This window comes from Micromonospora sp. NBC_00821 (assembly GCF_036347035.1).
Lineage (GTDB): Bacteria > Actinomycetota > Actinomycetes > Mycobacteriales > Micromonosporaceae > Micromonospora > Micromonospora hortensis.
The window spans coordinates 5,371,097-5,428,418 of record NZ_CP108880.1 but is presented as its reverse complement, the minus strand read 5'-3'; the positions used below and the strand labels follow the sequence as shown (position 1 = coordinate 5,428,418).

The window sequence follows — 57,322 nt, the reverse complement described above, 5'->3', positions numbered from 1 at the left end:
GAGAGACTAGCCTGATGGGCGTGACACGCCGCGCGAAGATCGTCTGCACTCTTGGTCCCGCCACCTCGTCCCCGGAGCGCATCCGGGGTCTCGTCGAGGCCGGCATGAACGTGGCGAGGCTCAACTTCAGCCACGGCAGCCACGCCGACCACGAGGCGGTCTACCGACTGGTCCGGGAGGCGTCGGAGGCAACAGGTAAGCCGGTCGCCGTCCTCGCCGACCTGCAAGGCCCCAAGATCCGGCTCGGTCGGTTCGCCGACGGCCCGCACGAGTGGCGCACCGGTGACTCGGTCGTGATCACCGGCGACGACGTCATCGGCACCAAGGAGCGGGTCTCCTGCACCTATACGAAGCTGCCCCACGAGGTGAAGCCCGGCGACCGGCTGCTGATCGACGACGGTCGGGTCGCCGTCGAGGTCACCGACGTCACCGGCAACGACATCCGCTGCCTCGTCACCGAGGGCGGCCCGGTCTCCAACAACAAGGGCGTGTCGCTGCCCAACGTGGCGGTCAGCGTGCCCGCCATGTCGGACAAGGACGCCGAGGACCTGCGCTTCTCCCTGGGTCTCGGCGTCGACCTGGTCGCGCTCTCCTTCGTCCGCTCCGCCGAGGACATCAAGCTCGTCCACAACATCATGGCCGAGGAGGGTGTGTTCCGCCCGGTGCTCGCCAAGGTCGAGAAGCCGGAGGCGGTGGAGCACCTGGAGGCCATCGTGCTGGCCTTCGACGGCGTCATGGTCGCCCGCGGTGACCTCGGTGTCGAGATGCCGCTGGACGAGGTCCCGCTGGTGCAGAAGCGCGCCGTGCAGCTGTGCCGGGAGAACGCCAAGCCCGTCATCGTGGCCACCCAGATGCTCGACTCCATGATCGAGAACTCCCGCCCCACCCGGGCGGAGGCCTCCGACGTCGCCAACGCCGTGCTCGACGGCGCGGACGCGGTGATGCTCTCGGGCGAGACCAGCGTCGGCAAGTACCCGGTGCTCACCGTCAGCACCATGGCCAAGATCGTGACGACCACCGAGGCCGGATCCATCGGCGTGCCGCGCTTGCAGCACGACCCGCGTACCCACGGTGGCGCCCTCACCGTCGCCGCCTCGTCGATCGCCCGGGCCATCAACGCCAAGGCCCTCGTCGCCTTCTCGCAGACCGGCGACACCGTGCGACGGCTGTCCCGCCTGCACTGCGACCTGCCGCTGCTGGCCTTCACGCCGGTCCCCGAGGTGCGCGACCAGCTCGCCCTCACCTGGGGCGTGGAGACCTTCCTGATGCCGTTCGTGCAGCACACCGACGACATGTTCCGCCAGGTCGACCAGGCGCTGCTCGGCCTCGACCGGGCCAACCCCGGTGACTACGTGGTGATCGTGGCCGGTAGCCCGCCCGGCACCCCCGGCTCGACCAACACGCTGCGCGTACACCAGCTCGGCTCGCTGGTCGACGCCGCGTCGGCGCGGGCCCTGCAGTGAGCGACGGTCGGGTCGCGGTCGGCCAGGCGGCGGTGGACCAGCTGCTGGAAGTGCTGGACCTCGACCCGACCGGCGAGATGACCTTCCGGGGGATGAGCCCCCCGGTCGGTCCACAACGGGTGTACGGCGGCCAGGTCGCCGGTCAGGCCCTGGTCGCCGCCGGCCGCACCGTCGACCCGGAGCGGTTCGTGCACTCGCTGCACGGCTACTTCGTCCGCCCCGGCGACCCGGTCGAACCGATCGCGTACGAGGTGGAGAACATCCGCGACGGCCGGTCCTTCTCGGTCCGCCGCGCGGTCGCCCTCCAGCACGGCAAGCCGATCTTCTTCATGTCGGCGTCCTTCCAGCGGGCCGAGGAGGGGCTGGACCACCAGGCCCCGGCCCCGCTGGACGTACCCCCGCCGCAGGACGTGCCGACGATGACCGACCGGCTCTCCCGCTACCCGGAGCGGCTGGGCATCTGGGGCCAGATCCCGCGACCGATCGACGTGCGCTACGTGGGTGAGCCCGGCTGGGTCCGCCCCGGCGACCGGCCCGCCGACCCGCACCAGCGCGTCTGGATGCGTATCGACGGCAAACTGCCCGACGACCCCCTGCTGCACGCCTGCGCTCTCACCTACGCCTCGGACCTCACCCTGCTGGACTCGGTGCTCTCCGCGCACGGCGAGGTGTGGGGGCCGGGCGGGTTGGTCGGCGCGAGCCTGGACCACGCGCTGTGGTTCCACCGGCCGTTCCGGGCCGACGAGTGGTTCCTCTACGACTGCCTGAGCCCGTCGGCGTCCGGCGCGCGTGGGCTGGCCACCGGCCGGATGTTCACCACTGACGGCCAGCAGATCGCCAGCGCCGTCCAGGAGGGTCTGCTGCGCCGCGTCGGCGCCTGACGCTCCGGCTCGTCCCCGCCGAGTAGTCGTCGCTCGTCCCCGCCAGGCAGCTGGCGGGGATGACGTGGTTTCAGGCCTGGTAGATCGCTTCGCCCGCGATCTCGATCTGCACCGTCTTGCCGACCAGCACCCCGCCGCTCTCCAGGACGACATTCCAGAGCAGGCCGTAGTCCTCACGGTTCATCTCGGCCGTCGCGCTGAACCCGAAGATGTTCTGCCCGTACGGATCCTGGCGAGCACCACCAAAATTCACCTCCAGGTCGACGGCCCGGGTGATCCCCTTCACTGTCAACTCACCGGTGAGGACGAATCGTCCGGGAATACCGTCGGACTGCGGCGGAACAATGTGACTTCGGCCTCGTCCGCCCAACCGATGGTTGCGCAGACGTGCCCACTGGAATATGGGGTCCTCGTTGCCGTGCCATTTAATGCCGGTGCTTCGATATTCGAGGGTGGGGAAACGCTCCACGTCGAGGAAGTCGGCACTCTTCAGATGCGTGTCCCGGTCGACGCTCCCGGTGGTGATGCTGGCCGACCTGATGGTGGCCGTCACCGAGGAGAGCAACGGGTCCTCCGCCACGAAAATCTCCGCCGTGGCCTCGGCGAACTCGCCGCGCACCGGGCTCACCATCATGTGCCGGGACAGGAAACCGATCCGCTTGTGCGCCTGATCGAGAAGATAGGTGCCGGCCACCGGGATGGTCATGCCGTCCCAGGTACGTGTGGCGATATCGGTCATCGTGTTGCCTTCCCCCCGAGCGCGCCCGGGTGTTTATCAATATGTTGCTGGCGGCCGGGTAAACGGCCAGACATTCGTACTCACGCCCAGCATAGGGACGCTCCGGACCGGCATTTCGGCCGCCACCGTACGGTGGATCATGACGCACTTCACCGGTCCCCACCGGCGGCCGTTCATCGGTTCCGACCGGCGGTCCGGACGGGCGCCAGCGGCGCTACTTCCCATCGATGCGTGGCCGATCGGCCGAGGGTCGCCCGCCCGCCCGGTTGACCAGCGACTAACCTTGCCGACATGCGCCTCTCCGCTCGGGTCGACTATGCCCTCCGCGCGGCCGCCGAGCTTGCCGCGACGGCCAGCGGCCCCGGGCGCGGCCGGCCGGTGACGGCCGACCAGATCGCCCGCGCCCAGGAGATCCCGCCGAAGTTCCTGGAGAGCATCCTTCTTCAGCTGCGCCGAGGCGGCATCGTGCACGCCCAGCGTGGCCCGGAGGGCGGCTACTGGCTGGCCCGCCCCGCCGAGGAGATCTCCCTCGCCGAGGTCATCCGGGTGATCGACGGGCCCCTCGCCCACGTACGCGGGCAGCGCCCCGAGCAGCTCGGCTACCACGGCCCGGCGCACGCTCTTCAGGAGGTCTGGATCGCGCTACGGGCAAGCGAGCGGGAGATCCTGGAGCTGGTCAGCGTCGCCGACGTGGCCGCCGGCACCCTGCCCGCGCGGGTCACCGAGCTGGCCGCCGACCCGCGCGCCTGGATCTGAGTTTCAGCTCACCTCCCCGGCTCTACGTCACCTGGTCGCCGCCTGCTTCGCGTGGACCCGTACGCCGGCCAGGCTTCCGGCTTGGCGTCACCTGACCCTGCCTGCCTGCCTGCCTGCCTGCCTGCCGGCCGGTTCCCGGCCTGGCGTCATCTGGTCCCTGACCCCAGCGTCCCGGCTGGCTTTCGGCCTGGCATCGCCTGGCGGGTGGCCCTGCGTGCCGGCTGGCTTTCGGTCTCGCGTCACCTGGCCTCCGGCTCTGCGTGCCGGCTGGCTTTCGGCCTGGCATCGCCTGGCTGGTGGCGCTGCGTGCCGGCTGGCTTTCGGCCTGGCATCGCCCTGGCCTCCGGCTCTGCGTGCCCGCTGGGTTTCCGGCCTGACGTCGTCTCGTCCATGGCCCTGCGCGCCCGGGATTGCCGCCGCTCGGTTCCCGGCCTTGCGTCACCGGCCGCTGACCCGGCGCACCGCCCGGCCGCGTCCCATCCACCGATCGGGGGCTTGACCCCGGCTGCCCCATCCCGCATTGTCGACCAAGTCGATAGGAGATGCCGAAAAGTCTGGGGGCGCTCGTGCGCAAGCTGTTGGTCCTCGCTCTGGTCGGGCTCGTCGCGCAACTGATCGATGGTTCGCTCGGCATGGCATACGGCTTGACCTCGTCCACATTGCTGCTGGTCGCCGGGGTCGCCCCGGCCGCAGCCTCGGCCTCGGTGCACCTGGCCGAGATCGGCACCACGCTCGCCGCCGGGTTCGCGCACTGGCGGTTCGGCAACGTCGACTGGCGGGTGGTGACCCGCATCGCCCTCCCCGGCGCTATCGGCGCCTTCGCCGGCGCCACACTGCTCAGCTCGATCTCCACCGAGGCCGCCGCACCATGGATGGCCGGCATTCTCTTCACGCTCGGCGCGTACCTCCTGATCCGCTTCGCCCGACCACTGCGCACCGACCGGGTCGGCGGACGGCTCCGCGGCCGTTTCCTCGGCCCCCTGGGCCTGGTCGCCGGCTTCGTCGACGCGACCGGCGGCGGCGGATGGGGCCCGGTGGCCACCCCCGCGCTGCTGGTCTCCGGCCGCATGGAACCCCGCAAGGTGATCGGCTCGGTGGACACCGCCGAGTTCGTCGTGGCCGGCGCGGCCAGCATCGGCTTCCTGATCGGGCTGGGCTCGGAGGGATTCCTGCTCCCCACCGTCGCCGCACTGCTCATCGGCGGCCTCATCGCCGCCCCACTGGCCGCCTGGCTGGTGCGAATCGTGCCTGCCCAACTGCTCGGCGCGGCAGTCGGCGGCGTGATCGTGCTGACCAACGCCCGCACCCTGATCCGCTCCGCCGAACTGGACGGTCCGACCCGCCCCGCCCTGTACGCCCTGCTCGCCGTCGGCTGGCTGGCCGCCCTGGTGTTGGCCGTACGCGCCCTACGCCGTACCCGCCGTGCCCGTGCCGACGCCGCCACCGCCGCTCTCGCCACCGCTGCCGGGACACCCGCCGAGGCCCCCGACGCCGCATCCGCCGGCGAGGTCCCGGCCGATCTGGCCGCAACGGGTACGCCCACCCCACGCTGACCCCTCGTCAGGCCCACCCACCCGCCGATGCCCGGCCAAACGTCGCCATCGCCGAGCTTGAGTCACCAAGATCGCGCAACATCCCGGATGTAGTGGCTTCCCGGCGTTCCGTGGCCACTACATCCTGGTTCGAGCGTGATCTTGATGGCGGCGGGCGTCGTTCACTCCGCGCCTCGCCCCGCCCTGCCGTGTCCCGGGCCTGCCGTGTCCCGGGCCTGCCGTGTCCCGGGCCTGCCGTGTCCCGGGCCTGCCGTGTCCGGGCCCGCAGTGTCCGGGCCTGCCGTGGGCGGGCCCGCAGTGTCCGGGCCTGTCGTGTCCGGGCCTGTCGTGTCCGGGCCCGCCGTGTCCCGCGTCCCCTGGTGCCTCGCGCCGTGCCCACCGCGGTCAAGGTCGCGCAACATCCCGGATGTAGTGGCATCGCGGCCCGTCGTGGCCACTACATCGTGGATAGAGCGTGACCTTGGCGGTGGTGGGCGCCCTGAACCCTGTCCCGGTCGGTCGGGCCTGGTGTTCGTCGTCGAGATCCGCGCAACATCAGGGATGGTGCTGTCTCTCGCGCGTCGGAGCCAGCAACATCCGGGAAGTTGCGCAGATCTTGCCGCGGGGCGCGGGGCGCGGGCCGCGGGGCGCGGGGGTGCGGGGCGCGGGGGAGTGGGCGGGGCTACGGCGGGTTAGGGGGTAGGCAGAGTGTTGGCTGCCTCGGAGAGCAGGGTCCAGGCTTCGTCGATGTGCGCTTCGGTGGTCTGGGGTGAACCGACCGCCAGCCGCAGCGTGTAGCGGTCGGTGACCCGGGTGTGCGTGAGGTGCACCCGCCCGGTGGCGTTCACCGAGGCCAGCAATGCGGCGTTGGTGTCGTCGTCGGCGCGCAGTCGGAAGCAGACCAGTGAGAACGGGTGCGCCGCGGCCAACTCGAACCGGTCGTCGGCGCGGACCCGCTCGGCGAACCGTTCGGCAAGCGCCACCCCGGAGCGGATGTGCGCCCGTAGCCCTTCGGCGCCGTACCAGCGCAGCACGAACCACAGCTTGAGGGACCGGAACCGCCGGCCCAGCGGCACCTGCCAGTCCCGGTAGTCGATCACGGCGCCGGATTCGGAGGCCGCGTTGCGCAGGAACTCCGGCAGTACGGTCAGCGCCTCGATCAGTTCGGCCCGGTCGGCCACCCAGAACGCGTCGCAGTCGAAGCCGGTGAGTAGCCACTTGTGCGGGTCGAAGCAGTAGGAATCGGCGTACTCCAGGCCGGCGTGCGTCCACCGCAGCTCGGGGCAGACGGCGGCGGAGCCCGCGTACGCGGCGTCCACGTGCAGCCAGATCCCGTACTCGGCGCAGATGGCCCCGATCTCCGGCAGCGGGTCGACGGCGGTGGTGGAGGTGGTGCCGATGGTCGCCACCACGAGGGCCGGCACGTCACCGGCGGCCAGGTCGGCTTCGATGGCGGCGCGCAGCGCGCCCGGCAGCATCGCCTGGGTGTCCGGGTCCACATCGATCGCCCGGATTCCGTCGCTGCCCAGCCCGGCGATCCGTACGGCCTTCTCGATGGACGAGTGCCCGTGGATGGAGGTGTAGGCGCGGTAGCGCCGGTCGATGCCGGTGTGCCGCCAGCGGCCGCCGCTGGCCCGGTGCAGTGCGGTCAGGGTGGCCACCAGCGTCGCGGAGGAGGCCGAGTCCTGGATGACCCCACCGCCGGCGCCGGTGGAGCGGAATCGCTGTGGCAGGTCCATCAGGTGGGCCAGCCAGTCCATCATCACCGTCTCCAGCTCGGTGCAGGCCGGGCTGGAGGCCCAGAGCATGCCCTGGACGCCGAGCCCGGAGCTGACCAGGTCGCCGAGCACGCTCGGGCCGGAGGTGTTGCCGGGGAAGTAGCCGAAGAAGCCCGGGTGCTGCCAGTGGGTCAGCCCCGGTACGACGATCGAGTCGAGGTCGGCGAGGATCGCCTCGACCGGTTCGCCGCCGGTGGTGGGCGGCTCGGTGGGCAGGGCGGCGGCCACCGTGCCCGGAGGGTCGGCCGGGGCGACCGGTCGTTGCTCCACTGTCGCCCAGTAGTCGGCGATCCAGTCGACGACGGCGTGGCCGGCTCGACGAAACTCGTCAGGGTCCATGTGGTGAGCGCTCACCCGGACGAGTTGATCAGGCATTGATCGCGAGGGCAAGACCGGAAAGATCAGCAAGCGTCGATGTTGCGGGGCGGAAAGCGCTTGCCTTACGATGCGCGGTGAGTCGGATCCGTGAGTTCCAGGGCGTTTCACCCCGATCAGATCGCCGTCCGCCGCCGTCGCGGTGGGTGCGGTCCACTGTGCTTCCCGGGCAGGGCCGGTGGGTCGTGGCGATCATCACCGGATCCCCGGAGGCAGTGCATGCACCCGTCCAGACATCGGCTGATCCTGCTCGCCGCCACGACGGCGGCCACCGTCGTGGCCGGCACCCTCGGCGCGGTCGTCGCCTCGGCCGCCGCCGTCGGCTGCCGGGTCGACTATCAGATCACCAACCAGTGGCAGGGCGGCTTCGGCGCCAACGTCACAGTCACCAACCTCGGCGACCCGGTCACCGGGTGGGCCGTCACCTGGTCGTACGCCGCGGGCCAGCAGGTCACCCAGGCGTGGAACGCCGCCGTCACCCAGTCCGGCGCCCAGGTGACAGCGCGCAACGTCGACCACAACACCGCCATCGCCACGAACGGCAGCGCCTCGTTCGGCTTCAACGGTTCGTGGACCGGCAGCAACCCGGTGCCAGGCGGCTTCATGCTCAACGGCACCACCTGCACCGGAGCGCCACCCACCGACGAGCCGACCACCCCGCCACCCACCACCCCACCTCCGACCACGCCACCGCCGTCGGCCGGGGTGGTGCAGATGGAGAAGCTGGACCGGGGGCTGATCAGCGTCCGCTCCGGCAGCGGCAACCTGGTCTCCTGGCGGCTGCTCGGCACCGAGACCTCCGGGGTGGCGTTCAACCTCTACCGGGGATCCACAAAGGTCAACGCCAGCCCGATCGCCGGCGCCACCAACTACCTCGACAACGGCGCGGCGGCCGGCTCGGCGTACACGGTGCGGGCCGTGGTGGGCGGCACCGAGCAGGCGGCGTCGGCGCCGGCGTTGCAGTTCGGCGCGGGCTACCTGGACGTGCCGTTGCAGGTCCCGGCCGGGGGCAGCACCCCCAGCGGCGAGAGCTACTCGTACAGCGCCAGCGACGCCTCCGTCGGTGACCTCAACGGTGACGGCACCTACGAGATCGTGCTCAAGTGGGAACCGTCGAACGCCAAGGACAACTCCCAGTCCGGCTACACCGGCAACGTCTACGTCGACGCGTACACAATCACCGGCACCCGGTTGTGGCGGGTCGACCTGGGCCGCAACATCCGGGCCGGCGCCCACTACACCCAGTTCCAGGTGTACGACTACGACGGCGACGGCCGCGCCGAGGTGGCAATGAAGACCGCCGACGGCACCCGCTCCGGCACCGGTCAGCTCATCGGTTCGTCGTCGGCGGACCACCGCAACTCCAGCGGTTACGTGCTGTCCGGCCCGGAGTACCTGACCATGTTCAACGGGCAGACCGGCGCGATCGCCTCCACCGTCACCTACGACCCGCCGCGCGGCACCGTGTCGTCCTGGGGCGACTCGTACGGCAACCGGGTGGACCGTTTCCTCGCCGGCACCGCGTACCTGGACGGGCAGCGCCCCTCGCTGATCATGGCCCGGGGTTACTACACCCGCGCGGTGATCGCCGCCTGGGACTTCCGCAACGGCACGCTGACCAAGCGCTGGACGTTCGACTCGAACTCCTCCGGCAACGGCGCCGCCGCCGGCCAGGGCAACCACCAGCTCTCCGTGGCCGACGTCGACGCCGACGGTCGCCAGGAGATCGTGTACGGGGCCGCGACCATCGACGACAACGGCCGGCTGCTCCACTCGACCGGCAACGGCCACGGCGACGCCCTGCACGTGGGGGACCTGGACCCGGGCCGCGCCGGCCTGGAGGTGTTCAAGGTCGACGAGGACGCCAGCAAGCCCAGCTCCTACTTCGCCGACGCCCGTACCGGTCAGGTCCTCTGGTCCACGCCGGCGTCCGGCGACAACGGCCGGGGCGTCTCCGCGGACATCTGGGCGGGCAGCCCCGGCGCGGAGTCGTGGTCGTCAGCGGTCGCCGGACTGGCAAACACCAGAGGGCAGAACGTCGGCCGCAAGCCGTCCTCGGCCAACTTCCTCGCCTGGTGGGACGGCGACCCGGTGCGAGAACTGCTCGACGGCACGAAGATCGACAAGTACGGCACCGGCGGCGAGACCCGGCTGCTCGACGGCAGTCAGGTGGCGTCCAACAACGGCACCAAGTCCACTCCGGCGCTCTCCGGCGACATCCTGGGCGACTGGCGCGAGGAGGTGATCTGGCGGACCACCGACAGCCGGGCGCTGCGCATCTACAGCACACCCACGCCGACCAGCACCCGGATCTACACCCTGATGCACGACCCGCAGTATCGGGTGGCCATCGCGTGGCAGAACACCGCCTACAACCAACCGCCGCACCCGGGGTTCTTCATCGGCAACGGAATGGGCACCCCACCCACGCCAGACATCTATCTACGTTGATGCAACCCCTAGCGGTCCCGAGTGGGGTCGCCTAGGGTGGCAGGCACCGGGCCGCAGCCGCGGAATCCGCTCAGCTCCGGCCCGGTGCGCCACACCGCGGCATTCCCAACCCGTCCCGACCGGGAATGCCGTACCACCACCGGCACCAACATTAGGCACCGTCCGGGTCGGCAGGGTGACGCTGACGTGAAGATCGTGTTTCACGCGTTCTGGCGTAGACCGCCCGCCACCTGCTCGGCGATCAATTCGTACGACCGCACCCGGTCCTGCACGTCGTACACCAGCGTGGTCAGCATCAGCTCGTCCGCGCCGGTGCGCTCCACCAGCTCGGTGAGCTGCCGCCGCACCGTCTCCGGCGAGCCCATCGCCTGCCCGTCACGGCGCGCCACGACGAACTCCCGCTCGACCTCCGAGTACGGGTAGGCCGCCGCCTCGTCGGGCGTCGACAGCGGCTCCGGCCGCCCGGAGCGCAACTTCAGGAACGACAGGGCGCTCGGCCCGGCCAACCATTCGGCCCGCTCGTCGGTCTCCGCGCACACCGCGTTGACCGCCACCATCGCGTACGGCTTGTCCAGCCACTGCGACGGCCGGAAGTTCTGCCGGTACAGCGCCAACGCCGGCAGGGTGTTCTGCGAGCTGAAGTGGTGCGCGAACGAGAACGGCAGACCGAGCAGACCGGCGAGCTGGGCGCTGAAACCGCTGGAGCCCAACAGCCACACGGCCGGCTGCTCACCGCGACCCGGCGTGGCGATGATCTGCCCCGGCTTCTCCCCGCTGAAGTAGTTCATCAGGTCTGTCAGCTCGCGCGGGAAACCCTCCGCCGACAGGCCCTCCATGGTGCGCCGCAACGCCAGCGCCGTCACCTGGTCGGTGCCCGGCGCCCGCCCGATGCCCAGGTCGATCCGACCCGGGTGCAACGCCTCCAGGGTGCCGAACTGCTCGGCCACCACCAGCGGCGCGTGGTTGGGCAGCATCACCCCGCCCGACCCCAGCCGGATCGTCGAGGTGTTAGCCGCCAGGTGCGCCAGCAGCACCGCGGGGGCGGAACTGGCGATCGCCGGCATGTTGTGGTGCTCGGCCACCCAGAACCGGTGGTAGCCCAACTCCTCAGTGCGACGGGCCAACTCGGTGGTGGCCTGCAACGCCTGGCCAGCGGTGGTGCCCTTGGCGACCGGGGCAAGATCAAGAACAGACAACGGTACGGTGATCACACGGTCAGCCAACCCGTCACCGACCGGCTTTGTTCCGGGATACGGGTTTTCGTCGGCCACCTCACCCGCCGCTCAGCCCATCCCACGCGCCTGCTCGAAGATCAAACTGGTCTGGGTGTGCTGCACCACCGGGTCCACCGCCAGATGGTCCAGCACGAAGTCCCGCAACGCGTCGCCGGACGCCGCCCGCACATGCAGCACGTAGTCCTCCGCGCCCGCCACGTGGAACACCGACACCACCCCCGGCAGCCGCACCGACCGAGCCCGGAACGCGTCCACCGCCGCCCGCTCGTGCGCTGTCAACCGCACCGACACCAACGCCTGCAACGGCAGACCGAGCGCCGCCGGATCCACCTCGGCGTGAAAACCACGGATCGCACCACCCTCACGCAGCGCCCGCGTACGCGTCAGGCACGTCGACGGCGCCACACCCACCCGCTCGGCGAGGGCGTTGTTCGGCAGCCGGCCGTCCGCCGCCAGCTCGGTCAGGATCGCGCGGTCCACCTCATCCAGGGCCGAATACGGCCGCAGATCATTCGGCTCACTGGGCATCGCGCCATCCTCGCCCGAACCCGCGACGGACACCAACCCGATTAACAGAATCATCTGCCGAACCGTTGCCCACCAGCCACCAAATGTTCGACGCTACCGCCATGACAACGATGGACACCCGGGCCGTCCACGCCGGCCGCGACGACCTGCGCACCCTCGGCGTGCACGTACCACCCATCGACCTGTCCACCACCAACCCGCTGCCCTCCGTCGACGACGGCGGCGCCGCGTACGAGCAACTCGCCACCGGCGGCACCCTCCCCACCGACGGCGGCGCCGTCTACCAACGGCTCTGGAACCCCACAGTCGCCCGCTTCGAAACCGCCCTCGCCGAACTGGAAGGCACCGCCCAAGCCGTCGCCTTCGCCAGCGGAATGGCAGCCCTCACCGCCACCCTGCTCGCCGCCGCCCGCGACGACCGCCGGCACGTCGTCGCCGTCCGACCCCTCTACGGCGGCACCGACCACATCCTCGCCACCGGCCTGCTCGGCACCACAGTCACCTGGACGCGCCCCGACGAGGTCGCCGCCGCCATCCGCCCCGACACCGCACTGATCATCGTCGAGACACCCGCCAACCCCACACTCGACCTGGTCGACATCGCCGCCCTCGCCGCCGCGGCCGGCGACACCCCACTGCTGGTCGACAACACCGTCGCCACCCCCGTACTGCAACAACCCGCCCGCCACGGCGCCACCCTCGTCCTGCACAGCGCCACCAAGAGCATCGGCGGACACGGCGACGTCCTCGCCGGCGTCGTCGCCTGCGACGACACCTGGGCCGCACGGCTACGCCAGGTCCGCGCGGTCACCGGCGCGATCCTGCACCCCCTCGGCGGCTACCTCCTGCACCGCGGCCTGCAAACCCTGCCGCTGCGGGTCCGCGCCCAACAGGCCACCGCCGAGAAACTCGCCGGCTGGCTCGCCGACCACCCCGCCGTACACCGGGTGCACCACCCCTCGGTGCACGACCCGGCGGCGCTGGTCGGACGGCAGATGTCCGGACCCGGCAGCCTGCTCGCCTTCGAGGTACACGGCGGCGCGCCCGCCGCGGCCACCGTCGCCGACGCCTGCCGCCTCATCACCCACGCGGTGTCCCTCGGCGGCGTCGACACCCTCATCCAGCACCCCGCCTCACTCACCCACCGGCCGGTCCAGGGCGACGCCAAACCCGCCGCCGCCCTCCTGCGCCTCTCGGTCGGCCTCGAAGACCCCGAAGACCTCCGCGCCGACCTCGCCCACGCCCTCGACACGATCGCCTGACCCTCAGCGCAACTCGCGGTTGCCCAACACCCGCACCGGCGAACCCTGCCGAGCCACCCGCAGCATCGCCCGACCGATCCCGTCGGTAGTGGTGACCTGATTCGGCAGCAACCGACTCAGCACCGGAAACAGCGGACGGGTGACCGCGTACCCCAACCGGTACCACCGCGTCTTCGACACCGCCCCGTACGTCGGCTGGATGAACCCCGGCCGCGCCGCGTAACCGTTGGGCAGCAGATCCATGATCGCGTTCTCGGCACGCCCCTTGACCCGCGCCCACATCACCCGACCCCGACCCGACGAATCGGTCCCCTGCCCCGAGACGTAGACGAAGGTGACCTGCGGGCTCACCTGCGCGAACAACCGCGCCGCCGCCATCGGGTAGTCGTAGCTGACCCGCGTGTACGCGGCCTCGTCCAGACCCAACGAGGACACCCCCAGGCAGTAGAAACACGCGTCCACACCGGTCAACTCGGCCCGCACCGCGCCCAACTCGCCCACGTCCGCGACCGCCAGCTCCCGCAGCTTCGGATCCCGCACACCAGTCGGCCGCCGACCGACAGTCAGCACCTCCCGCACGTCATCGGCCAGCAGGCACTCGCGCAACACGCCCTGACCGACCATCCCGGTCGCACCGAAGACAACCACCGCATCAGATCGCACCCCTGTCGTCGACCTCGCCACTCACGTCCTCGCAGGCTCCCACGATCGGCATGACCGGCGACGGCTGGGGAAAGCCCCGCCGACCGAATCCACCACACCGGCAGGGGGACGAACGTGCCGTTCATCACCGTGGGTACCGAGAACAGCACCGCCATCGACATCTACTACGAGGACCACGGCTCCGGCCAGCCGGTCGTGCTCATCCACGGCTTCCCGTTCAACGGCGCCACCATGGAGAAGCTGACCAACCCACTGCTGAACGCCGGCTACCGGGTGATCACCTACGATCGCCGTGGCTTCGGCGCCTCCAGCCAACCGGACACCGGGTACGACTACGACACCTTGGCCGCGGACCTCGACACCCTCATGACGGAGTTGGACCTGCGCGACACCATCCTCGCCGGTCACTCCATGGGCACCGGTGAGGTGACCCGCTACCTCAGCAGGTATGGCTCCGAGCGGGTCAGCAAAGGCGTACTGCTCAGCCCACTGGCGCCGTTCCTGCGCAAGACCTCGGACAACCCCGAGGGGGTCGACGGAAGCGTCTTCGACGGCTTCAAACAGGCCGTCGCGGCAGACCGGTTCGCCTACCTCGCCGCCTTCTGCACCAGCTTCTTCAACTACGACAAGACCAAGGGCAAACAGGTCAGCGAGGAAGCGTTCCAGGCGCACTGGGCCATCGGGCGGCTCGCCTCCGCCAGTGCCATGTACCAGTGCATCGACGCCATCGCCACCGACTTCCGGGCCGACGTGCCCCGCGTCGACGTGCCGATTCTCATCGTCCAGGGCGACCAAGACGCGGTGCTGCCCTACCCGGTCACCGGCCAGCGGCTCGCACCGATGCTGCCCAACGGCAAGCTCATCACCCTCAAGGGCGCCCCGCACGGCATCCCGTGGACGCACGCCGACGAGGTCAACAAGGCGATCATGGACTTCATCGGCGCGCCAGCCATGGCCCGCGCCTGAGCGCCAGGTCAGGATTTGGGGCCGACGTGCCGGTCCAGTGTGGCGACGGCGTCGCGTCGCGCCACCGACAGCGAGTTGCGTCGGTTCATCCGCCAGGCGACGCCGAGCAGGTCGAGGCTCCACTGGCAGAGCCGCATGATGTCGGCCGACTCATTGACGAACATGTAGCGCGGGTAGACATACGCCTTGCCGCGCACCGTCACCCGGTTGGCGAACCGGCAGCCGTCGGAGTGGAACAGTCCACGCAGGAAGTCGCCCGGGTGTGCCGTCACGAGTTCGCGTTGCCAGTCGGCCAAGATGATCGGGCGTTCGTGTTTTTTGCCAGGGCCATGCTGAGGGAGCAGGCAGGGCCAGTGCTTGCCGGAACTCTGCACGCTGACGCAGCCGACCTGCTGGACGCGCTGCACCCTCGCGGCGAGCACTGCTCGCATAGCGGCGTCACAGGCCTCGATCAGGCCTGGCCAGCTGTCGCTGCAGGCGATGCGAAGCACCGGGACCCGGGTGGACGTGACGAGATGACCGTCGCCCAGGTAGAGGCCAAGTAGGTACAGGTATGACGACGGATCTGTCTGAATGTTGACGTTGGGTCGGCAGCGGAAGCAGCGGGACTCGGTGCCTTGCTGTTGTGGCTCAGCCGGCCCCCTGCACCAGCCGCGAACGGTTGGATAGGGAAGTCTCAGTCCTCGGGCGACCTCAGCGACCGTGCTGCCGGCGAGGTGCTGACGCCGTGCTCGTAGGCGCAGTTCAGGTGGGTGCACAGCACGATTTTGGAACAGCCGTACGACAATTTTGGTGCCCCCGGTGGGATTCGAACCCACACTGTCGGAGGTTTGAGCTCCGCTTCTCTGCCGGTTGGAATACGGGGACGCTTGGCCGAATGCTCTGGTGGCCTCCCATAGGTTACCTACTACGCTGAGGGCGGCGACACCCGGTCGGGTTGGTGTCGGCTTATGACTGGTGGGGGTAGGGCTGGTGGCTGAGATGCCGACGGATGCCGAGCGTAGGCGCGTACTGATCGCCGAGGACGAGGCGCTGATCCGGCTGGACCTCGCCGAGATGCTGGTCGAAGAGGGTTACGAGGTGGTGGGGGAGGCCGGCGACGGCGAGACAGCCGTACGCCTCGCCGAGGAGCTGAAGCCCGACCTCGTCATCCTCGACATCAAGATGCCGATCATGGATGGGTTGGCCGCCGCCGAGCGCATCGCCGGTGCCCGGATCGCCCCGGTGATCATTCTGACCGCGTTCAGCCAGCGTGATCTGGTGGAGCGGGCGCGGGCGGCCGGCGCGATGGCGTACCTGGTGAAGCCTTTCCAGAAGAGCGACCTGGTCCCGGCGGTGGAGATCGCGCTGTCGCGGTACTCGGAGGTCGCGGCCCTGGAGGCGGAGGTCGCGAGCCTGACGGACCGTCTGGAGATCCGTAAGTCGGTGGAGCGCGCCAAGGGCGCGCTGATGACCACGTACGGGATGACCGAGCCGCAGGCGTTCAAGTGGATCCAGCGCACGGCGATGGACCACCGGATGACAATGAAAGAGGTTGCCGAGCGGATCCTCGCGGAGACCGCCGGCGGCGAGGTGACTCTGCCGGCACCCTGATCGGCATCGACCCGTGTCGAGGCGGATGGGGGCAGTGCTCGGCGTTCTCGCCGTGCTGGTGGCCGCCTGTGAGTCCTCGGCCTGTTCCGACTGTGCGGGGCCGCTACCGGTCCGGCCTGCCTGGCAGTCGGTGGTTCTGCCGGACACGCCGGGTGTGCCGGGTCGATCGGTGCTGCGTGACGCCACCGCCTGTGCCGACCGGTGGTACGTGGTCGGCGGCGTGGTCGATCTGGCCGGGGAGACCCGCCCGGCCGCTTGGAGCAGCCCGGACGCCAGTTCCTGGGTGCCGCTGCCGACGGCGCCGGTGACGTTCTACGGCCGGCAGCATGTGCTCTCCGCGGCGGCCTGCCGGGATGGGCGCCTGGTGGCGGTCGGGGCGAAGAGTGGGGGCGCGCACGGCAATCCCCGTACTGGCACCTGGAGGCAGGCGTCGGACGGCACGCTGCACGAGGTGGACGCGCCTTTCGAGCGGTACGGCGGGCCGCGCGCTGTCAATGTGGCCCGGCTGGCGGCGGGGCCGCAGGGCTGGTTGATCGCGGGTAGTCGGATCGACGGTGCGGCGGTGTGGATCTCCCCGGACGGGGCCGGGTTCGCGCTGGTGGAGGGCGCACCAGAGTTGGCCGGTGATGAGCGGGGGCGGACGGCGGCGTACGACGTGGTCGCCGTGCCGTCGGGTTGGTTGGTGGTGGGTGCGCTGCTGCCGCCTGGGGGTACCGCGCTGACGCCGCTGGCCTGGTCCTCGACTGACGGCCGGAGCTGGCGGCGGGCTGCCCTGCCGGTGGTGGACGGGCGGGGGCAGGCGCAACGGGTGGCGGTGCTTGGCGACGTGCCGGTGGCGGTGGGGCCGGTGCGGGCTGGGTTCGGCAGTTGGCGGCTGACCGCGCAGGGCTGGCGGCGGGCGGGCGGATTCGGGGCGGCCGGACCGGGTGTGGCGTCGGCGGCCGGGCTGGTGGCCGTCGGGCAGAGGTTGGTGGCGGTGACGAGGGGCGGGGACCGTCACGCACTGTGGCTCTCGGTCGATGTGGGCGAGTCATGGCGGCCGATGATCTTGCCGCAGCCGGTGCCGGACAGCGGAGACACTGCGGTCGCGGTGACCTCGACGGGAGATCGACTGTTGCTGGTGGCGGACGATGGGAAAACGTCGCGTGCCTGGTGGGCGGGGGTTTCAGACCTCGATCGGTAGCTGACGGAAGCCCGCTGGCCGGTGCCGACGAAACAAAGGTGAAAAGGCTTCACGACCGAAGGTTCTTACAGGGATCGTTTCCAATCCGCCACGGCGTGTAACGGTTCGGTCAACCCGCTCGCTTGGGGCTTACGTCACAGCTCCACGGTGGGATAACGTCCGGCCCCAGACCGGCGACGACGGTCTGGTTCGTCCGCCCCCGCAAGGGCCAATAGCCAGCGGGTGGTTCGGACCATGGGACGAGGAGGGTTCGGGCCTTGAGGCAAAAGCTCGCGCGCGTTATCGGTGGGGTCGCCATGGTGGCGCTCGTCGCCGGCGGAACCGCATGCTCCAGTGGCGACGATGCGGCAGGCGGGGGCGGTGACGCCTGCGGCAGCAAGATCGCATTCTTCGGCGCGCTGACCGGCAGCTCGGCCGCGCTCGGCATCAACGAGAACAACGGTGTCAAGCTCGCCGTCGACAAGTACAACAAGGAAAACGCCGACTGCAAGGTCGAGCTGGCCTCCCTGGACTCGCAGGGCAGCCCCGACCAGGCGCCTGGTCTGGCGCAGAAGGCGATCGACGACACCAAGATCCTTGGCGTCGTCGGCCCGGCCTACTCGGGTGAGTCCGAGGCCGCCGGCCCGCTGTTCAACGAGGCCGGCCTGGTGACCATCACCCCGTCCGCGACCCGGCCGAGCCTGGCCGACCAGAAGTGGAAGACCTTCTTCCGCGCGGTTGGTAACGACTTCAGCCAGGGCCCGGCGGCCGGCAACTACATGAAGAACGTGATGAAGGCCGACAAGGTCTACGTCATCGACGACCAGTCCGCGTACGGCGCCGGCCTGGCCGACGAGGTCAAGAAGCTGCTCGGCCCGGCGGTTGTCGGCTCGGACAAGGTCCAGGGCGAGGGCAAGCAGACCGAGTTCTCCGGCGTGGTCACCAAGGTCAAGGCCGCCAACGTGAAGGCGATCTTCTACGGCGGTTACTACCAGGAGGCCGGCCTGATCCGTAAGCAGCTCACCGCTGCCGGGGTCACCGCGCCGCTGGTCGCCGGCGACGGCGTCAACGACGGTGCGTACATCACCTCCGCTGGTCAGGCGGCGGCTGAGGGCACCATCCTCACCTGCCCGTGCCAGCCGGCCGCTGAGGCCCGTGGCACCTTCGTGCAGGAGTTCAAGGCGCTCAACGGCACCGACCCGGGCACCTACAGCGACACCGCCTACGACGCGGCGAACATCCTGCTGGCCGGTATCAAGGCTGGCAAGACCACCCGTGAGGGCCTGCTGGAGTTCGTGAAGGGCTACAGCGGCGAGGGTGTCGCGGCGAGCTACAAGTTCACCGAGACCGGCGAGCTGGACCCGGCTCAGGTCAAGGTCTGGGCCTTCAAGGTCACCGGCGGCAAGGTTGTCCCGGACCAGGAGATCCCGAAGTCCTGATGTTGGTCGCTGCTTCGGCGATTGAGTTGTGATCGCGGGTGCGGCCGGGAGCTGCTCGCTCCCGGCCGCACCCCAATTTTCTCTCCAGACGTGATGGAGCGTCCCTCCCTTGGACTTCAATGGACTGTTCTCCAACTTCGGGGAACTCACCACGACCGGCCTGACCCAGGGCGCGATCTACGCCCTGGTCGCGCTCGGCTACACGCTGGTCTACGGCGTGCTGAGACTCATCAACTTCGCTCACTCCGAGGTCTTCATCGCCGGCGCGTTCGCGGCGATCTGGACCTGGAACGGCTTTGGACTCGACCAGAACTCGCAGGTCAGCGGAATTGGATCGATCCTGTTCTATCTGCTGGTGGCGATGATCGTCGCCGCCATCGCTTCGGCGGGCACCGCGACGGTGATCGAGCGGGTGGCGTACCGGCCGTTGCGTAAGCGCAACGCTCCGCCGCTGGCCTTCCTGATCACCGCGATCGGTGCCTCGATCGCGATCTCCGAGGCCTTCGGCATCTGGACCCGCCGACTGCCGGAGGGCGCGCCCAGTCTGGTGAGCAGCAAACCGCTGTTCCACCTCTTCGGCGTGCCGATCGACTCGATCCAGCTGCTGACGATTGGCGCGGCGCTGCTGATGATGGTCCTGCTGGACCTCTTCATCAACCGCAGCCGTACCGGCCGGGGCATCCGGGCCGTGGCCCAGGACGCCAACACCGCCGCGCTGATGGGCGTGAACAAGGACCGGATCATCCTGATGGTCTTCATCACCGGTGGTGCGATGGCCGGCGTGGCCGGTCTGCTCTACGACGTGCGGATCCAGACCCTGACCTACAGCGTCGGCTTCCTGCTGGGGCTCAAGGCCTTCACCGCCGCGGTGCTGGGTGGTATCGGCAACCTGCGCGGCGCGCTGATCGGTGGCCTGCTGCTGGGCGTGGTGGAGAACTACGCCGCTGGTCTGTTCGGCAGTCAGTGGAAGGACTTCGCCGCCTTCGCGGTGTTGGTGGTGCTGCTGATGTTCCGGCCGACGGGTCTGCTGGGCGAATCGCTGGGGAGGGCACGAGCATGACGACCGTCCTGGAGAGGGTGCGCTCTGGCCGCGAGGCGGCCGGAGAACGGTGGCGCGGCGCGCCGCGCTGGGTGCGTTGGGCGTTGCTGGTCGCGGTGATCGCGTTCTTCTACGCGCTGCCGAACAGGGAGTTCTACCAGTATCTCGGGCCGATCCCGACGCCTGGTGCGAACTTCACGCAGGTGCTGTTCACCGTCTCGATCTACGTGCTGCTGGCCGTCGGGTTGAACATCGTTGTCGGTTTCGCCGGCCTGCTCGACCTGGGCTACTTCGGCTTCTTCGCCGTCGGGGCGTACACGGTCGCGGTGCTGACCTCGCCGAGCAGCAACCTCAAGACGCTCTGGCCGTGGCTGCTCGTGGTGCCGCTGGCGATCGGGTTGACCATGCTCTCGGGTGTGATGCTCGGTACGCCGACGCTGCGTCTGCGCGGTGACTACCTGGCGATCGTGACGCTCGGCTTCGCCGAGATGATCCGGATCGCCGCGGTCAGCTCGGAGTTCCTCAAGGGCCAGCGGGGTTTCAACCAGATCCCGCACCCGCCCGGCAAGTACGCCGACGGCAAGCCGTTCTTCGGCGTGCTGGACGCCCGGCCGTACTACTGGCTGGTGCTCACGCTGATCATCCTGGTGGTGATCGGTGTGCGGAACCTGACGCACAGTCGGGTCGGTCGGGCCTGGATCTCGATCCGGGAGGACGAGGACGCCGCGCAGCTGATGGGTGTGCCGACGTTCAAGTTCAAGCTCTGGGCGTTCGCCTCGGGTGCCGCGATCGCCGGTCTGGCCGGCGCGCTCTTCGCGGGTAAGCAGAACTTCGTCAACTCGCAGAACTTCGAGCTGCTCAACTCGATCATCATCCTGGCGGCGGTGATCTTCGGTGGTTCGGGCAACATCGTCGGCGCGATCGTCGGTGGTGGCCTGGTGGCGTACATGATCGAGCGGTTCCGCGGCATCGAGCTGTTCGGCGTGGAGCTGTACGAGTACCGGTTCCTGATCTTCGGTCTGGTCCTCGTGGTGATGATGATCTTCCGGCCGGAGGGCCTGATTCCGAACCGACGACGGGCGGCGGAGTTCAAAGACCGTCGCAAGGAGGTGATCGTCGGTGAGTGACACCGATCAGACGCCGGCTGTTCCGGCGCAGGCCGGCGCGCCGGCGATGGAGGCGGTCCCCAACCGGGAGCCGCTGCTGGAGGTCGACAACGTCACGCTGCGCTTCGGCGGCGTGGTCGCGCTCGACAACGTCAACTTCACCCTCTACAAGGGGGAGATCCTCGGGCTGATCGGCCCGAACGGCGCTGGCAAGACCACCTGCTTCAACGCGATGACCGGCATCTACCAGCCCACCAAGGGTGAGATCCGGTTCCGTGGCGGCAAGATCAGTGGGAAGAAGCGCCACCAGATCACCCAGATGGGTATGGCCCGGACGTTCCAGAACATCCGCCTGTTCCCGGAGATGACCGCCCTGGAGAACGTCCAGGTCGGCGCGGACGCGCACCACAAGACCAGCGTGCTCTCCGCTCTGTTCCGGTTGCCTCGGCACCGGCGCGAGGAGCGTGAGGGACGGGAGAAGGCCGAGCGGCTGCTGGAGTTCGTCGGCATCCGGCACCGGCTGCACGAGTTCGCCCGCAACCTCTCCTACGGGGAGCAGCGGCGGTTGGAGATCGCCCGGGCGCTGGCCACCGATCCGGTGCTGCTCTGCCTGGACGAGCCGGCCGCCGGCTTCAACCCGGCGGAGAAGGAGGAGCTGCTCCAGCTCATCCGGCAGGTCCGGGACACCGGCGTGACCGTGCTGCTGATCGAGCACGACATGCGCCTGGTCATGGGCGTCACTGACCGGATCGTCGTGCTGGAGTTCGGAAAGAAGATCGCCGAAGGGCTGCCCGCCGAGGTGCGGGACAACCCGAAGGTGGTCGCGGCGTACCTGGGGGTGCCGGACGATGTTGCTTGAGATCGAGGATGTGAGCCTGCTCTACGGGCGGATCCAGGCGTTGCACGGCATCAGCCTGACCGTGGCCGAGGGTGAGATCGTCGCGCTGATCGGCGCCAACGGCGCCGGGAAGTCGACCACCATGCGGGCGATCTCCGGCATTCGGCCGATCGCCACCGGCAGCATCCGTTTCGAGGGCGAGGACATCTCCAAGCTCCGGGCGGACCTGCGGGTCCGGCGAGGGCTCTGCCAGGCGCCCGAGGGCCGGGGGATCTTCCCCGGCATGTCGGTGCTCGAGAATCTGGACATGGGGGCGTACACCCGGCGTGACCGCGCCGGGATCGCCCAGGACCTGGCCCGGGTGCTCGACCTCTTCCCCAGGCTCGCGGAGCGACGTAAGCAGGCCGGAGGTACCCTTTCCGGCGGCGAGCAGCAGATGCTGGCGGTCGGTAGGGCGTTGATGAGCCGGCCCAAGCTGCTGTTGCTCGACGAGCCCTCGATGGGCTTGGCGCCAATGCTGATCCAACAGATCTTCGACATCATCAAGGAGATCAACGAGCAGGGCACCACAGTCCTGCTGGTGGAGCAGAACGCGCAGCAGGCGCTGGCCCGCGCGCACCGGGCGTACGTGCTCGAGACCGGCAAGATCGTCAAGACCGGAACCGGCGCCGAGCTGCTGCACGACCCGGCGGTCAAAGAGGCATACCTCGGCGTGGCCTGAGCGGCCGTCACACCCCTCACGCAAGGAGTGCAGAGACATGTTCAATACCAACGGTGCCCGCCGGGCGGCGTTCGGTGCCGCCAGTGCGGCGCTGCTCGCCCTCTCGCTGACGGCGTGTGGGGAGAAGGAGAACAGCGGATCGCCCGGTGCCGGTCCGACCGTCACGGCGGCGGCGGACTCGGCGCTGGCCGGGAAGGTGCCCGACGCCATCAAGTCCGACGGTGTGATCAAGGTCGGCACCGACTCGACGTACGCCCCGGCGGAGTTCCTGGACCAGGACGGCAAGACGGTGGTCGGGTTCGACGTCGAGCTGTTCAACGCGGTGGCGCAGAAGCTCGGTCTCAAGGCCGAGTACGAGTCGGCGCCCTTCGACGCGATCCTGCCCGGTGTCGACTCCGCCAAGTACGAGATCGGCGTGTCGTCGTTCACGATCAACGCCGAGCGGCTCAAGAGCGTCAACATGGTGAGCTACTTCTCCGCCGGTACCCAGTGGGTGACCAAGGCCGGTAACGCGGCCAAGATCGACACCGAGAACGCCTGCGGCAAGAAGATCGCCGTGCAGACCGGCACCGTGCAGCTCGACGACATCACCGCCCGGTCGAAGAAGTGCACCACCGGCGGCAAGCCGGCGATCACCATCGACCAGTACCAGGCGCAGAGCGACGCCACTGCCGCCGTGTTCAGCGGCAAGAACGACGCCATGCTGGCCGACTCGCCGGTCGGGGCGTACGCGGTGAAGCAGAGCAACGGCTCGCTGGAGCTGGTCGGCGAGATCTACGAGTCCGCCCCGTACGGCTACGCCGTCAAGAAGGACCAGACCGCCTTCGCCGAGGTGCTCAAGGAGGCCGTCCAGGCGGTCATCGCTGACGGCTCGTACCAGACCGCGTTGAAGAAGTGGGGCGTCGAGGGCGGCGCCATCACCTCCTCGGCGCTGAACCCCGCCAGCTGACGCATGTCGTCGGAAACGGACACAACCGAACGGGCACGGCCGGAACCCATCCAGGCCGTGCCCGTCCGGCATCCCGGGCGTTGGGTAGCGGTCGCCGTGATCGGGGTGCTGGTGGCCATGTTCGTCCACCTGCTGGTGACGAACAAGGCGTTCAACTGGGCGTTCATGGTCGACGAGATGTTCCGGCCGCCGATCATGGAGGGTCTGCGCGGCACGCTCGCGCTGACAGTGCTCGCGATGGTGATCGGCGTCAGTCTCGGCGTTGTCGTCGCCATCATGCGGTTGTCGGAGAACCCGATCTTGCGGGGCGTCTCCTGGGCGTACACCTGGTTCTTCCGAGCGGTGCCCCGGCTGGTGCTGGCGATCCTCTTCGGCAACCTCGGCATCCTCTGGGCCCGGATCGAGTTCGGGCTCCCGTTCGATCGGCAGATCGGCGCGCTCTTCGGCGTCGACGACTTCGAGGCACGTCTGTTCGGTTTCTCCGCGCTGGAGATCCTCACGGGATTCGTCGCCGGCATGCTGGCGCTCGGGCTCTCCGAGGCGGCGTACATGGCCGAGATCGTTCGGGCCGGGATCCAGTCGGTGGACGAGGGGCAGACGGAGGCGGCACAGGCGCTGGGCCTGAGCCGTACCCAGATCCTGCGCCGCATCGTGCTGCCGCAGGCGATGCGGGTGATCATCCCGCCGACCGGCAACGAGACCATCGCGATGCTCAAGGACACCTCGCTGGTGGCCTTCGTACCGGTCTCCACCGAGCTGTTCTTCCAGCTCAAGGCCGTGGGTAACCGGACCTTCCAGGTCTTCCCGATGTACGTGGCGGCCTGCCTGTGGTACTTGCTGCTGACCAGCGTGCTGCTCGTCGGGCAGTACTACCTGGAGCGGCACTTCTCCAAGGGGTTCGGCAAGAGCGCCCAAGCGAAGATCAGACTGCGCGGGATCACCGCGGAGGCCGGCGGTAGCGCGAGCGAGGCGGGTCGGTGATGAAGCAGGTGACGACACCGGCGGATGCCGCGGGAACGGCCGGCGACGGCGTGATGGTCCGCGCTGAGCAGGTGCACAAGTCGTTCGGGTCGGTGGAGGTGCTCAAGGGCATCGACCTGGAGGTCCGCAGCGGCGAGGTCTGCTGTCTGCTCGGGCCCTCCGGCTCGGGCAAGTCGACGTTCCTGCGCTGCATCAACCATCTGGAGAAGATCAACGCCGGCCGGATCCGGGTGGACGGCGACCTGATCGGCTACCGGGAGCGCGGCGGCAAGCTGCACGAGATGCGGGAGAAGGAGATCGCCACCCAGCGCCGCTCGATCGGCATGGTGTTCCAGCGGTTCAACCTTTTTCCGCACATGACCGCCCTGCAGAACGTCGCCGAGGCGCCGGTGCTGTCGGGCCGGGAGCGCAAGGCCGCCGCCCGGGACCGGGCCGCCGCGCTGCTCCAGCGGGTCGGGCTCGGCGACAAGCTGGGCAACTACCCTGCGCAGCTCTCCGGCGGGCAGCAGCAGCGGGTGGCCATCGCCAGGGCGTTGGCGATGCAGCCGAAGCTGATGCTCTTCGACGAGCCCACCAGCGCGCTGGACCCGGAGCTGGTCGGCGAGGTGCTCGACGTGATGAAGGACCTGGCCCGCGACGGCATGACGATGATCGTGGTGACCCATGAGATCGGCTTCGCCCGGGAGGTCGGCGACTCGCTGGTCTTCATGGACGACGGCGTGGTGGTGGAGTCCGGCGCGCCGCGCGAGGTGATCGCCAACCCCCAGCACGACCGGACGAAGGCGTTCCTGGCCAAGGTGCTCTGAGCCGGTGCCCGGCGTGGCCGTCCCGAACGGCCGCGCCGGGCGTCGTGCCGGTGTCCCGTCCTGTCGTAGCGGCGGGCTAGAGTCGCTGCCGTGACAGCTACGACACCGCGCCTGCTCCTCGTTGACGGACATTCCATGGCATACCGGGCGTTCTTCGCCCTGCCCGTGGAAAACTTCTCCACCACGACGGGGCAGCCGACCAACGCGGTGTACGGCTTCACCTCCATGCTGATCAACGTGCTGCGCGACGAGCAGCCCACCCACATCGTCGTGGCCTTCGACGTCTCCCGCCACTCCTTCCGCACCGACAAGTACGCGGAGTACAAGGCCGGCCGCAGTGAGACCCCGACCGACTTCAAGGGCCAGGTCAGCCTGGTCAAGGAGGTCCTGGCCGCGCTGCAGATCCCGGTGGTGGAGAAAGAGGGCTTCGAGGCCGACGACGTCATCGCCACGCTCGCCTGCCAGGCCCGCGACCAGGGCATGTCGGTGCTGATCAGCAGCGGTGACCGCGACGCGTTCCAGCTGGTCGACGATCAGATCACCGTCCTCTACCCGCGTAAGGGCGTCTCCGACCTGGCCCGGATGGACCCGGCGGCGATCGAGGCGAAGTACGGTGTGCCGCCACAGCAGTACCGGGACCTCGCCGCGCTGGTCGGCGAGACCAGTGACAACCTGCCCGGCATCCCGGGCGTCGGCCCGAAGACCGCGGCCAAGTGGATCACCACGTACGGCGGGGTTGACGGCGTGATCGCCCGGGCCGACGAGATCAAGGGCAAGGCCGGCGACAGCCTGCGGGAGCGGCTCGCCGACGTGATCCGCAACTACGAGATCAACTGCCTCGTCTCCGACCTGGAGCTGCCGCTGCGCCCGGAGGACAGCCGCTGGACAGGTTGGGACCGGGAGGCGGTGCACCAGGTCTTCGACACCCTGGAGTTCCGGATCCTGCGCGACCGTCTCTACCAGTACCTGGAGGCGGTCGAGCCGGAGGCCGAGTCCGGCTTCGACCTCACCGGCGAGGTGCTCACCCAGCCCGGCGCGCTCGCCGGGTGGCTGACCACACACGTCCCGACCGGCACCCCGGTCGGGTTGGCGGTCAAGCTCGACACCGGCCCCAACCGCCGGCACACCGCCTCGATCACCGGTCTCGCGCTGGCCACCGCCGGCGGCGCGGCGGCCTGGGTCGACCCGGCGCAGCTCGACCCGACCGACGAGGGCGCCCTCGCCGGCTGGTTGGCCGACGAGCAGCGCCCCAAGGTGCTGCACGACAGCAAGCCGGCCGTGCTGGCCTGCGCCGCGCACGGCTGGCAGCTCGCCGGCATCGTCCGGGACACCCAGATCGCCGCGTACCTGGCCCGCCCCGACCAGCGCTCCTACGACCTGACCGACCTGGCGCTGCGCTACCTGCACCGGGAGCTGCGGGTCGACGTCCCGGAGTCCGGCCAGCTCACCCTCGACGGCCTCGGCGACGAAGGGGTGGTCGAGCAGAACCTGATGCTCCAGGCCCGTGCCACCCTCGACCTGGCCGACGCGATCGACGCCGAGTTGTCCCGCGACGGCGAGCAGTCCGCCCGGCTGATGGCCGGCGTGGAGCTGCCGTTGATGCGGGTGCTGGCCACCATGGAGAGCACCGGCATCGCCGCCGACGACGACTACCTCCACGAGCTGGAGGCCCACTTCGCCGGTGAGGTCAAGACCGCGGCACAGAACGCCTACGCCGAGATCGGTCGGGAGTTCAACCTCGGCTCGCCCAAGCAGTTGCAGGAGATCCTCTTCACCGAGCTGGGTCTGCCGAAGACCAAGAAGATCAAGACGGGTTACACCACCGACGCCGACGCCCTGCAGTGGCTCTACGCGCAGCAGCCGCACCCGGTACTGGCCCACCTCCTGCGTCACCGGGACGTGGCCAAGCTCAAGTCGACAGTCGACGGGCTGCTGAAGTCGGTCTCCGACGACGGCCGGATCCACACCACCTTCAACCAGACAGTGGCGGCCACCGGTCGGCTCTCCTCCACCGAGCCCAACCTGCAGAACATCCCGATCCGCACCGAGGAGGGCCGTCGGATCCGGCGGGCCTTCGTGGTGGGGGAGGGCTACGAGTGTCTGCTCACGGCCGACTACAGCCAGATCGAGATGCGCATCATGGCGCACCTCAGCTCGGACGACGCACTGATCGACGCGTTCAACTCCGGCGCCGACTTCCACGCCGCCACCGCCTCGTCGGTCTTCGGGGTGCCGCTCGACGAGGTCACCCCCGACCAACGCCGCAAGATCAAGGCCATGAACTACGGCCTGGCGTACGGTCTGAGCGCCTTCGGCCTCTCCCAACAGCTCAGCATCAGCACCGAAGAGGCGCGCGGGCTGATGGAGAACTACTTCGCCGGCTTCGGCGGGGTGCGCGACTACCTTCAGCAGGTGGTCGCCCGGGCCCGCCAGGACGGCTACACCTCCACCATCCTCGGCCGACGCCGCTACCTGCCCGACCTGGTCAGCGACAACCGGCAGCGCCGTGACATCGCCGAGCGGATGGCGCTCAACGCCCCCATCCAGGGCTCCGCCGCCGACATCATCAAGGTGGCGATGCTGCACGTCGACACCGCGCTGCGCGACGCTGGGCTGCGCTCACGGATGCTGTTGCAGGTGCACGACGAGCTGGTCTTCGAGGTCGCCCCGGGTGAGCGGGAGTCGTTGGAGGCCCTGGTCCGGCGGGAGATGGGCGGGGCGTACCCGCTGTCGGTGCCGCTGGAGGTGTCGGTCGGCCTGGGTCGGGACTGGAACAGCGCCGATCACTGATGTGGCGTTGCGGTGTGGGGGTTCCGGGGCAGCCCGACCCACTCCGGGCGGTCAGGCTCGATCCCTGCGTGGGTCGGGCTGCCCCGGAACCCCTGACCGGGTCGTCCTGGTCGCGGCCGTTCGCGTGGTGGATCAAGGGTCGCCGGGCTGCGCCGGCTACTTCATAGGGTCGTGGCCCCAGTTCATGAGCGACCAGCGCCACTTGGTGTCGCGGACGTCGCCGGAGGGGCGCTGCGCCATGTGCCGGCGTACGTAGCCGACGACCTTGCGCATGTGCTTGTAGTCGCCGTCGGACAGGTCACCGCGTTTGCGACGGAGCAGGTTGATGATCTTCCGCCCGGATTCGTGTCCGACGGACTCGCCACCACCAGCTCGACCGCCCTTGTGCCAGCCGACCTGCTTCGACTCGTCGGTCTCCAGCCAGGTGGACAGCTCACCGGGCTTCATGTTCACCGCTTCGGTGAACTCCCGGTAGGTGTCCCGGCCGTCATCACCTCTGCTCATGGCGCAGCGCCTCGGGGCGGTGGGCCACGTCGCGGCCCGTGCCGTCACTGCGGACCCGGTACTGCGGGTCGTCGGGGCCCGCGTTCACGGCCCGCCCGCGGATCCGTGTCCGCTCGGTGATCGTCCCCCGCACCACGCCGTACGCGCGGCTGCCGTGGGCCGACCAGGAGACATGGTCGCCCTTGCGGAATCTCTGTTCGGCCATGGTCCTCGGCTACCCGGGGCGGCCACTGCGAAACGACTACGGGGTGATCTCGGCGATCGGCAGCTTGATGTCGAACGGCTCGGTCAGCTCGATCACCTCGGCGCCGTCGGCGACCAGCTCGTACTGCCGCTCACCGCCCGGCCCCACCCGGTCGCCGATCCGGTACGCGTACACGTGCACCGGATCCTGCTCGATCCGCCAGTAGAACGGGATGCCGGCGGCGGCGTACTCACCCGGCTTCGCGAACCGGTCGATCCGTCGCGTGCCGGGCGAGACGATCTCCACGGCGAGCACGACGTCCGACGGCCGCAGAGTGGACCGGTCGGACGGCACGTCGGCGCGGCAGAGCAACAGGTCTGGTTGTCGGCTGGTGTTGCGGCTGAGCCCCACTCCGACCGCTTGGGCGACTCGGAGATGGCCCGGCACACGTGAGTGAAGCCAAAGACGTAGGAGGAACGAGATGTCTTGATGGCCCAGGGTGGGGGAGGGTGTCACCTGGACAACTCCGTCGACGAGTTCGACGCGGGGGGCGTCGTCCGGCAGGGTGAGCAGGTCCTCCAGCGTGTAGTCGGCACGCTGCTGCCGCATCGGATCCGGACACCAGGGGCCAGGTGATGTCGGGACGGGCTCGGCGCTCATGGGCACGAGCCTACCGGCGATCGATGGGGCACACGTCGGACAACGGGTGCGGCGCGCTCAGTCGGCGGGCTTCTCGGTGACGAAGATGGCGGTGCCGGGGAAGAGTCGTCCGCGCAGCGGGCTCCACTGCCCCCAGATCCCCTCGTGTCCCTCCGGCCACTCCGGCTCCACCAGGTCCAACAGCCGGAACCCGGTGCCGACCAGCTCGCGGATCCGGTCGCCGAGGGTGCGGTGCTGCTCGACGTAGGTGGCCACGCCGCTGTCGTCCTGTTCCACGTACGGGGAGCGGTCGAAGTACGAGTGCACGGCCGTCAGGCCGCCCTCGCCGGGGTCGTCGAGAAAGATCCACCGCATCGGGTGGGTCACCGAGAACACCCACCGGCCGCCCGGGCGCAGCACCCGGTGCACCTCGGCGAGCAGCGCCGCCGAGTCGTCCACGAACGGGATCGCGCCGAACGCGGTGCAGGCGACGTCGAACGACCGGTCGGCGAACGGCAGGGCGAGCGCGTCGGCCTGCACCAGCGGTACGCGTACCCCGGTGCGCTCGGCCGCCTCGGCGGCGTGGCGCAACATGCCGGCGGACAGGTCGAAGGCGACCGGCCGGGCGCCCTGGGTGGCGAGCCAACGGGCGGCGGCCGCGGCGCCGGCGCCCACCTCCAGCACCCGCCGCCCCGACACGTCGCCGAGCAGCCGGGCGTCGGCCTCGCGCAGGCCCTCGGGGCACCACACGAAGTCCACGTCGCCGAGGAACGCGCCGTGTTCGGCCTGGTAGTCGTCGGCGTCGGTGTCCCACCAGCCGCGGTTGGCGCGCCGGGCCTCGGCGTCACCCACCCGGCGCCGGGTAACCCGGCTGTCGTCATCCACGCGCTCACGCTAGGCCCCACCCACCCCGTTGGGTGCGGCGGCGCGTCCACGATCTGTGCGACTCCTCGCTCGGCCGGCTTGATCGGCCCGTCTTCGGTGGCGTCGCGGTGTGCGAGCCGGCGGGGCGGGAGGTGCCGCTGTGACGCAGGAGACAGCAGGGGTGTTTTCCGGGCGATTGTTCGGCTTTCGCAGGTCATCGCACGAAGAGAACCCGGGAGGGCTTGCACGCTGTGGTAATGCGCACGGTAGGCTAGACGATGCGCTCGCGGATCGCGTTGCCTCGGCAGGGAGCAGGTGCGCGGTCGACGGAGCCACATCATGATCTCACTAGGCGATCGTTCGGTGTGCCCGGCGACGGATCCGCTGGCGCGAACAGGTCACTGCGACACACCAGCCTGCTGTGACAACCCACCGACCGGAGCAACCGCCCACATGACGAGCAGCATCGAGGCCCCCTCGAGCGCCACCCGGGTCACCCACGACGATCTCGGTTCCGAGGAGGCATTCCTCGCCGCGATCGACGAGACCATCAAGTACTTCAACGACGGCGACATTGTCGAAGGCACCGTCGTCAAGGTCGATCGGGACGAGGTCCTGCTCGACATCGGCTACAAGACCGAGGGTGTCATCCCCTCTCGGGAGTTGTCGATCAAGCACGACGTGGACCCCGCCGAGGTTGTGACGGTTGGCGACCACATCGAGGCCCTGGTCCTCCAGAAGGAGGACAAGGAGGGTCGTCTGATCCTCTCCAAGAAGCGGGCACAGTACGAGCGGGCCTGGGGCACGATCGAGAAGATCAAGGACGAGGACGGCGTCGTCCGCGGTTCGGTCATCGAGGTGGTCAAGGGCGGCCTCATCCTCGACATCGGGCTGCGCGGCTTCCTGCCCGCGTCCCTGGTCGAGATGCGTCGTGTGCGCGACCTGCAGCCGTACGTCGGGCGGGAGCTCGAGGCCAAGATCATCGAGCTGGACAAGAACCGCAACAACGTGGTCCTGTCCCGCCGGGCCTGGCTGGAGCAGACGCAGTCCGAGGTGCGCACCGAGTTCCTCAACAAGCTGCAGAAGGGCCAGGTCCGCAAGGGCGTCGTGTCCTCGATCGTCAACTTCGGCGCCTTCGTGGACCTGGGCGGCGTCGACGGTCTGGTGCACGTTTCCGAGCTGTCCTGGAAGCACATCGACCACCCGTCCGAGGTCGTCGAGGTTGGCCAGGAGGTCGAGGTCGAGGTCCTGGACGTCGACCTGGACCGCGAGCGCGTCTCGCTGTCGCTGAAGGCGACCCAGGAAGACCCGTGGCGTCAGTTCGCCCGCACCCACGCGATCCAGCAGATCGTGCCGGGTAAGGTCACCAAGCTGGTTCCGTTCGGTGCGTTCGTCCGCGTGGACGACGGCATCGAGGGTCTGGTCCACATCTCCGAGCTGGCCGAGCGCCACGTGGAGATCCCGGAGCAGGTCGTCCAGGTTGGCTCCGAGGTCATGGTCAAGGTCATCGACATCGACCTGGAGCGCCGCCGGATCTCGCTGTCGCTCAAGCAGGCCAACGAGGGCTTCGTCGAGGGCGAGGAGCACTTCGACCCGACCCTCTACGGCATGGCCGCGACGTACGACACCGAGGGCAACTACATCTACCCCGAGGGCTTCGACCCGGAGACGGGCGAGTGGCTCGAGGGGTACGACAAGCAGCGCGAGACCTGGGAGAACCAGTACGCCGAGGCTCGTCTGCGCTGGGAGGCCCACACCAAGCAGGTGCAGACCTCTCGGGCCGCCGACGCCGAGGCTGCCGCCAACCCGACTCCGGCCGTTCCGGCCGCTGGCGGCGGCGGTGGCGGTGGCACCACCTCCTCGTCCAGCCCGGCCCCGAGCCGGCAGGCCGAGGAGCCGGCCGGCACGCTGGCCACCGACGAGGCGCTCGCCGCACTGCGGGAGAAGCTCGCCGGCGGTAAGTGACCCGCTGAACGACGACGGGCCCCGTCCCCGCGATCTCCGGATCGCTGGGGGCGGGGCCCTCGCCGTACCCCGGGCGAGTCGCGGGGCGCGCCGGCGGCCGGAGCGCGCCGGCGGCCGGAGCGCGCCGGCGGCCGGAGCGCGGCGGCGGCCGGGGCGCGGCGGCTGGTCCGGACGGCCAAGATCGTGCTCGATCCATGATGTAGGGGCCTCCCGGGCGCCGCACACCACTACATCCTTGATCGAGCATGATCTTGGGCGCGGGGCGCGGGGCGCGGGGCGCGGGGCGCGGGGCGCGGGGCGCGGGGCGCGGGGCGCGGGGCCGGATGCCGGGCCTCGGGACGCGGTCGGGACGCGGTCGGGGCGGGGTGGTTGGGAGGCCGCCGGGCCGTGGGTGGGTTTGGCGGCGGGCTTGTCGATCCGGTTGACTGTTCGGGTGCTGAGGGTGGGGTTGACCGGCGGGATCGGGTCAGGCAAGAGCGCGGTGGCCGCGCGGCTCGTCGAGCGGGGCGCGGTGCTGATCGACGCCGACCGGGTGGCCCGGGAGGTGGTGGCGCCGGGTACCGACGGGCTGGCCGAGATCGTTGCCGCCTTCTCCGACTCGGTGGTGGACGCCCACGGCGCACTGGACCGTGCCGCGCTGGGAGCTGTGGTGTTCGCCGACGAGACCGCCCGCCGTCGGCTGGAGGCGATCACCCACCCCCGGGTCCGGGCCCGCACCGCGGAGCTGACCGCCGCGGCGGCACCCGACGCGATTGTCGTCAACGACGTACCGCTGCTGGTCGAGGTGGGTCTCGCGCCGACGTACCACCTGGTGGTCGTGGTGCAGACGGCCGTGGCGACCCGACTGGAGCGGCTGGCGCGCGACCGGGGGATGGGCCGCGCGGAGGCCGAACGGAGGATCGCCGCCCAGGCCGACGACGCCCGCCGCCGGGCGGCGGCGGACGTGGTGCTGACGAACGACGGGAGCCTGACGGCGCTGCACGACGCCGTCGACAGGCTCTGGAAGCAGCGGCTGGTGCCCTACGAGGACAACCTGCGTCAGCGGCGGGTGGTCCCGCCGGACGCGGCCGAGCTGGCCGGGGCGGACGCGAGTTGGCCGGAGCAGTACGCGCGGCTGGCCGCCCGGATCCAGCACACGCTCGGCTCGGACGCCCTACGGATCGATCACATCGGTTCGACGGCGGTGCCCGGCCTGGCCGCCCAGAACGTCATCGACGTGCAGGTGGCGGTCGCCAGCCTCGCCGACGCCGACGGGCCGTTGGCCGATCGGCTGGCGAGCGCTGGGTTTCCACGGGTGCCGGGGCAGTGGTGGGACGACCCGCGCCCGGCCGGCAGGGGCCGGTGGGAGAAACGGTTGCACGGCAGCGCGGACCCGGCCCGCCCGGTTCGTCTGCACGTGCGGGTGGCGGATTCGCCGGGTTGGCGGTACGCGCTGCTGATGCGTGATCACCTGCGTGCCGACCCGGATCAACGGGCCACGTACCTGCAGCTCAAGCGGGACCTGGTCGACGCGGCACCGGTGGCCGGCGATTCCGGCACGGCCCGCAACCCGTGGTTCGACGAGGAGTACCTGCGGGCCGAGCAGTGGGCCGCGCAGACCGGCTGGCACCCCTGAGGCATCGGTCAGCGGGCACGGGGCCGAGGGGCCGGGGACCGAGGGGCCGCAGGTCGAGGGACGGCGGGCCGAGGGTGGGCAGCCAGTCGGGGCACGACGGCGGGCTGGAGATCCAGGTGTGCCCACGCGCCGGCGTCGGTCCGCAACTCGAGCCGGCGGAGCGACCCGTCCCGGTCGAGCCAGTAACGCAGCCGCGCGTCGGCCGGACCCGACTCGACGACGTCCACCGTCCGTCCGGCGGTGACGTCCTCGCGTACCCGCACGGCCGCGCCGCGCTGCACGACCGACCCGGCGGCTATCGCGGCGTCGACCAGCACGCCCAGGTCGTCGCGGCCGGGCCGGGAGACCCGCCAACCTTCGGCCGGGGGCGGCAGCGGCGGCCGGGCCGGCGATTCGGCGGTGCCGCCGCCGGCATCGGCCGCCGGCAGGTCCGCCCGGGCCAGACCGGCGGCGTCGCGGCGCAGGAGGGTCCGGCGATCCGGTACGCCCAGGTCGGCGACCGCGAGGTACGCGGTACGCGCGGTCCAGCTCAACCAGCCGGTGCCCCGCAGGTTCGTGTCAGTGCCCACCGGTGCGGTCAGCGTCACGGTGGCACCGCCGTGGGCGCGGAGCCGGGCCGGCAGCCGGTCGAGCCGACGTTGTTCGGCGTCGGTCAGCGCGCGGGGCAGACCGGGGCGGCCGCCGAGTGCGTCCACCGGTCGAAGTGTCGGCCGGTCCGCGCGGTTGAGGATCATCGTGACCGGACCGGCGCCGGGCAGCAGGGTCACCAGCTTGTGCAGCCGGGCGTCCTGATCGAGCCAGTACCGGGTCTGTCCGTCCGGGGCGGGCGTCGCGGCGCTGGGTGTGCCGATGGCCGTGCTGGCGGCTGGCGCGCCGCTGGGCAGTGGTGCCTGTATGACGTCCAGTGGGCCGGCCGGGACGGCCTCGCGGGCGATCCAGCGCGCCCCGTCCGACGGTGCCGTCCGGGTCGTGGTGTCGGGGCGGTCGGCGGCGAGATCGAGGAGCAGGTCGAGCACCGGTGCCAGGTGCGCCCCGGGTGCCAGTCGGTGCAGCCGCCACCGGTCGGCCGGGGGCGTCAGTGGTGGTGCGGCGGGAGTGGGCACCGCCGCCGGATCGGGCCGGATCACCAGCACCGGACCGCTCTTCTGCAACAGCCCGCGTTCGGCGCCCGCTCCCGGCCCGCCCACGTCGAGGTACAGCAGGGACCGGGACCAGTCCACCCAGCCCACCAGTTCGATGCGGGCGGCGCCGGTGCCGGCCGTGACCCGTACGCCGGCGCGCAGGTCCCGCAGGTTGGTGACCCGCACGGCGGCCAGCCTCTCGCCCTCCGCCAGGGTCAGCGGCCGGGCCGGCTCGGGCGGGTCGGGCGCCCAGCTCAACAACCCGAGCACCAGCGCCGTCGCGGACGTCACCGCCGTCAGACCGAGCAACAGCAGCACCGTACGCCGACGACGGCTGGCCGAGGGCGGCCCGGTGGTCTCGGCGGCCTCGGTGGTGTCCGGGGTGTCGTCGCGGCGGGTGGTCTCGCGGTTCTCCGCGAGGTTTCGCTCGGCGGCGGCCCGCCGCGTGTCGCCGGTCTTGCGGCCGCCGGTGGCTCGGCGCGCGCCGCCCGCGGACCGGCCGGCTGTGGACCTGCCTCCGGTGTCGTTGGTTCGGTTGGCCCTGGATGTGTTCTTGGCGTCGTTGGTTCGGTTGGCCCTGGATGTGTTCTTGGCGTCGTTGGTTCGGTTGGCCCTGGATGTGTTCTTGGCGTCGTTGGTTCGGCCGGCCGCCGAGGCACCGGCGGCCGAGCCGGTGCGGTGCCGGCCGCTGCCGCTGGCCGGGCCGCTGCCGCTGGCCGGGCCGCTGCCGGTGCTCCCGGCCTCGGGCCGGGGTGTGGCGGTGCGGGCGGTGTCGGGTGCCGGGGTCGGAGAGGTGTCCACGGAGATGAAACGGGCGGGGAGGCACCGGAGTGACGAGCAGGGGCGCTCGCGGCGGCCGGTCTGCGCCTCGAGCGCGACCACACGGGTGCGCACGCCGGACGAGCCGGGTGCTGCGACCGCAGTGCCGGGGGTGACCGGCCGTGATGTTGGCCTGGCCACCGGCCCGGTCGGCCGCCGCGAGCGGCCTACATGAAGAGGGTAGTCCCGGTGACATGGGCCACACAATGGGAATATTGAAGCCGATCACGTACCTGGCGTGACGGCCGTTCCTGTCGGACCTGCGGCGTACCGTTGATGGCATGGCGCTCGACATTCCCCGGCTGGACAGCCGCTTCCAGGTCGTCAGTGACTTCCAGCCGGCCGGCGACCAACCGGCAGCCATCGATGACCTTGAGCGTCGGGTTCGGCGCGGCGACCGCAACACCGTTCTGCTCGGCGCGACCGGCACCGGCAAGAGCGCCACCACGGCGTGGCTGATCGAGCGGCTGCAACGCCCCACCCTGGTGCTCGCCCCGAACAAGACGCTCTGCGCGCAGCTGGCCAAGGAGTTCAGCGAGCTGCTGCCGCACAACGCTGTCGAATACTTCGTCTCGTACTACGACTACTACCAGCCCGAGGCGTACATTCCGCAGACCGACACCTACATCGAGAAGGACTCCTCGATCAACGAGGAGGTGGAGCGGCTGCGGCACTCGGCGACGATGTCGCTGCTCACCCGCCGCGACGTGATCGTGGTGGCGACCGTCTCGGCTATCTACGGCCTGGGCACTCCGGAGGAGTACCTCAACCGGGCGGTGAAGATGCAGGTCGGGCAGGAGCTCGACCGTGACCAGTTGCTGCGCCGGCTGGTCGACATCCAGTACACCCGCAACGACATGGCCTTCCAGCGGGGCACCTTCCGGGTCCGCGGCGACACGCTGGAGATCATCCCGGCGTACGAGGAGCTGGCGATCCGGATCGAGCTGTTCGGTGACGAGGTGGAGAAGCTCTACTACCTCAACCCGTTGACCGGTGACGTGGTCCGCGAGGTCGACCAGCTGGTGATCTTCCCGGCCACCCACTACGCGGCCGGACCGGAGCGGATGGAACGGGCGATCCGTGACATCGAGGTGGAGTTGGCCGAGCGGCTCGCCGAGCTGGAGCGGCAGGGCAAGCTGCTGGAGGCGCAGCGGCTGCGGATGCGCACCACCTACGACATCGAGATGATGCGGCAGGTGGGCTTCTGCTCCGGCATCGAGAACTACTCGATGCACATGGACGGGCGGCTGCCCGGCAGCCCGCCGCACGCCCTGCTCGACTACTTCCCCGACGACTTCCTCACTGTGGTCGATGAGTCGCACGTGACGATCCCGCAGATCGGCGGCATGTACGAGGGCGACGCGTCGCGCAAGCGGATGCTCATCGACCACGGCTTCCGGCTGCCCAGCGCGGCCGACAACCGGCCCCTGCGTTTCGACGAGTTCCTGGAGCGGGTCGGCCAGATGGTCTACCTCTCCGCGACCCCCGGCACCTGGGAGATGGAGCAGGCCCAGGGCGAGTTCGTCGAGCAGGTGATCCGACCCACCGGTCTGGTCGACCCGGAGGTCGTGATCAAGCCGACCAAGGGCCAGATCGACGACCTGATGCACGAGATCAAGCTGCGGACCGACCGGGACGAGCGGGTGCTGGTCACCACGCTGACCAAGAAGATGGCCGAGGACCTGTCCGACTACCTCCTGGAGAACGGCATCCGGGTGCGTTACCTGCACTCGGAGGTCGACACGTTGCGCCGGGTGGAGCTGCTGCGCGAGCTGCGCAAGGGCGACTACGACGTGCTCGTCGGCATCAACCTGCTCCGCGAAGGTCTGGACCTGCCCGAGGTGTCGTTGGTGGCGATTCTCGACGCCGACAAGGAGGGCTTCCTGCGCAGCGGCCGGTCGCTGATCCAGACCATCGGGCGGGCCGCCCGTAACGTCTCCGGCCAGGTGCACATGTACGCCGACAAGATCACCCCGTCGATGGCGGCGGCGATCGACGAGACCGATCGGCGTCGGGCCAAGCAGATCGCTCACAACGAGGCGCACGGCATCAGCCCGGAGCCGCTGCGTAAGAAGATCCACGACATCCTGGACGACATCTACCGCGAGGCGGAGGACACCGAGAATTCCCGGGTCGGGGGAGCGGTGCGTCAGCTTTCCCGCGGCAAGGCGCCGGTCAAGGAGACCCGCAGCCGGAGCCGGTCCTCCGCGACCACCACCTCACGGGAGGGGATGGCCCGCGCGGACCTCGCCCAGCTCATTCAGGAGCTCAACGACCAGATGTTGGCCGCCGCCCGCGAGCTTCAGTTCGAGTTGGCGGCCCGGATCCGTGACGAGGTCTCCGACCTGAAGAAGGAGCTGCGCGGCATGGACGCCGCCGGCGTGAAGTGACGGTCATCGGGTCGGCTCCGCCCAGCGCACCGCTCGGGCCCGGCCGGCCGGGGCACGCGAAGGGCGGGCGCTGTTGACGGCGGTGGCACCGGTCGGCGAGATGGTCCTCGGGCTGCCCGACGCCCGCCTGCGTCCGTTCGTCGACAGGTACGTGGGCTACCGGGAACGGGCGGACGTGCCACTGGTCCGCCGGGAGTCGGCGGGCGTCTTCGTGGTGCTGATCCTGGGCTGGGGCGCTCCGCTGGACGTGACCGACCCGCGTGACGCGCAGCGGGGCGTCACCGCTGTCGACTCGTTCGTGGCCGGCACCTTCGACAGGTGGTGCACCACTCGCACCGTGGGCGTGGGGGAGGGCGTCGAGTTGCTGCTCGCCCCCCTCACCGCCCGCCGGCTTCTCGGTCTTCCCCTGAGTGAGCTGACCAATCGGGCCGTCGGCGTCGGGCAGCTCCCGGGCCGTTGGCTGGATCGGCTGCGTGGCCGGCTCGCCGAGGCCCCTGGCTGGTCGGCGCGGTTCGACCTGCTCGACCGGGTGCTCGCCGCCCGGCTGGCGGCGTCCCCGCCGGTGGACCCGCGGCTCGAATGGGCGTGGCGGTGGCTGACCGCCAGTGGTGGGCGGGGGAGCGTCGGTGTGCTCGCCGACGAGTTGGGCTGGAGTCGCCGCCACCTCGCGTCCCGGTTCCGGCAGGAGGTCGGGCTGCCGCCCAAGATGGCCGCCCGGCTGCTGCGTTTTCAGCAGGCCCACGCCGCGTCGACGCAGGCCGGCGAGGTCGGGAGGGGAGCCGACTGGGCCGCCGTGGCGGCGGGCTGCGGCTACTACGACCAGTCCCACCTGATCCGCGACTTCCACGAGTTCGCGGGGGCCACGCCGGCCGCGCTTCTCGCTGCCCGCTGACGACGGCCGGCCGGGGCCGGGTCGGCGACCCGCCGAGGTCACATTCGTCCAATCCGGGGCCGCGCCGCCGGCCGCAGAATCGGGTCATGCGAACCATCTATCCGATCTTCCGTTATCCCGATCCTCGCGCCGCGATCGACTGGCTCGGTGCCGCCTTCGGTTTCCAGGTGCATGCCGTGCACGAGACGCCGGACGGTACTGTCGCGCACGCCGAGCTGGTCCTCGACACCGGCATGATCATGCTGGGTGGTCGGGCCGACGCCCGGCCCCGGCCGGCCGACGACGACTGGTCGGTCTACGTGTCCGTGCCGGACGTCGACGCCCACTGCGCCCAGGCCCGGGTGGCCGGTGCCGAGATCATCCGCGAGCCGTTCGACACCGACTACGGCTCCCGTGACTACGCAGCCCGCGATCTGGCCGGCAACGTCTGGTCCTTCGGCACCTACCGACCCTGAGTCCGGCCACGCCAGCCGGGGACGGCCGGCCCGCCGGGATCAGCCTTCGCGGCCTGAAGCCGCACTGACCTGCGGAAACGGTGTGTTCGAGCTGACCCGGCCGGCCGACGGTGTCGAATGCCCTGATTGCGGTGCGCGAGCGAGCTATTGCACTGGGTGATCGTCCTGCGTAGTCTCCCTCGGTGGGGAGGCCGGGATGCCGCTGCCAACAAGTCCTGTCATTCGACGTGCACGTCTCGGCGCAGAGCTGCGCCAACTCCGTCGGCGCGAGTCGCTGACCCTGGAGCAGGTCTGCGACCGGCTGGGCTGGGCCTCGACGTCGAAGCTGTCCCGCATCGAGCTGGGCCAGAGTCGCCCTGACCTCGCCGACGTGCTCGATCTGCTGGATGTCTACAAGGTGCCCACGCCCGCCCGGGAGGCGCTGATCGTCATCGCCCGGGACGCGGCCACCAGTCGAGGCTGGTGGAAGACGCTGGGCGAGATGAGCGAACGGCAGCGCACCTACGCCGAGTTGGAGGCGGGCGCCGCCGACATCGTCGAGTACCAGCCGTCGGTGGTGCCGGGGCTGCTCCAGACGCCCGCGTACGCCCGGGTGTTGGTCGCGGCCGGCGCCCAGCTCACGCCGGAGGTCGATGTGGAGGCCGAGGTGCGCGCGAGGGCACTGCGGCAGGAGGTGCTGCGGCGGGCCTACCCGCCGCGCTACACGGCGGTGCTCGCCGAGGCCGTCTGCGACCCGGGTGACCTGCCGGTGGCGGTCTGGCGTGAACAGCTGCGTCATCTGGTCGCGGTGACCGGCCTGTCCCACGTCACGGTGCGGCTGTTGCCACGCGGAGCGGCCGGTGACGGGCTGCATCCGCTCACACCGTATTCCTGCTACGCCTTTCCCGACCCGGCGGACCCGCGCACCGTCATGCTCGAGGCGTTGACCACCGATGTCCGGTTGGCCACGGTGATCGACGTCGACCGCTACGAGCGGATGACCGCGGCGCTGCTGGCCGCGGCGCTGTCAGCGGAGGAGACGGTCACAGCGCTGGCCCGCCGCGTCGGCGAGTGACGGTTGACCGGTGCCCGATGGTGACGCGCCGCGCGGCCACCGGGCCCGGCGCCCCCGAGCCCGTCGGGACCGGCGGCCGGCGCGTGCGCCCGGCACGATAACCGTGGGGTACGACAGCTCGGCTCAGGCCGGTACGTCGAGGAAGTGTTCGACAATGGGCGGTCCCGCGAAGTGCGGCCCGATCAGCGCCCGCCACGTGTCGAACCGTTCGGTGGCCCGGAAGTTCTTCTCGTGCGCCTCGACCGAGTCCCATTCGACGAGCAGCACGAAGCGGGCCGGTGACTCGATTCCTCGGGTCATTCGCACGGACCGGCAGCCGGTCGCACCGGCGAGCACCGGGTGACCCTCGGCGTACGCGGCGGCGAACGCGTCCTCGTGTCCGGGTAGTACGTCGATCAGCGCGACCTCAAGCACCATGTCGGACAGCCTCCCACGGCGGTCGGGGCAGTCGGTGTCGCGGGTCTGTGCCGGACCACTGCCTGGACCCCTCTCGGCTCGGCGGAGGACGTTGACACGGACCCTAGGGTGGCTTCGTGATCATCGACTGGCTCACCGGCACCGCGTTTCGGGTGGCCGGGACGGGCACCACCTGGGCGGAGCTGCTGGGGTTCGTTACCGGCGTGCTCAACGTGTGGCTGGTGGCCCGACAGAAGATCGCCAACTGGCCGATCGGCATCGCCAACGTGCTGCTGCTCATGGTGCTGTTCTGGACCGCCGGGCTGTACGCCGACGCGGGACTTCAGGTCGTCTACGTCGCGCTCGGCTGCTACGGCTGGTGGTACTGGCTGTTCGGGGGTGAGCGGCGCACCCGGCTCACTGTCAGCCGGACGGGGCGGCGGGAGTGGCTGGCGCTGGCCGCCGCCGGGCTGCTGCTCACCGGCGCGCTCTGGGTGCTGCTGGACCGGGCCACCGACTCGACAGTGCCGCTGCCGGACGCGTTGACCACGACGCTCTCCCTGCTGGCCACGTACGGGCAGACCCGCAAGCGGGTGGAGAGTTGGTGGCTCTGGATCGCCGCCGACCTGATCTACATCCCGTTGTACGCGTACAAGGGGCTGCACCTGACGGCAGTGCTCTACCTGGTCTTCCTCGCCCTGTGCGTACTCGGGTTGCGCGCCTGGCGCGCCGACCTGCGTCGGGCCGACCTGCCGAGCGCGGTCCCGCCCGGCCCGGCCCCGGTCACCGCGTGAACGCCGAGACATCCGGCCGTGCGCCGGCGCCACGCGGGTCGGCGCGTCCGGCCGCCGCGGAGTTCGGGCACGGGATGGTGGTGGGCAAGTTCTATCCGCCGCACGCCGGGCACCACGCGCTGATCCGGGCCGCCGCCGCCCGCTGCGCCGAGGTGACAGTCGTCGTGGCGCCCTCGCGTCGAGAGTCCGTTCCGCTTCCGCTGCGCCTCGACTGGCTGCGCGAGGTGCACGCGGACACGCCGTGGGTCCGTTTCGTCGGCCGGTACGACGACCACCCGGTGGACTACGCCGATCCGGCGGTCTGGGACGCGCACTGCGCGGTGTTCCGCGAGGCGGTCGGGCCGGGGTCGGTGGACGCGGTCTTCTCCTCCGAGGCGTACGGGGCCGAGTTGGCGCGCCGCTTCGACGCCGTACCCGTGTCGGTGGATCCGGATCGGCGGACCGTGCCGGTGTCCGGGACGGCGGTGCGCGCGGACCCGGCGGGTCACTGGCGGTGGCTGAGCCCGCCGGTGCGGGAGTGGTTCGTCCGGCGGGTGGTGGTGGTCGGGGCCGAGTCGACCGGGACCACGACGATGGCGGCGGCGCTCGCCGGGCACTACGGCACGTCCTGGGTGCCGGAGTACGGGCGGGAGTTGACAGCTCGCAAGCTGGCCCGGTTGCGGGACCGAACGCCGGAGGCGACCGTCTTCGACGTCGCCTGGGATCGGGACGACTTCCGCGCTGTGGTCCGCGAGCAGCAGGCGGCCGAGGACGCGGCGGCCCGGACGAGCGGGCCGTTGCTGGTCTGCGACACCGACGCGCGGGCGACGGCGGTGTGGGAGGAGCGCTACCTCGGCAGTGCGTCGGAGGAGGTACGGGCGGCGGCGCGTCGGCCGTCGCTGTATCTGCTGACCGACCACCGGGGGGTGCCGTTCACCGATGACGGGCTGCGCGACGGTGAGCACCTGCGGGCCTGGATGACCGAGCGCTTCCGGGCCGAGCTGGCCGGGTGCGGGGTGCCGGTGGTGGAGTTGTCCGGGTCGCACGCCGATCGGTTGGCCCGGGCGGTGCGGGCCTGCGACGACCTGCTCGCCGCCGGGTGGTCGCTCGTCGACCCGATCGCCGCACCAGACGTGCACTAGCCTCCTAGGAAGGCGTAGGGGGTGTGGCGCGTCGAGCGGTGTCCAGCGCCACGGGGTGCCCGGGGTGTGATCACGGGGCGTGGTGGGCAACAATGGTCACCGAGGAGGGGAGTATTCCCCCGCAACGGAGTCGTCAGCACGGTCGATCGCCGGAACCACGGTGCCCGACCCGGCCCCGTAGGTCGCCGCCCCTCTCCGGGGCGACGGCGGAAGAGACCTCCGACAGTCACCAGAGTGAGCGACAGCGGCACGCCGGCTCCCGCAGGGGCGTACGGTGTGCCCGACGCCGCGTGTCTGCCGGAGGAATGAACGTTGGACGTGTCCGGATTGGTGTGGGCGGGAACGCTTGTCGCACTGACTGCGGTCCTGCTCGTCGACCTGTTGATCATTGGTCGGCGCCCGCACGAGCCGAGTGTGCGGGAGTCGAGCCTCTGGGTCGGCTTCTACGTCGGTCTCGCCCTGCTCTTCGGTGTGGGTGTGTGGCTGACCTCTGGGGCCAGCGCGGCCGGCCAGTTCTACACCGGCTGGCTCACCGAGTACAGCCTCTCGGTGGACAACCTCTTCGTCTTCGTGATCATCATGGCCCGCTTCGGGGTGCCTCGGCAGTACCAGCAGAAGGTGCTGCTCGTCGGCATCGTGCTGGCGCTGGTGATGCGCGGCGGGTTCATCGCCGCGGGTGCGGCGCTGATCACTCAGTTCTCCTGGGTCTTCTACATCTTCGGCGCGTTCCTGATCTACACCGCGGTGAACCTGGCCCGGCAGGGTGAGCCGGACGAGGACGAGTTCTCCGAGAACGTGCTGATCCGGTGGAGCCGCAAGGCGCTGCCGATCTCGAAGGACTACGACGGGGCGAAGCTCACCACCCACGTTGCCGGCAAGCGGCTGTTCACCCCGATGCTGATCGTGATGATCGCGATCGGCACCACCGACCTGATCTTCGCGTTGGACTCGATCCCGGCGATCTTCGGCATCACCCAGGAGCCGTACCTGGTCTTCACCGCGAACGTCTTCGCGCTGATGGGCCTCCGGCAGCTCTACTTCCTGCTCGGTGGCCTGCTGGACCGGCTGATCTACCTGAGCTACGGCCTGGCCGTGGTGCTCGGGTTCATCGGGGTCAAGCTGGTGCTGGAGGCACTGGCCGACAACAAACTGCCGTTCATCAACGGTGGCGAGCACGTCGGCTGGGCGCCGCACATCCCGATCTGGTTGTCGCTGCTGGTCATCATCGGCACCCTGGGCGTCGCCACCGCCGCCAGCCTGATCAAGTCCTCCCGGGACCGGCGTCGCGAGTTGGCCGACGCCCGACACTGATCCGTCACCGGCCGGGTGCGCACACGCGCCCGGCCGGTAACCGGTCAGACCCGGTGCGCGCCCACCAGCGTGGCGGTCCGGTCGGCCTGCAGTTCCTCTTCGATGACCCGCCGCCGCCGGTAGCAGGCGTGCAGCATCCGGCGCTGGCCGCCGTCGCCGGGGGCTGCGGTGACGATGCCGATGTGGTGGATCTTGCGGCCTGGTCGGGCGAAGAAGTAGAGATCGCCGGGGCGTTCCGCGCCCAACGACAGCGGGGTGGTGGCCACTGCCTGATCGTCGGCGTCGCGGGGCAGCAGCACCCCGAACCGCCGCCAGGCCAGATGCACCAGCCCCGAGCAGTCGATGCCGTGGGCGGAGAGACCGCCCCAGATGTAGACGACGTCCAGCAGGCGCTGTGCCACGGCGAGCGCCTGCGCGGCGGCCGGTGACACGGCCGCCGACGGGACCAGGTGGCGGTCGGGCAGCCAGAGCGGGGTGACCCGGCCGGGGACGTGCACAGGCCGCCACTCGTCGAGCGCGGGGCCGGCCGGGACGAGCCGGGTGCCGACGACGACGCCGGGCAGCACCACCGGCCCGTTCGGGGCGGCGTGCAGCCCGGTGACAGTGGCGTCCACCACCAGCGGGTGGTCGATGCTGGTGTGGGCCGGGTCGAGGACGGCCAACTGCTCGGCGGGGAGCCAGCCCGGGTAGCCGCGGGGGTCCAGCTTGGCGGCTGGTTGTTCGACGGCGACGACCCGGGCCCAGCCGTCCGGGCGTAGCTCGCTGACGAGGACCCGTTCGCCGAGCAGGAGTTGGCTCAGCACGCAGTCACCGACCTGCTGGTCGGTGTCCATTCCCGAGACCCAGGTCGGGATGTCGGCACCGGCGGTCAGCGCCGGACGGTCGACTGGGCGGACTGCCTCGGGAGAGGTCCACAGCGTCGCCACGGCGACCCGGACGACGGCCTCGCGGCCCGGTCGCAGCTCCACGTCAACCCCCAGATCGTGTCGGCTGTCCAGGGGAACCCTATGAAAGAAACCGACGGTCATCAACCACGAGCTTGCACTTTTGCTTCAGCGAGGCCGGAGATGCCCAGGCCAGGGGCGTCCGGCAGCACCACTGTCGCCCCGTCGTAGCGAATGCCGCCCTGCACCGGTGACCAGGCCAGCCACCAGGCGGCGTCCAGGTCGGGGACCGCTGTGGTGCCGTACGCGGCGACCAGACTCGCGGCTGCCCCGATGCCGACCTGGCTCTCCATCATCGAGCCGACCACAGTGCCGAGCCCGTGCGCGGTGGCCAGGTCGAGGAGGGTGCGGGCCGGATGCAGTCCACCGCACTTGGCCAGCTTGACGTTGACCAGGTCGGCCGCCCGGCGGCGGATCACCTCCACCAGGTCACGGATCCCGAAGACCGCCTCGTCGGCCAGGATCGGCACGGACACCCGGTCGCTGACCCAGGCCAGCCCGTCCAGGTCCCAGCGGGCCACCGGCTGCTCGACCAACTCCACGTCGAGCCCGGCGTCCTCGATGCCGCGGATCACCCGGACCGCCTCCCGGGGCGTCCAGCCCTGGTTGGCGTCCAGCCGGATCCGGGTGCCGGGGCCGACGGCCGCCCGTACCGCGCGCACCCGGTCCAGGTCACCGGCCGCGTCGGTGCCCACCTTCAACTTGAGCACGCCGAAGCCGTCGGCCTGCCGCTGCCGTGCGGCGGTCGCCAGGTCCACCGCGTCGCCCGCGGCGAGGGTGACGTCCGTCGGGACCCGCAGCGTGGTGCCCCCGAGCAACCGCACCAGGGGTACGCCAAGCCGCCGCGCGGCGAGGTCGTGCAGGGCGACGTCCACCGCCGCCTTCGCGGCCTCGTTGCCGACCACGGCGCGTTGTACCTCGGCGCAACGGGTCACCAGGTCGTCCGGGTCACGGCCGATCAGCTGTGGGCCGAGCAACTCGCGGACGCACGCCTGCGCGCCGGCGACCGACGCGCCGGTGACCTGCCAGACCTGGGGCGCCTCACCGAAGCCGGACCGGCCGTCGCTGTCGACGAGTTCGACGACCAGGGTGTCCACTGTGGTGGTACGGCGCAGCGCGGTGACGAACGGGGTGTGTAAGGGGGCGGAAACCCGGTGGGTGCGTACCGCCGAGATCGTCATGTGAGGCACCCTATACAAAGGTTCACGATGGGAGGGGAGACCGGATGACCGGGCAGGGCTGGGAGCTGGTGGGTGCACCGAACGCGCGTGACCTGGGCGGGCTCGTCGGCGCGGACGGGCGGCGGGTCCGGGTCGGCCAGTTGATCCGTACTCCGGCGCTGGGTCGGCTGACCGACGAGGACCTACCGGTGCTGGCGAAGCTGGGGCCGGCGTGCGTGGTGGATCTGCGCGACGCCTCGGAGATCGCTGTCGCGCCGGAGGACCGGTTCGCCGGTGAGCCACGGGTGGTGCGCCTGCCGGTGCACGACGCGGAGCACCCGGTCTTCACCTACGTCTCGGCGGTGCTGCTCGGTCACGACCTGGACGCGTACGCGGAGCTGGCCCGGCAGGGCACGGCGGGGGCGATGGCGGCGATCTACCGCTGGTTCGTGACCGGTGAGTCGGCGCGGGTGGGCTTCGCCGAGGCGGTGCGGCTGGCGTCCCGGCCGGAGAATCTGCCGCTGCTGTACCACTGCTCCGCTGGCAAGGACCGCACCGGTTGGCTGACAGTCATCCTGTTGACGGCGCTCGGGGTGGACGAGGCGGCTATTCGCGCCGACTACCTGCGCAACAACGAGCTGACCGACAGCCTGCGGGCCGTGATCGTCGAGGCGATGCGTCGGCGGAATCCCGAATTGGACGTCGACGCGGTGGTGCCGGTGCTGGAGGTCCGCGCCGAGTATCTCGACGCCGGTTACGCCGAGGTGCGTCGGATGCACGGCTCGTTCGACGCGTACCTGCGCGACGGGCTGGGGCTCACCGACGGCGACCTCAGGGCGTTGCGGGCGCAGTTGCTGGAGTGACAGGTGCGTCGGTGGGTGGGCCGGTGTGGGCGGCGCGGCCGGTGACGATCAGTGCCTGGCCGGCGGCGTAGGTCGCCATGACGAGCACCGGCGCGCCGGGTGGCTGGGCCACCTCGGCCACCCCGGCGGCGATCAGCAGGTCGGAGCCGAGGAAGAGCGCGGCGCCGAGACCGACCCGCCAGCCCTGGGTGGCTGCGGTGCTCGCCATGGCGGCGAGCGCGATCGCGTAGCCGGCCACCGGTAGGGCCAGCCCGACGTCGGTCAGCCCCGCCCACATCCAGGTGAGCGCGACGACGGTCAGTACCGCGTACCCCAGGGGGACGGCGACAAGCGGCGTGCGGCGCAGCGCTGTCGCGGCGCCGTGTCGGGTGAAGGCCGCGAGGTAGCAGAGGTGCGTGCCGAGGAAGCAGGCCATGCCGGCGAGGAACCAGCCGGTGCCGTCGATCATCAGGGCGACGTCGCCGCCGGTGGCGAAGGCCAGCGCGGCGAGCAACAACCGGTCCGGTCGGGCCGCGCGTTCGGCGCTGACCCGCCAGAGGTACGCGGCCAGCAGCGGCATCAGCAGCGGCTTGGTCAGGAGGAAGGCCAGGCCGCCGCCGGTGGCGTTGGCCAGCAGGTTCGCGGCCGTCACGACGAGGAAGGCGATCAGCACGGTGCGACTGCGGGGCATCGGCGGCTCCGGGGTGGGGTGCGAGCAGCGTAGCCGCAGTCGGCGGCGCTGGCCTCGCGGCCGGGGCTGTCGGGTCAGAGCTGGTGGCGGGCGGCCCAGACCCGCGCCGAGATGTGGGCGAGCAGCAGGCAGGCGTCGTCCTCGACCTGGTCGTCGCCTCCGGCCAGGTCGGTGGTGGTGCAGACGGCGATCAGGTACGGCGGGGCGTCGTCGGGCAGTACCAGGCCGGCGCCGTGGCGGACGCCGCGTACCCAACCGTTCTTGTGCGCGATGCGGGTGCCCTTGGGCAGGCCGGCGGCGAGGTCCTCGCGGTGTTCCTGGGCGAGCAGGACGTCCAGCATGGTGGCGCAGGCGGCCGGTGAGGCGATGGGGCCGGCTGTGGTGGCCCCGGTGGCCAGGGCGCCGAGCAGGGCGGCCAGGTCGGCGGCGGTGACCGTGTTGGTGATGCCGGCCTCGCGGGCGGCGAAGTCCTCGATGCCGCGGCCGGTGACGCTGTTGCGGGCACCGGCGAGCGCCCAGACCTCGGCGACCGCGGGCAGCCCGACGTGGCCGAGGACGAGGTTCGTGGCGAGGTTGCTGGAGCGCACGATCATGCGGTCGGCCAGCCACCGCAGCGTCGCGGTGCCGCCGATGCGATCCCAGACCGCGTCGTCGTTGTCGTAGGGCTGCGCGTTGGCGAAGCGGGGTGCGCCGGGCTGGGCGGAGTCGAAGTCGTTGACGACCGGGACCGGGGCGTCCAGGTCCAGGGTGCCGGCCTCGGCGGCGCGGTGCAGCGCGGCGAGCACCGCCACCTTCATGGTGCTCGCGGCGTAGTGGCCGGCGTCCGCGTGGCGGGTCCAGGTCGGCGGGGCGTCGAGTCGCCCGACGTACGCGGAGACGGTGCCGGGCACCCGGTCCAGGTGGGCGTCGAGATCATCCCAGGTCATGCCGGTGACCGTAGCGGATCAAGTAGGGGTGGGCTCGCGTAGCCGTCTGGGGAAAGACGACGGGCGCGTCGGCCGCAAGCGGCCGACGCGCCCGTCGTCGGGTGCTGGTGGGTCAGCCGGCGTGCTTGCGGCGGGCGGTGGCCCGGCCCCGCAGCTGCTGGTCGAGCACCACCTTGCGGATGCGCACCGTGGCCGGGGTGACCTCGACGCACTCGTCCTCGCGGCAGAACTCCAGCGCCTGCTCCAGGGTGAGCTTGCGCGGCGGGACCAGCTTCTCGGTCTCGTCGGAGGTCGACTGCCGCATGTTGGTGAGCTTCTTCTCCTTGGTGATGTTGACGTCCATGTCGTCGGAGCGGGAGTTCTCCCCGACGATCATGCCCTCGTACACCTCGGTGGTCGGCTCGACGAAGAGCTGACCGCGCTCCTGCAGGTTGGTCATCGCGAAGGCGGTGACCGCGCCGGCCCGGTCGGCGACCAGCGAACCGTTGTTACGGGTCCGCAGCTCACCGAACCACGGCTCGTACGACTCGAAGACGTGGTGCAGGATGCCGGTGCCCCGGGTGTCGGTGAGGAACTCGGTGCGGAAGCCGATCAGGCCGCGCGCCGGCACCAGCCACTCCATCCGGATCCAGCCGGTGCCGTGGTTGACCAGCTGCTCCATCCGGCCCTTGCGGGTGGCGAGGAGCTGGGTGATCGCTCCCAGGTATTCCTCCGGGGCGTCGATGGTCAGCCGCTCGACCGGCTCGCAGGTCTTGCCGTCGATGACCCGGGTGACCACCTGCGGCTTGCCGACGGTCAGCTCGTAGCTCTCCCGACGCATCTGCTCGACCAGGATGGCCAGCGCCAGCTCGCCGCGGCCCTGCACCTCCCAGGCGTCCGGCCGCTCGGTGGGCAGCACCCGCAGGGACACGTTGCCGATCAGCTCCTTGTCGAGCCGGTCCTTGACCATCCGCGCGGTGACCTTGGAGCCCTTGAGCCGGCCGACAAGCGGCGAGGTGTTGGTGCCGATGGTCATCGAGATGGCCGGCTCGTCGACGGTGATCAGCGGCAGCGCGACAGGGTTCTCGACGTCGGCGAGGGTCTCACCGATCATGATCTCCGGGATGCCGGCGACGGCGATGATGTCGCCCGGGCCGGCGGTCTCGGCCGAGGTGCGCTCCAGGCCCTCGGTCATCAGCATCTCGGAGATGCGGACCCGCTGGGTGCTGCCGTCGGTGCGGCACCAGGCCACCGTCTGACCCTTGTTGATGGTGCCCTGGCGGACCCGGCACAGCGCGAGCCGGCCGAGGAACGGCGAGGCGTCCAGGTTGGTGACGTGGGCCTGCAACGGCGCGCCGTCCTCGTACGAGGGTGCCGGGATGGTGTCCAGCAGGGTGCGGAACAGCGGCTCCAGGGAGGTGCTGTCGTCGGGCACCGAGCCGTCGGCGGGCTGGGTCAGCGAGGCGACACCGTCGCGGGCGCAGGCGTAGACGATCGGGAAGTCGATCTGCTCCTCGTCGGCGTCCAGGTCGAGGAAGAGCTCGTAGGTGTCGTCCACGACCTCCTTGATCCGGGCGTCCGGACGGTCCACCTTGTTGATCACCAGGATGATCGGCATCCGGGCCCGCAGCGCCTTACGCAGCACGAAGCGGGTCTGCGGCAGCGGGCCCTCGCTGGCGTCGACGAGCAGCACCACACCGTCGACCATGGTCAGGCCGCGCTCCACCTCGCCGCCGAAGTCGGCGTGGCCGGGGGTGTCGATGATGTTGATGGTGACCGGGTCGGAGCCGTCCGCCGGCAGGTAACGCACGCCGGTGTTCTTGGCCAGGATCGTGATGCCCTTTTCCCGCTCCAGGTCACCGGAGTCCATCACCCGCTCGGTGTTCTCGCCGCGTGCGCCGTACGCGCCGGCCTGCCGCAACATGGCGTCGACCAGGGTGGTCTTGCCGTGGTCGACGTGAGCGATGATGGCGACGTTGCGGAGGTCGGTGCGAAGCTGCATACCCTCTATCCTTCCGCCTGCGCTCGCGCAGGCTGCGTCGGGGTCACCCCCAGGTGCCCCTGATCTATGGTGAAACCGCTGTGCCGGTGGTTCTCCCGGCTGGCATGCTGGCACCCGTGTCCCGGGGGCCTGAGTGCACGACCTGCTGACCTGGGTGCAGGGTCTGCCCACCCTGTGGATCTACCTGGTCGCCGCGCTGATCGTGGCGGGCGAGACCGCGGTGATCTTCGGCCTGCTCGTGCCGGGTGAGGCTACCCTGCTGCTCGTCGGCTTCCTCACCTACAACGGTACCTTGCGGCTCGGGCCGGCGTTGCTCGCGATGATCGTCGCGGCGGTTCTCGGCGATGGGCTGGCCTTTCGTGCCGGGCGGCGGTACGGCTCCCGGCTGCGCGCCGGGCTGGGTCACCGGGTCGGGCCGCAGCGGTGGGCCCGGGCCGACGCCATGCTCGCCCGCCTCGGTGGGCGGGGGGTGTTCGCCGCCCGATGGGTGGCTTTCGCCAGGACCCTGGTGCCCCGGTTGGCCGGTGCGGCCGGCATGCCGTACCGGCGGTTCGCCCTCTGGAACCTGGCCGGAGTGGTGACCTGGGTGGGCGGCTCGGTGCTGCTCGGTCACCTCGCCGGTGAGTCGTACGACACGGTCTCCCGGCTTCTCGGCCGGGCCACCGGGGTGGCGTTCCTGCTGTTGGCCGGCCTGGTGGGTGTGGTGCTCGTGGGCCGGTGGCTGGGCCGTAACCCCGACCCGGTGCGGGCGCTGCTGTCCCGGGCCGGCGCGCTGCCGCCGGTGCGGTGGCTCACCGCCCGCTACGGGGTGCTGTTCTTCCTGGTGACCATGCGGATCGGCCCGGCCTGGACGCTGCTGCTCAATCTGGCCGCCGGGCTGCTGCTGCTGTTCGCCGCCGGGCTCGCCATCGCCGGTCTGCTCGCGGTGGCGGTCCGCAACAGCGGGCTGGCCGCGCTGGACGGCGCCATCGCGGGGTGGTTCGCCGCCCGGCGTACCCCGGACGCCGCCGACGCCACACTGGTAGTGGTGTCGGTGGTACGTGGGTGGGTGCTGATCCTGTTGGTGGCCCTGGTGGCGGCGGTGCTGGCGTGGCGCAACCGACCCTGGCGGGCCGACCTGCTCAGCGTCGTCGGCACTGTGGGCGCGTTCGTGCCGCTGGTGGTGCTGGCCGTGGTGGCCGAACTGACCGGCCCGAACGGGACCGCCCCGGGCGGCGGTGAGGTGGCTCCGCTCTCCACCCAGAACGCCGTGGTCGCGGCGAGCTTCTGCACCCTGGCGTGGCTGGTGTCGCGCGGCGCCCACTGGCCGGTGGCGGTGGCCGCCTGGACCGCCGCGGCGGCGGGGGTGCTCGGGATCGGCGGCGCGCGGCTCTACCTCGGACTGGACACGGCGAGCGGAACGGCCGCGGCGGTGCTGCTCGGTGTGCTCTGGACTGTGGTGTTCATGGTCGCCTGGGCGACTCGGGACCGGGCGGTGGGCAATGGTCAGCCCCCGGTGGACGAGGCCCCCCAGCGGCCGTCGCAGGGGCAACGCCGCCCGGTCGAACCTTGTTAGGGTGCGGCGACAATCACATCGGGGAGGCAACGGCATGGTTCGACGCACCGATCGGCTGGGCGCCGCAGTGCTCGCCGGGCTTCTGCTGGCGAGCGCGCTGGTCGGCTGCGCCGCCAAGGGGGAGAGCCCATCGGGCCTGGCCGCGCCGGCCGCCGTCACCGACGGGCCGACCGATGCCCCGTCCGACGAGGTCAGCGGGGAGCCGAGCCCGTCGGTGAGCGCCGTGGAGTCGATGGGTTCCGCGCCGAGTCGGAGCGCGACCCCGAAGCCGAAGACGACGAAGAAGCCGACCCGGGCGGCGCCGAAGCCGCGCCCGACGCCGAAGCCACCCACCGAGACCGAGGTTCCGCCGGCGCCGCCGAAGCCGGCGCCGAGTTCCTGCAAGCCGACCTACAAGGGCAGCCAGGCGAGCCGGTCCGAGGTGAAGGCGGCGCTGACCGATGCGGCCAACCGCACCTACTGGCCGGTGTCGGCGCCGGACATCACGATCCCGCTCAACCTGCTCAAAGCCACCGCGTGGCAGGAGAGCGGCTGGCAGTCCAACATCTACGCCTGCGACGGTGGGGTCGGGCTGTTGCAGGTGATGCCGGCCACCGCGACCTGGATGAACCAGCGGTTCGAGAAGAGCTACAAGATCGACGACTACCAGGACAACGCCTACCTCGGCGCCACCTACCTGGCCTGGGCGACGAAGTACATCGGTGACATGTACTTCGAGTCCGACTTCCGGCTCGACCCGGCACTGTGCACCAGCGAGCTGAATTCCTGCCTGCTCAACGCCGTCATCGCCGCGTACAACTTCGGGCACGGCGCGGTGGCTCAGGAGGGGAAGCCGCTGGCCATCCCCAACCCGTCGTACGTGCGCAACGTGCGGGCGCTGATGAGCGAGTGCGTCTGCCTGGCGTACTGACCTCGACGGGGCCCGTGGCGGATCCGCCACGGGCCCCGTCGAGTCGGTCAGTCGTGCGCGGCGACCGGCTCGGGTGAGCGCGGGGTGACCTGCGCCGGGTCGCCTGTGATGCGGCCGGGCCACCAGAAGCGGTCGCCGAGCAGGAACGCCAGCGCCGGCACCAGGACCGTACGGACCAGCAGGGTGTCGAGCAGGACACCGATGCAGACGATGATCCCGATCTGGGTCAGGGTGATCAGCGGGAGCACGCCGAGCACGGCGAAGACCGCGGCGAGCAGCACTCCGGCGCTGGTGATCACACCGCCGGTGACCCGCAGGGCGGAGAGCATCCCGGCGCGGGTGCCGGCGTTGCGGGCGTCCTCCCGGGCCCGGGTGACCAGGAAGATGTTGTAGTCCACCCCGAGCGCCACCAGGAACACGAAGGCCAGCAGCAGCACACCGCTGTCCAGGGCTGGGAAGCCCAGCACGTGGTCGAAGAGCAGCCAGGCCGCGCCGAGGCTGGCGAAGTACGACGCGATCACGGTGAGCACCAACAGCAGCGGCGCGAGCAGACCGCGTAGCAGCAGCACGAGCACGGCGCCGACCAGCAGCAGGATGATCGGCAGGATGAGTCGCAGATCCCGGTCGTTGGCCTCGTCGGAGTCGTACGTGGCGGCCACGGAACCACCGACGATCGCCCCGGACGGGGCGTCGAAGCCGGCGGCGGCCGGCGGCGCGGAGTCGGGAACGGCGGCGACCGCCGCCCGTAGCGCCTCGATCGCGCGGTCCGAGGCGGTGGTGCCGGGTTCGGCGTCGAGGACCACGTCGACCTGGGCGACGGCCGCGCCGGCGTCGCCGGGGCGCGCCGAGGCGACACCGGGTACCGCGGTGGCGGCGTCGGTGACCGCCCGCACCGCCGCCGGGGTGGTGATCACGGCGACGGGCTGGGTGCTGCCGGCGGGGAAGGCCCTGGCCAGGGTCTGTGCCCCGGTCACCGCCTCGGGCTCGGCCCGGAACTGTTCGGTCTCGGACAGGCCGGTTCGGATGCCGAGCCCACCCAGTGCCAGGCCGCCGAGCAGCACTGTGGCCAGCGTCGCGACCACCACCGGGCGGCGTTGCACGGCGGCGCCGAGTCGACCCCAGAGCCGACCCTCGCGCACCGGGCCGCCGACCCGGGGTACGAACGGCCAGAACAGGCCGCGACCGAAGAGCACCAGCACGGCGGGGAGCACGAACAGGGCCGAGAGCATGGCGAAGACCACACCGGTGGCGCACGCCACGGCCAGCGCGCGGTTGGTCTCCTGCTCACTGAGCAGCAGGGTGAGGACGCCGAGTACGACGGTGCCGCCGCTGGCGAGGATGGGCTCCGCGGTGCGGCGCAGCGCGGCGCGCATCGCCGCGAACCGGTCCTCCTCGCGGCGCAGCTCCTCCCGGTAGCGGGCGATGAGCAGCAGCGCGTAGTCGGTTGCGGCGCCGAAGACCAGCACGCTGGCGATGCCGGTGACCTGACCCTGCTGGAGGTTGATGCCGACGCCCGGCACGATGACGTCCACCGCGCGCAGGGTGAGCTGCTCGGTGGCGGCGACCACGACCAGCGGCACGATCCACAGGAACGGGCTGCGGTAGGTGATCAGCAGGAGCAGCGCGACCACGGCGGCGGTCACCATGAGCAGTGTGACGTCGGCGCCGTCGAACACCGAGGAGAGGTCGGCGGTGAACGCCGGGGAGCCGGTCACCTGGGCGGTCAGCCCGTCGGGCAGGTCCGCGAGGGTGGCGCGCAGCTGGGTCACCGCGTCGGTGACGACCTCCTGCCCGCCAGCGGTGTCCAGCGGCACGGCGACCAGGGCCACCGCGCCGTCCGGGGAGATCTGGGCGGGGCTGACCTGCCCACCCACCGCGAATCGGCGCAGACCGTCGGCGCGAGCGCCGACGGTCGCCCGGTCGGCCTCGCTCAGCGCGCCGCCGTCACCACGACTGATCACCACGATGGCCGGCTGCACGTCGCTGGAGGGCAGCTGATCCTGGAGACGTTGCACCTGGGTCGACTGCCACTGCGCGGACAGGCCGGTGGCGGAGACCGGCGCCGGGTTGTCCGGCTGGGGTGTGCCGAAGACGGCCGCGCCCACGACGATCGCGGCGGCCACTGTGAGCCAGGCGGCCAGTCGGCCACGAGCGACTCTGGTGAACACAGACATCAGGTGACCTCAAGGTCTTTCGGAAGCCGAGTATCTTGATAGCCGAGATTATCCGGGGCTGTTCTATGCTGCAACCCGAGAGACCGACGACGGGAAGAGCGGCGCGAGGTGGCGACTCACGGCATGTACCGACGGCGCGACACGCGCCGCGAGCAGCTGGTCGCCGAGATCACCAACAACCTCCGGCGGTACGCGGTGGACGCCCAACAGGTCGGCCACGCCTTCGCCAACCTGCACGGCCTCAACCCGACCGACCTGCAGGCGTTGATCGCGGTGATGGACGCCGAACTGCTCGGTGACCCGATCACCCCCGGCCGTCTCGGCGAGCAGCTGAACCTGTCCTCCGGCTCGGTCACGGCCCTGATCGATCGGCTGGAACGGGCCGGACACATCCGCCGCGACCGGGACACCGTCGACCGGCGCAAGGTGCTGCTGCACTACGCCGACCAGGGCGCGGCCCTGGCCATGGAGTTCTTCCGCCCGCTGGGCGCCCGTACCGACACGGTGATGGCCCGCTTCAGCGAGGACGAACTGGAGGTGGTGCACCGGTTCATGGCGGAGATGAGTGAGTCGCTGCGCGGGCACCGCGACGCGGTGCGCGCCGCCCGGCCGGAGTCGCCCCGCCGCCCGACGGGCTGACCGGTGCCGGACCTCGTCACCCGCCTCGCCAGCGCCGCGCTACGCCTGCCACCGACCCGCCCCGGCCCCGTGCGGGTCAGCCGTGACCTCCCGGTGTGGGCCCGCGACGGTGTGGTGCTGCGCACCGACCACTACGCCCCGGCCGTCATCGGCGCGCCGACAGTGCTGATCCGCACCCCCTACGGGCGGGGTGGACCGCTGCGGTTGCTCGGTCGGCTGCTCGCCGCCCGGGGTCGACACGCGGTGATCCAGTCGTGCCGGGGCGCCGGTGGCTCCGGTGGAACGTTCGCCCCGCTGGTGCACGAGCGCGACGACGGCGCGGACACGCTGGACTGGCTGCGTCGCCAGCCCTGGTGGTCCGGGCGACTCGGCATGTTCGGGGTCAGCTACCAGGGCTTCGCCCAGTGGGCCCTGGCCGCCGACGCCGACGAGGAGCTGCGCGCGATGGTCGCCGTGGTGACCGCCTCGGCCACCCGCGACTCGACGTACGCGGGGGAGTCCTTCGCCCTGGACACCGTGCTGACCTGGGCGGAGCTGCTGCACGCGCAGACCGTGCCGTGGCTGGCCCGGCAGTGGGAGCTCAAGCGCGGGCAACCCCGGCTGGCCGCCGCGCTGGAGCACCTTCCCCTGGCCGAGGCCGACCGGGTGGCCACCGGCGTGACCATCCCGTTCTTTCAGGAGTGGCTGAGCCACCACACACCGCAGGCCGCGTACTGGCGGACGCGGGTCTTCGCCGACCAGGTCGCGAAGGTGCGGGCGCCGGTGATCATGGTCAGCGGTTGGCACGACATCTTCCTGCCCGCCCAGCTCGACGATTACGCCGTGCTGCGCGCCGCCGGCACACCGCCGCGCCTGGTGATCGGTCCGTGGACGCACGGCAGCCCCGGACTGTTCGTGGCCGCGCTGCGCGAGGGGTTCGCCTGGCTCGACGAGCACCTGCCGGCCGCGCCACGATCGCCCGTCGTGGCGGGACCAGCCTGGCCCCGCGTGCACATCTACGTCGGCGGCGCCGGTGGCGGCTGGCGCGACCTGCCGGACTGGCCACCCCCGGCCGTCCAGACCGCCTGGCACCTGCAACCCGGTGGCGACCTGGCGGCCCGCCCACCTGTCGCGTCGACACCGGACGCACTCCGCTACGACCCCGCCGACCCCACCCCGTCGCTGGGCGGTCCACTGCTCGTCGCCCAACGGGCCGGCCCGGTCGACAACCAACCTGTCGAGGCCCGCGCCGACGTGCTGACCTACACCAGCACCCCACTGACCGCACCGGTCGAGGTGATCGGCCCGGTCCGCGCCGAGATCCACCTCCGCAGCGATCTGCCG

Annotated in this window: 50 protein-coding genes and 1 tRNA gene (1 of these 51 only partly in view); 32 read left to right on the top strand and 19 right to left on the bottom strand. The window is 70.8% G+C overall.

What is annotated here, in order from left to right; translation table 11 throughout:
• Nucleotides 1-14 precede the first annotated feature (14 nt).
• A complete protein-coding gene (gene pyk / locus OHB44_RS24625) occupies nucleotides 15-1,463 on the top strand; it encodes a pyruvate kinase (RefSeq protein ID WP_210786217.1) in 1,449 nt (482 codons plus the stop codon).
• Nucleotides 1,460-2,344 carry an acyl-CoA thioesterase gene (locus tag OHB44_RS24620; RefSeq protein ID WP_112582692.1) on the top strand — a complete coding sequence of 295 codons (885 nt, stop codon included), beginning with the start codon at nucleotides 1,460-1,462 and terminating at the stop codon, nucleotides 2,342-2,344. The genes pyk and OHB44_RS24620 overlap by 4 nt, the downstream gene beginning before the upstream one ends.
• A gap of 70 nt (nucleotides 2,345-2,414) precedes the next feature.
• Here OHB44_RS24620 and OHB44_RS24615 read toward each other — a convergent pair whose 3' ends face one another.
• Nucleotides 2,415-3,083, bottom strand: a complete 669-nt coding sequence (locus tag OHB44_RS24615) for a YceI family protein (protein WP_238686049.1) — start codon at nucleotides 3,081-3,083, stop codon at nucleotides 2,415-2,417.
• 291 nt (nucleotides 3,084-3,374) lie between these two features.
• On the opposite strand from OHB44_RS24615, the gene OHB44_RS24610 reads away from it, so the two are divergent.
• Both OHB44_RS24610 and OHB44_RS24605 read left to right on the top strand, forming a co-directional pair.
• Nucleotides 3,375-3,839, top strand: a complete 465-nt coding sequence (locus OHB44_RS24610; protein WP_091407884.1) for an RrF2 family transcriptional regulator — start codon at nucleotides 3,375-3,377, stop codon at nucleotides 3,837-3,839.
• A gap of 566 nt (nucleotides 3,840-4,405) precedes the next feature.
• Nucleotides 4,406-5,392: a sulfite exporter TauE/SafE family protein gene (locus tag OHB44_RS24605; protein WP_330441274.1), complete on the top strand. Its 987-nt coding sequence runs from the start codon at nucleotides 4,406-4,408 to the stop codon at nucleotides 5,390-5,392.
• 671 nt (nucleotides 5,393-6,063) lie between these two features.
• Here OHB44_RS24605 and OHB44_RS24600 read toward each other — a convergent pair.
• A complete protein-coding gene (locus OHB44_RS24600) occupies nucleotides 6,064-7,503 on the bottom strand; it encodes a pyridoxal-dependent decarboxylase (protein ID WP_330438413.1) in 1,440 nt (479 codons plus the stop codon).
• A 240-nt stretch (nucleotides 7,504-7,743) separates the two neighbouring features.
• On the opposite strand from OHB44_RS24600, the gene OHB44_RS24595 reads away from it, so the two are divergent.
• A complete protein-coding gene (locus OHB44_RS24595; protein WP_330438412.1) occupies nucleotides 7,744-9,975 on the top strand; it encodes a rhamnogalacturonan lyase family protein in 2,232 nt (743 codons plus the stop codon).
• Nucleotides 9,976-10,175: 200 nt separating this feature from the next.
• Here OHB44_RS24595 and OHB44_RS24590 read toward each other — a convergent pair whose 3' ends face one another.
• Both OHB44_RS24590 and OHB44_RS24585 read right to left on the bottom strand, forming a co-directional pair.
• Entirely contained in the window at nucleotides 10,176-11,186 is a 1,011-nt protein-coding gene (locus OHB44_RS24590) for an LLM class flavin-dependent oxidoreductase (protein ID WP_238686051.1), read from the bottom strand.
• A 72-nt stretch (nucleotides 11,187-11,258) separates the two neighbouring features.
• Entirely contained in the window at nucleotides 11,259-11,738 is a 480-nt protein-coding gene (locus OHB44_RS24585; protein WP_330438411.1) for an Lrp/AsnC family transcriptional regulator, read from the bottom strand.
• Between the two features lie 83 nt (nucleotides 11,739-11,821).
• Here OHB44_RS24585 and OHB44_RS24580 point away from each other — a divergent pair, with 83 nt between their 5' ends.
• Nucleotides 11,822-13,000, top strand: a complete 1,179-nt coding sequence (locus OHB44_RS24580; protein WP_330438410.1) for a trans-sulfuration enzyme family protein — start codon at nucleotides 11,822-11,824, stop codon at nucleotides 12,998-13,000.
• 3 nt (nucleotides 13,001-13,003) lie between these two features.
• Here OHB44_RS24580 and OHB44_RS24575 read toward each other — a convergent pair whose 3' ends face one another.
• Nucleotides 13,004-13,648 (bottom strand): epimerase, encoded by a 645-nt coding sequence (locus tag OHB44_RS24575; RefSeq protein ID WP_330438409.1) that lies wholly within the window; start codon nucleotides 13,646-13,648, stop codon nucleotides 13,004-13,006.
• A 129-nt stretch (nucleotides 13,649-13,777) separates the two neighbouring features.
• Between OHB44_RS24575 and OHB44_RS24570 the strand changes: the two genes are divergently transcribed.
• Nucleotides 13,778-14,629, top strand: coding sequence for an alpha/beta fold hydrolase (locus OHB44_RS24570; protein WP_330438408.1), 852 nt, complete (start codon nucleotides 13,778-13,780; stop codon nucleotides 14,627-14,629).
• Between the two features lie 8 nt (nucleotides 14,630-14,637).
• On the opposite strand, the gene OHB44_RS24565 is transcribed toward OHB44_RS24570, so the two are convergent.
• Nucleotides 14,638-15,120, bottom strand: coding sequence for a hypothetical protein (locus OHB44_RS24565; protein ID WP_330438407.1), 483 nt, complete (start codon nucleotides 15,118-15,120; stop codon nucleotides 14,638-14,640).
• A 299-nt stretch (nucleotides 15,121-15,419) separates the two neighbouring features.
• Nucleotides 15,420-15,496: transfer RNA gene (locus OHB44_RS24560), tRNA-Leu, on the bottom strand.
• A 105-nt stretch (nucleotides 15,497-15,601) separates the two neighbouring features.
• Between OHB44_RS24560 and OHB44_RS24555 the strand changes: the two genes are divergently transcribed.
• The 11 genes from OHB44_RS24555 to polA all read left to right on the top strand — a co-directional run bounded on the left by OHB44_RS24555 (nucleotide 15,602) and on the right by polA (nucleotide 28,053).
• The gene (locus tag OHB44_RS24555) at nucleotides 15,602-16,222 is read left to right on the top strand and encodes an ANTAR domain-containing response regulator (RefSeq protein ID WP_112582684.1); all 621 of its coding nucleotides are present in this window, start codon (nucleotides 15,602-15,604) and stop codon (nucleotides 16,220-16,222) included.
• Between the two features lie 13 nt (nucleotides 16,223-16,235).
• Nucleotides 16,236-17,405: a hypothetical protein gene (locus OHB44_RS24550; RefSeq protein WP_330438406.1), complete on the top strand. Its 1,170-nt coding sequence runs from the start codon at nucleotides 16,236-16,238 to the stop codon at nucleotides 17,403-17,405.
• A 257-nt stretch (nucleotides 17,406-17,662) separates the two neighbouring features.
• Nucleotides 17,663-18,823, top strand: a complete 1,161-nt coding sequence (locus OHB44_RS24545; RefSeq protein WP_238686058.1) for a branched-chain amino acid ABC transporter substrate-binding protein — start codon at nucleotides 17,663-17,665, stop codon at nucleotides 18,821-18,823.
• 109 nt (nucleotides 18,824-18,932) lie between these two features.
• Nucleotides 18,933-19,883: a branched-chain amino acid ABC transporter permease gene (locus OHB44_RS24540; RefSeq protein WP_124815745.1), complete on the top strand. Its 951-nt coding sequence runs from the start codon at nucleotides 18,933-18,935 to the stop codon at nucleotides 19,881-19,883.
• On the top strand, nucleotides 19,880-20,989 hold the full coding sequence (locus OHB44_RS24535) for a branched-chain amino acid ABC transporter permease (RefSeq protein ID WP_091407909.1): 1,110 nt from the start codon (nucleotides 19,880-19,882) through the stop codon (nucleotides 20,987-20,989). The genes OHB44_RS24540 and OHB44_RS24535 overlap by 4 nt, the downstream gene beginning before the upstream one ends.
• A gap of 46 nt (nucleotides 20,990-21,035) precedes the next feature.
• Nucleotides 21,036-21,827 carry an ABC transporter ATP-binding protein gene (locus tag OHB44_RS24530; RefSeq protein ID WP_238686069.1) on the top strand — a complete coding sequence of 264 codons (792 nt, stop codon included), beginning with the start codon at nucleotides 21,036-21,038 and terminating at the stop codon, nucleotides 21,825-21,827.
• On the top strand, nucleotides 21,817-22,527 hold the full coding sequence (locus OHB44_RS24525) for an ABC transporter ATP-binding protein (protein ID WP_238686059.1): 711 nt from the start codon (nucleotides 21,817-21,819) through the stop codon (nucleotides 22,525-22,527). The genes OHB44_RS24530 and OHB44_RS24525 overlap by 11 nt, the downstream gene beginning before the upstream one ends.
• Nucleotides 22,528-22,564: 37 nt before the next feature.
• On the top strand, nucleotides 22,565-23,476 hold the full coding sequence (locus OHB44_RS24520) for an ABC transporter substrate-binding protein (protein WP_266304927.1): 912 nt from the start codon (nucleotides 22,565-22,567) through the stop codon (nucleotides 23,474-23,476).
• 3 nt (nucleotides 23,477-23,479) lie between these two features.
• Complete coding sequence (locus OHB44_RS24515) at nucleotides 23,480-24,457, top strand: amino acid ABC transporter permease (RefSeq protein ID WP_112582677.1); 978 nt, start codon at nucleotides 23,480-23,482, stop codon at nucleotides 24,455-24,457.
• Nucleotides 24,457-25,263 (top strand): amino acid ABC transporter ATP-binding protein, encoded by an 807-nt coding sequence (locus tag OHB44_RS24510; RefSeq protein ID WP_308193719.1) that lies wholly within the window; start codon nucleotides 24,457-24,459, stop codon nucleotides 25,261-25,263. The genes OHB44_RS24515 and OHB44_RS24510 overlap by 1 nt, the downstream gene beginning before the upstream one ends.
• Before the next feature lie 90 nt (nucleotides 25,264-25,353).
• On the top strand, nucleotides 25,354-28,053 hold the full coding sequence (polA, locus tag OHB44_RS24505; RefSeq protein WP_238686061.1) for a DNA polymerase I: 2,700 nt from the start codon (nucleotides 25,354-25,356) through the stop codon (nucleotides 28,051-28,053).
• A 156-nt stretch (nucleotides 28,054-28,209) separates the two neighbouring features.
• Here the strand turns inward: polA and OHB44_RS24500 are convergent, their stop codons facing one another.
• The 4 genes from OHB44_RS24500 to OHB44_RS24485 form a co-directional block, all read right to left on the bottom strand.
• Entirely contained in the window at nucleotides 28,210-28,557 is a 348-nt protein-coding gene (locus OHB44_RS24500) for a DUF3140 domain-containing protein (RefSeq protein WP_308193720.1), read from the bottom strand.
• Complete coding sequence (locus tag OHB44_RS24495; RefSeq protein ID WP_238686062.1) at nucleotides 28,544-28,762, bottom strand: DUF2945 domain-containing protein; 219 nt, start codon at nucleotides 28,760-28,762, stop codon at nucleotides 28,544-28,546. The genes OHB44_RS24500 and OHB44_RS24495 overlap by 14 nt, the downstream gene beginning before the upstream one ends.
• Nucleotides 28,763-28,798: 36 nt before the next feature.
• Nucleotides 28,799-29,350 (bottom strand): Uma2 family endonuclease, encoded by a 552-nt coding sequence (locus tag OHB44_RS24490; RefSeq protein ID WP_442932709.1) that lies wholly within the window; start codon nucleotides 29,348-29,350, stop codon nucleotides 28,799-28,801.
• Nucleotides 29,351-29,458: 108 nt separating this feature from the next.
• The gene (locus OHB44_RS24485; RefSeq protein ID WP_330438404.1) at nucleotides 29,459-30,265 is read right to left on the bottom strand and encodes a class I SAM-dependent methyltransferase; all 807 of its coding nucleotides are present in this window, start codon (nucleotides 30,263-30,265) and stop codon (nucleotides 29,459-29,461) included.
• Between the two features lie 432 nt (nucleotides 30,266-30,697).
• Here OHB44_RS24485 and rpsA point away from each other — a divergent pair, with 432 nt between their 5' ends.
• Entirely contained in the window at nucleotides 30,698-32,209 is a 1,512-nt protein-coding gene (gene rpsA / locus OHB44_RS24480; protein WP_112582670.1) for a 30S ribosomal protein S1, read from the top strand.
• 433 nt (nucleotides 32,210-32,642) lie between these two features.
• Nucleotides 32,643-33,824, top strand: coding sequence for a dephospho-CoA kinase (gene coaE, locus OHB44_RS24475; protein ID WP_330438403.1), 1,182 nt, complete (start codon nucleotides 32,643-32,645; stop codon nucleotides 33,822-33,824).
• Nucleotides 33,825-33,832: 8 nt separating this feature from the next.
• Here the strand turns inward: coaE and OHB44_RS24470 are convergent, their stop codons facing one another.
• On the bottom strand, nucleotides 33,833-35,746 hold the full coding sequence (locus OHB44_RS24470; protein WP_330438402.1) for a hypothetical protein: 1,914 nt from the start codon (nucleotides 35,744-35,746) through the stop codon (nucleotides 33,833-33,835).
• Between the two features lie 299 nt (nucleotides 35,747-36,045).
• On the opposite strand from OHB44_RS24470, the gene uvrB reads away from it, so the two are divergent.
• The 4 genes from uvrB (at nucleotide 36,046) to OHB44_RS24450 (ending at nucleotide 40,555) form a co-directional block, all read left to right on the top strand.
• On the top strand, nucleotides 36,046-38,154 hold the full coding sequence (uvrB, locus tag OHB44_RS24465) for an excinuclease ABC subunit UvrB (protein WP_238685548.1): 2,109 nt from the start codon (nucleotides 36,046-36,048) through the stop codon (nucleotides 38,152-38,154).
• Nucleotides 38,155-38,236: 82 nt separating this feature from the next.
• On the top strand, nucleotides 38,237-39,046 hold the full coding sequence (locus tag OHB44_RS24460; RefSeq protein WP_266305302.1) for a helix-turn-helix domain-containing protein: 810 nt from the start codon (nucleotides 38,237-38,239) through the stop codon (nucleotides 39,044-39,046).
• 86 nt (nucleotides 39,047-39,132) lie between these two features.
• Nucleotides 39,133-39,501 carry a VOC family protein gene (locus OHB44_RS24455; RefSeq protein ID WP_266304933.1) on the top strand — a complete coding sequence of 123 codons (369 nt, stop codon included), beginning with the start codon at nucleotides 39,133-39,135 and terminating at the stop codon, nucleotides 39,499-39,501.
• Nucleotides 39,502-39,697: 196 nt separating this feature from the next.
• The gene (locus OHB44_RS24450) at nucleotides 39,698-40,555 is read left to right on the top strand and encodes a helix-turn-helix domain-containing protein (RefSeq protein ID WP_266304934.1); all 858 of its coding nucleotides are present in this window, start codon (nucleotides 39,698-39,700) and stop codon (nucleotides 40,553-40,555) included.
• 123 nt (nucleotides 40,556-40,678) lie between these two features.
• Here the strand turns inward: OHB44_RS24450 and OHB44_RS24445 are convergent, their stop codons facing one another.
• The gene (locus OHB44_RS24445; protein WP_266304935.1) at nucleotides 40,679-40,972 is read right to left on the bottom strand and encodes an antibiotic biosynthesis monooxygenase family protein; all 294 of its coding nucleotides are present in this window, start codon (nucleotides 40,970-40,972) and stop codon (nucleotides 40,679-40,681) included.
• 116 nt (nucleotides 40,973-41,088) lie between these two features.
• On the opposite strand from OHB44_RS24445, the gene pnuC reads away from it, so the two are divergent.
• The 3 genes from pnuC to OHB44_RS24430 all read left to right on the top strand — a co-directional run bounded on the left by pnuC (nucleotide 41,089) and on the right by OHB44_RS24430 (nucleotide 44,177).
• The gene (pnuC, locus tag OHB44_RS24440; protein WP_238685545.1) at nucleotides 41,089-41,745 is read left to right on the top strand and encodes a nicotinamide riboside transporter PnuC; all 657 of its coding nucleotides are present in this window, start codon (nucleotides 41,089-41,091) and stop codon (nucleotides 41,743-41,745) included.
• A complete protein-coding gene (locus tag OHB44_RS24435; RefSeq protein WP_330438401.1) occupies nucleotides 41,742-42,866 on the top strand; it encodes an AAA family ATPase in 1,125 nt (374 codons plus the stop codon). Before pnuC ends, OHB44_RS24435 begins: the two co-directional genes overlap by 4 nt.
• Nucleotides 42,867-43,178: 312 nt before the next feature.
• Nucleotides 43,179-44,177, top strand: a complete 999-nt coding sequence (locus tag OHB44_RS24430) for a TerC family protein (RefSeq protein ID WP_238685543.1) — start codon at nucleotides 43,179-43,181, stop codon at nucleotides 44,175-44,177.
• Nucleotides 44,178-44,221: 44 nt separating this feature from the next.
• On the opposite strand, the gene OHB44_RS24425 is transcribed toward OHB44_RS24430, so the two are convergent.
• Nucleotides 44,222-45,145: a C40 family peptidase gene (locus OHB44_RS24425; RefSeq protein ID WP_238685542.1), complete on the bottom strand. Its 924-nt coding sequence runs from the start codon at nucleotides 45,143-45,145 to the stop codon at nucleotides 44,222-44,224.
• 59 nt (nucleotides 45,146-45,204) lie between these two features.
• Nucleotides 45,205-46,302, bottom strand: a complete 1,098-nt coding sequence (locus tag OHB44_RS24420; protein WP_330438400.1) for a mandelate racemase/muconate lactonizing enzyme family protein — start codon at nucleotides 46,300-46,302, stop codon at nucleotides 45,205-45,207.
• Between the two features lie 44 nt (nucleotides 46,303-46,346).
• Between OHB44_RS24420 and OHB44_RS24415 the strand changes: the two genes are divergently transcribed.
• Nucleotides 46,347-47,144, top strand: coding sequence for a tyrosine-protein phosphatase (locus OHB44_RS24415; protein ID WP_238685540.1), 798 nt, complete (start codon nucleotides 46,347-46,349; stop codon nucleotides 47,142-47,144).
• Here the strand turns inward: OHB44_RS24415 and OHB44_RS24410 are convergent.
• The 3 genes from OHB44_RS24410 to typA all read right to left on the bottom strand — a co-directional run bounded on the left by OHB44_RS24410 (nucleotide 47,113) and on the right by typA (nucleotide 50,721).
• Complete coding sequence (locus OHB44_RS24410; RefSeq protein WP_266304938.1) at nucleotides 47,113-47,814, bottom strand: lysoplasmalogenase; 702 nt, start codon at nucleotides 47,812-47,814, stop codon at nucleotides 47,113-47,115. The two genes, OHB44_RS24415 and OHB44_RS24410, sit on opposite strands and share 32 nt — an antisense overlap.
• A gap of 74 nt (nucleotides 47,815-47,888) precedes the next feature.
• Complete coding sequence (locus OHB44_RS24405) at nucleotides 47,889-48,740, bottom strand: serine hydrolase (RefSeq protein ID WP_266304939.1); 852 nt, start codon at nucleotides 48,738-48,740, stop codon at nucleotides 47,889-47,891.
• A 112-nt stretch (nucleotides 48,741-48,852) separates the two neighbouring features.
• Nucleotides 48,853-50,721, bottom strand: coding sequence for a translational GTPase TypA (typA, locus tag OHB44_RS24400; RefSeq protein ID WP_238685537.1), 1,869 nt, complete (start codon nucleotides 50,719-50,721; stop codon nucleotides 48,853-48,855).
• Nucleotides 50,722-50,854: 133 nt separating this feature from the next.
• Between typA and OHB44_RS24395 the strand changes: the two genes are divergently transcribed.
• Nucleotides 50,855-52,276: a DedA family protein gene (locus OHB44_RS24395; RefSeq protein WP_330438399.1), complete on the top strand. Its 1,422-nt coding sequence runs from the start codon at nucleotides 50,855-50,857 to the stop codon at nucleotides 52,274-52,276.
• A gap of 34 nt (nucleotides 52,277-52,310) precedes the next feature.
• A complete protein-coding gene (locus OHB44_RS24390) occupies nucleotides 52,311-53,186 on the top strand; it encodes a lytic transglycosylase domain-containing protein (RefSeq protein WP_330438398.1) in 876 nt (291 codons plus the stop codon).
• Between the two features lie 47 nt (nucleotides 53,187-53,233).
• Here the strand turns inward: OHB44_RS24390 and OHB44_RS24385 are convergent, their stop codons facing one another.
• Nucleotides 53,234-55,360, bottom strand: a complete 2,127-nt coding sequence (locus tag OHB44_RS24385; protein WP_330438397.1) for an MMPL family transporter — start codon at nucleotides 55,358-55,360, stop codon at nucleotides 53,234-53,236.
• Between the two features lie 123 nt (nucleotides 55,361-55,483).
• Between OHB44_RS24385 and OHB44_RS24380 the strand changes: the two genes are divergently transcribed.
• Both OHB44_RS24380 and OHB44_RS24375 read left to right on the top strand, forming a co-directional pair.
• Nucleotides 55,484-55,999 (top strand): MarR family winged helix-turn-helix transcriptional regulator, encoded by a 516-nt coding sequence (locus OHB44_RS24380; RefSeq protein ID WP_091407987.1) that lies wholly within the window; start codon nucleotides 55,484-55,486, stop codon nucleotides 55,997-55,999.
• A gap of 3 nt (nucleotides 56,000-56,002) precedes the next feature.
• Nucleotides 56,003-57,322, top strand: partial view of a CocE/NonD family hydrolase gene (locus OHB44_RS24375; protein ID WP_330438396.1) — the 5' portion only. The gene runs 372 nt beyond the window's last position; only the first 1,320 of its 1,692 coding nucleotides appear in the window; the start codon lies at nucleotides 56,003-56,005; the stop codon falls past the right edge of the window.

What these genes read in the sequence shown, in the direction of transcription:
- OHB44_RS24390 (WP_330438398.1), top strand. Translation starts at nt 52,311, where the DNA reads ATGGTTCGACGCACCGATCGGCTGGGCGCCGCAGTGCTCGCCGGGCTT.
- OHB44_RS24610 (WP_091407884.1), top strand. Translation starts at nt 3,375, where the DNA reads ATGCGCCTCTCCGCTCGGGTCGACTATGCCCTCCGCGCGGCCGCCGAG.
- OHB44_RS24535 (WP_091407909.1), top strand. Translation starts at nt 19,880, where the DNA reads ATGACGACCGTCCTGGAGAGGGTGCGCTCTGGCCGCGAGGCGGCCGGA.
- OHB44_RS24455 (WP_266304933.1), top strand. Translation starts at nt 39,133, where the DNA reads ATGCGAACCATCTATCCGATCTTCCGTTATCCCGATCCTCGCGCCGCG.
- OHB44_RS24450 (WP_266304934.1), top strand. Translation starts at nt 39,698, where the DNA reads ATGCCGCTGCCAACAAGTCCTGTCATTCGACGTGCACGTCTCGGCGCA.
- OHB44_RS24520 (WP_266304927.1), top strand. Translation starts at nt 22,565, where the DNA reads ATGTTCAATACCAACGGTGCCCGCCGGGCGGCGTTCGGTGCCGCCAGT.
- OHB44_RS24410 (WP_266304938.1), bottom strand. Translation starts at nt 47,814, where the DNA reads ATGCCCCGCAGTCGCACCGTGCTGATCGCCTTCCTCGTCGTGACGGCC.
- OHB44_RS24495 (WP_238686062.1), bottom strand. Translation starts at nt 28,762, where the DNA reads ATGGCCGAACAGAGATTCCGCAAGGGCGACCATGTCTCCTGGTCGGCC.
- uvrB (WP_238685548.1), top strand. Translation starts at nt 36,046, where the DNA reads ATGGCGCTCGACATTCCCCGGCTGGACAGCCGCTTCCAGGTCGTCAGT.
- OHB44_RS24595 (WP_330438412.1), top strand. Translation starts at nt 7,744, where the DNA reads ATGCACCCGTCCAGACATCGGCTGATCCTGCTCGCCGCCACGACGGCG.
- OHB44_RS24530 (WP_238686069.1), top strand. Translation starts at nt 21,036, where the DNA reads ATGGAGGCGGTCCCCAACCGGGAGCCGCTGCTGGAGGTCGACAACGTC.
- OHB44_RS24525 (WP_238686059.1), top strand. Translation starts at nt 21,817, where the DNA reads ATGTTGCTTGAGATCGAGGATGTGAGCCTGCTCTACGGGCGGATCCAG.
- rpsA (WP_112582670.1), top strand. Translation starts at nt 30,698, where the DNA reads ATGACGAGCAGCATCGAGGCCCCCTCGAGCGCCACCCGGGTCACCCAC.
- pyk (WP_210786217.1), top strand. Translation starts at nt 15, where the DNA reads ATGGGCGTGACACGCCGCGCGAAGATCGTCTGCACTCTTGGTCCCGCC.
- OHB44_RS24380 (WP_091407987.1), top strand. Translation starts at nt 55,484, where the DNA reads ATGTACCGACGGCGCGACACGCGCCGCGAGCAGCTGGTCGCCGAGATC.
- OHB44_RS24490 (WP_442932709.1), bottom strand. Translation starts at nt 29,350, where the DNA reads ATGCGGCAGCAGCGTGCCGACTACACGCTGGAGGACCTGCTCACCCTG.
- OHB44_RS24405 (WP_266304939.1), bottom strand. Translation starts at nt 48,740, where the DNA reads ATGACCTGGGATGATCTCGACGCCCACCTGGACCGGGTGCCCGGCACC.
- OHB44_RS24515 (WP_112582677.1), top strand. Translation starts at nt 23,480, where the DNA reads ATGTCGTCGGAAACGGACACAACCGAACGGGCACGGCCGGAACCCATC.
- OHB44_RS24585 (WP_330438411.1), bottom strand. Translation starts at nt 11,738, where the DNA reads ATGCCCAGTGAGCCGAATGATCTGCGGCCGTATTCGGCCCTGGATGAG.
- OHB44_RS24420 (WP_330438400.1), bottom strand. Translation starts at nt 46,302, where the DNA reads ATGACGATCTCGGCGGTACGCACCCACCGGGTTTCCGCCCCCTTACAC.
- OHB44_RS24445 (WP_266304935.1), bottom strand. Translation starts at nt 40,972, where the DNA reads ATGGTGCTTGAGGTCGCGCTGATCGACGTACTACCCGGACACGAGGAC.
- OHB44_RS24415 (WP_238685540.1), top strand. Translation starts at nt 46,347, where the DNA reads ATGACCGGGCAGGGCTGGGAGCTGGTGGGTGCACCGAACGCGCGTGAC.
- OHB44_RS24385 (WP_330438397.1), bottom strand. Translation starts at nt 55,360, where the DNA reads ATGTCTGTGTTCACCAGAGTCGCTCGTGGCCGACTGGCCGCCTGGCTC.
- OHB44_RS24500 (WP_308193720.1), bottom strand. Translation starts at nt 28,557, where the DNA reads ATGAGCAGAGGTGATGACGGCCGGGACACCTACCGGGAGTTCACCGAA.
- typA (WP_238685537.1), bottom strand. Translation starts at nt 50,721, where the DNA reads ATGCAGCTTCGCACCGACCTCCGCAACGTCGCCATCATCGCTCACGTC.
- OHB44_RS24580 (WP_330438410.1), top strand. Translation starts at nt 11,822, where the DNA reads ATGTTCGACGCTACCGCCATGACAACGATGGACACCCGGGCCGTCCAC.
- OHB44_RS24510 (WP_308193719.1), top strand. Translation starts at nt 24,457, where the DNA reads ATGAAGCAGGTGACGACACCGGCGGATGCCGCGGGAACGGCCGGCGAC.
- OHB44_RS24615 (WP_238686049.1), bottom strand. Translation starts at nt 3,083, where the DNA reads ATGACCGATATCGCCACACGTACCTGGGACGGCATGACCATCCCGGTG.